Genomic DNA, 55758 nt, shown 5'->3' on the forward strand with positions numbered 1-55758 from the left:
ACGCCTGCGGATGCCCAAGGCGGACGGCGTGCCGTACCGCAAGGGCGAGGGCAAGTGACACCCCCGCCCGCCCCGGCCTTCGGCGAGGCCGACTGGGACGCCCTGCGGGAGGCCGCCCGGGACGCCATGTCCCGGGCGTACGCCCCCTACTCGGGCTTCCCGGTCGGTGTCGCCGCCCGGGTGGACGACGGCCGCACCATCACCGGCTGCAACGTCGAGAACGCCAGCTACGGCCTCTCGCTCTGCGCCGAGTGCGGTCTGGTCTCCACGCTCCAGGCCACCGGTGGCGGCCGGCTGACCCACTTCACCTGTGTGGACGGCGCCGGGGCGATCCTGGTGCCGTGCGGCCGGTGCCGACAGCTCCTGTACGAGTTCGGCGGCCCGGAGCTCCTCCTGGAGACCCCGGACGGCCTCCGTACGCTCGACGAGATGCTGCCGCAGTCGTTCGGCCCGCAGCACCTCGGCTGAACCCCGCAACTCCCGGCGGTGGCCCTTCCTTCCCGGAAGGGCCACCGCTCTTTCCCCTCTCTATGCGCGTAGAGTCAGTTGGGACTCTTGCGCACCCGGCCGGAAGGATTCCCATGGACGCCATCTCCGTCATCCGCACCAAGCGGGACCGAGGCGAGCTGACCCCCGAGCAGATCGACTGGGTCATCGACGCCTACACCCGCGGCGAGGTCGCCGACGAGCAGATGTCCGCCCTCGCCATGGCGATCCTGCTCAACGGCATGAACCGCACCGAGATCGCCCGCTGGACCGCCGCGATGATCGCGTCCGGCGAGCGGATGAGCTTCGACGCGCTCTCCCGCCCCACCACCGACAAGCACTCCACCGGCGGCGTCGGCGACAAGATCACCCTGCCGCTCGCCCCGCTGGTCGCCGCCTGCGGCGCGGCCGTTCCGCAGCTCAGCGGCCGGGGCCTCGGGCACACCGGCGGCACCCTGGACAAGCTGGAGTCCATCCCCGGCTGGCGGGCCCACCTCTCCAACGAGGAGATGCGACACGTCCTCGACACCACCGGCGCGGTCATCTGCGCCGCCGGTGACGGCCTCGCCCCCGCCGACAAGAAGCTGTACGCGCTGCGCGACGTCACCGGCACCGTCGAGGCGATCCCGCTGATCGCCAGCTCGATCATGTCGAAGAAGATCGCCGAGGGCACCGGCGCGCTCGTCCTGGACGTCAAGGCCGGCTCCGGCGCCTTCATGAAGACCATCGAGGACGCCCGCGAACTGGCCTCCACCATGGTCGCACTCGGCACCGACAGCGGGGTGCGCACGGTCGCCCTGCTCACCGACATGTCGACCCCGCTCGGCCTCACCGCGGGCAACGCCCTGGAGGTCCGCGAGTCCGTCGAGGTCCTCGCCGGCGGCGGCCCGCAGGACGTCGTCGACCTCACCCTCGCCCTCGCCCGCGAGATGCTGGACGCGGCGGGCCTCAAGGACGCCGACCCCGAGAAGGCCCTCGCCGACGGCTCCGCGATGGACGTCTGGCGCCGCATGATCTCCGCCCAGGGCGGCGACCCGGACGCCACCCTCCCGACCGCCCGCGAACAGCACGTGGTCACCGCCCCCGCCTCCGGCGTCCTCACCCGCCTGGACGCCTACGACGTCGGCGTCGCCGCCTGGCGCCTCGGCGCGGGCCGCGCCCGCAAGGAGGACCCGGTGCAGGCGGGCGCGGGCGTCGAACTCCACGCCAAGCCCGGCGACACGGTCACCGAGGGCCAGCCCCTGATGACGCTGCACACCGACACCCCGGAGAAGTTCGACTACGCGCTGAAGGCACTGCCTCAGTCGTACGACATCGCCCCGGCCGGCACGTCGTTCTCGCCGCTGCCGGTGGTGCGGGAACGTATCGCCTGACCTGCGGTTTCCGCCTAAGGGTGAACGGGACCGGCGGACTGCCGCCGGTCCCGTTCGGCATGCTGGACTCGCCACCGCCACCCCCGCCCCCACCGGGCCGGGCAACACCGTCCCCGCCGAAGAAGCCCGCCTCGTCGTCGAGATCACCTCGCGCGCCCACGGCCAACCACGACCGCCTGACACGCGGACGGCCCGCCGCACGGATCGGATCCGTGCGGCGGGCCGCCGTCGTGCGCGGGGTGAACTACCGGCGAGGGCCCGTTACTTGCCCAGGTACGCGCTGTAGATCTTCACCGACGAGGTGTTGCCCTTCTTGTCGACGACCTTGGCGGCGAAGGAGATCGCCTTGTTCTTGGCCGGGTTCTTGACGGTGATCTTCCCCTTCTTCACCGTGACCTTCTTCCAGGTCTTGCCGCCGTTGTAACTGACGTACGTCTTCAGCGACTTCAAGTTCTTGCCCGCGGCCGAACCGTGCACCTTCACCGGCACCGGGACGGTCTTGCCCGCCTCGGCCCGGCCGTCGGCGCCGATGGCCGGGATGAACCGGACCGTGGAGACCGGGACCATCGTGAACTCGGTCTTCTTCGAGCTGAACGTCCAGGACGCGTCCACCCGGGTGGAGAGCGGGCTGATCTTCGCGCTGTGCTTGACCGAGGTCGACAGCTTGTAGGCCGCGGAACCGGCCGGGACCTTGAAGGGCTCGCCGCCGCTCAGCGGGTCGTTGTTCTGGCCGACCTTCTTGCCGTTGCGGTACAGGACGGTCTTGGCCGAAGAGTGCTCGATGCCGCCCGCGTTGCCCGCGCCGTCCGCCAGCAGCGGGAGGATGCCGAAGATCTCGTTGCCCTCACGGGCCACGCCGAAGTCCTTGCTCACCAGCGGGCCGAACACCCCGGTGTTCACCGACCTGCCGTAGGACTTGCCCGCCTTGAACGTGGCTTCGTCGCTGATCTGGTATCCGGCCTCGTACGTCGGGAAGCCGTCCTCGTCGACGGGGCCCAGCTGGCTGAACTCCAGGCCCCAGCTCACCTTGTCGGAGGTGGAGAGGTACAGCGTTCGGGTGCCGGGCAGCTTCTGCTCGACCGACGTGGACCAGCCGCCGCCGGAGGTGGGCAGGAAGCCCACGGCGGAGACCGAACCCTTCTTCTTCGGTGCGGCCGCGCCCATGGCGATCTTCACCTTGGCCAGCTGGCCGGCGGTGAACTTCCGGTCGTAGCCGGTGGCCAGCTTCTTGACCGGGCCGCCGACCGCGATGTCGTACTCGGTCGACGCGCCCGCCGTCCAGGTGCCCGACCAGTGCTGGGAGAGCGACCCGTCGGTGATCTGCGGACCCACGTGCAGCGTGCGGAAGCCCGCCGTCGAGTCCATCACCCAGCCGAAGGTGACCATGTCGGCCTTCGTCCTCACCGTGTAGTCCGGCGAGAACAGCTCGGCGTTCGTCTTGGCGGCCGGAAGCGTGACCTTCCACGGCTTCGCCTTGCGGGCGTCGAACGTCAGCGAGGTGTTCTTGGTGATCGCGAGCTTCGGCTGGGAGATCCAGTCGACTCCCTTGGCGAAGTCCGTCGGGTGGCCGTACACCGACGAGCTGACCGAGTACGTACCCTTCGGCACCCGGACCTTCGCCGTGCCGTTCACGACCTGCGGGCTCAGGAACGAACCGCCGGTCTGGTCGCCGAAGCCGTAGAGCGTGTTCTCCGCGTAGGCCGCCGGCAGGCCCTTCCGGTCCAGGTGCTTGACCGTCAGGTCGTAGCTCTCGACCTCCCGCTCGACGGCGGCCGCCGTGCGCACGGTCTGCCCGCCGCCCGTCGCCTCCACATACGCGGAGTAGGCGCCGTCCGCCGTGCCGCCGATCCGGGTGTCGGCGGTCAGCGTCGCCTCCGCGGTGCCGCCCGCGGGGACGGTCACCTTGTCCGCGCCCAGGGTGAAGAAGCCCGCCGGGGCCGGCTTGCCCGTGGGGCCCGTGCCGGTCACCTTCAGATCGAGGGTGACATCGGTCGTACCGAGGTTGCGGTACGTCACCTTCTTGCCGACCGGGACGTCATCGGTGTGCGGCCACTGCTGCACGCCGAAGCTCACCGAGACCGGCTCCGCGACGACGCTCTGGCCGATCGCGCGGTCCACCTGGATCCGGCCGGAGCCCTGCTGGAACGGGTTGTACGCCCCGGGCTTCGTGGACGCGGTCAGCGCGCCCTTCAGCTCGGAGTACTTCCAGTCGGGGTGCTGCTGCTTGAGCAGCGCGGCCGCGCCCGCGACATGCGGGGTGGCCATCGACGTACCCGAGATGGTGGCGTAGCCGGCGGGCTTCTCGCCCACCTCCCGGGCGATCAGCGAACCGGGCGGGATCGCCGCCGTGGTGTCCACGCCGGGGGCCGTCACATCCGGTTTGATCGCACCGTCGCCGATTCGCGGACCGCGGCTGGAGAAGTCCGCCAGCAGGTCCTTGTCGTCGACCGCGCCCACGGTCAGCGCGGCGTCCGCGCTGCCCGGTGAGCCGACCGTGCCCGCGCCGTCGCCCTCGTTGCCCGCGGCGATGGCGAACAGGACGCCCTTCTCGGCCGACAGCTTGTCGACCGCCGCCTCCAGCGGGTCCACCTCGGGGCTGTCGGGCCCGCCGAGGCTCAGGTTGACGATGTCGGCGCCCTGGGCGACCGCCCACTCCATACCGGCCAGGATGCCGGAGTCCTCGCCGTAGCCCTCGTCGTCCAGCACCTTGCCCGAGAGCAGCTTGGCGTCCGGGGCCACGCCCTTGAGCGTGCCGCCCGACTTCGCACCGGTGCCCGCGGCGATCGAGGCGACATGCGTCCCGTGGCCGACCCGGTCCTTCGTGTCCTTCGCGGCGCTGAAGTTCTTCTCCGCGAGGATCTGGCCCTTGAGGTCCGGGTGGGTGGAGTCCGTCCCGGTGTCCAGGACCGCGATCGTGACGCCCTTGCCGGTGAACCCTGCCTTCCAGGCCGCAGGCACGCCGATCTGCGGGACGCTCTTGTCGAGGCTCGCCTTCCGCACGCCGTCCAGCCAGACCCGGTCGATGCCGGCGGCGGTGGTCACCCGGTCGCCCCCGGCGCGACGCTCGGTGAGCGCCTTCCAAATCTCCGGCGCGTCGGTCGTCGGCGTCGTCACCGACTCGGCGTTCAGCGACGTCAGGCTCCGGCCGACCTCGGTGGAGCCCGCGTCGCGGACCTGCGCCTTCGCGGCCGCGGCCTGCTTGCCCCGGTAGCCGACGATCAGCTTCAGACCGTCCCGCTGGGCCCGGAGGTTCTCCGGACGGCTCAGCTCGGTGACGTCGAACAGCCGCCGGTCGAGCTTGCCGGAGACGATCAGCCGGTGGGCGTCGGCCGGAAGGACGAGGGTGTGCCCCTTGTCGCTCATCCGCTGGACCGGGATGTGCTCCCGGCCCTTCGCGGGCCGGAAGGCGACCGGCTTGCCCTCGGCGTCCACGGTGACCCGGTCGCCGGTGACCAGGGTCAGCTGACGCGTCTCCCGGTCCTGGTCCTGCGCCCGGGTGCCGGCCGGCCCCTTCGGGGCCGGCTGGGCGACGGCGGGGCTGACCATTCCCGCCGCCAGCGCCACTGCGGCCGCCGTGGCGACCGCGGATATGCACGCGTTTCTCACGTGTCTGCGCAACTCTCCCCCTGGAGAACTCGATGGTTCCTCAACCCGTCGGCCCGCAGATACGCAGAAAGGACGGCTGCGGCCGTCGGTTCACCCAGCTAGAGGGGACACCGGGGAGACGGGTTCACAGGAGGGACACAAGAGGTCGTGAGTTGACGCGAAAAGGCTCCTCCGCGGCGCAAAGGCACTCCGGGGCCGATGATTTTCGCCCGCCGGTCCGGTCTGCCTGGTGTGGATGCCGAAAATCCGATCCCCCTGACCGTGACCGGCCGGGTCAGCCGTGCCGCCGTCCCCGACCTCTGCGCGGAGCTGGAGCGCGCCCTCGCCGGTCCCCGCGGCGCCGCCCTCACCCCGGGTGCGGCGGTGGACTGCGATGTGGGCGGGGTGATCCGGCCGGATCTGACCGCCGTCGAAGCGGTGGCCCGGCTGGGGCTGGTCGCCCGCCGGGCCGGGCACACCCTGCGGCTGCGCCGCGTGCCCCCCGAACTCCGGGCGCTGCTGGACCTGGTGGGGCTGGCCGATGTGGTGGCCCTGGAGGAGGGCCCGGAGGAACGCGTGCCGGGGCCGTCCTGAGGTGTGCGTACGCGGGCGGGTAGGTGCGAGCCGCACCTACCCGCCTACGAGAACGGCCTAGCTGTATTGACCCGCAGGGTTGTTGACACGGGTGATGGGTGGGTGGCCGCCGAGTGCGGTGTGGCTGCGGTGGTGGTTGTAGGTGTGGAGGAAGTCTGCCAGGGCATGGGTGCGTTCGGTGTTGGTGGTGTAGGGCCGTTGGTAGGCCCATTCGTCGGCGAGGGTGCGGTTGAAGCGTTCGACTTTGCCGTTGGTCTGGGGCCGGTAAGGGCGGGTGAGTTTGCCGGTCGCGCCGATGTCGGCCAGGGCTTGCTTCCAGACCAGGCCCTTGCGGTAGGCCCACGCGTTGTCCGTCAGAACGCGCTCGATCCGGGTGATGCCCAGGTCGGCGAAGAACGCGGCGGCCCGGGTCAGGAAGGCTGCGCAGGTCGCGACTTTCTCGTCGGGGTGGATCTCGCTGTAGGCGAGGCGGGAGTGGTCGTCGAGGGCGGAGTGGATGTAGTCGAAGCCGACGTTGCTGCGGGTGGCGCGGCCGGCCTGGCGGCCCAGGGTCCTGTGGCCGCCGCCGTCGGGGATCCGGCCGAGCTTCTTCACGTCGACGTGGATCAGCTCGCCGGGTCGCTCACGTTCGTAGCGGCGGATCACGATGCCGGTCGGGCGGTCGAGCCAGGCCAGCCGGTTGAGCCGGTGGCGGGTGAGGACACGGTGCACGGTCGAGGCGGGCAGTCCAAGGATCGGGCCGATCCGCGCAGGTCCGAGCTTTCGGGTTCGCCGCAGATCGCAGACGCGATCTTCCACGGCGGCCGGTGTCCGGTGCGGTGTCCTGCAGGGCCTGCTGGACCGGTCGACAAGACCCGCGTCGCCCTCGCTCTTCCAGCGGCGGACCCATTTGTGAGCCGTGGGCCTCGATATGCCCATCTCGGCAGCCACATGCGCGACCGGACGGCCCGCCAGGACACGTGCGACCAGGATCCGCCTGCCGTGAACGGTCAGGCGGGCATTACGGTGTGACACGAAGACCTCCGTGTGCGATGCGGCGTAGACACCCCCACCACACCGGAGGTCTTCATCATGATCAAGACCTGCCCAGCGTTAACAACGCTCGTGGTCAATACACCTAGCCCCTACGCGTCCGCCGGGAGCCGATCCGGCAGACCGAACAGCGGGAACCAGCGCGGGACGTCCAGGAAGCAGTGCATCCCGCTGATCGCCCCGTCCTGGACATCGATGACCTGGACCGCCCACGGCACGAACCCGGACCCGTCCTCGGCGGGCTTGTAATGCGCGAAGGCGGGGGACCCGTTGGCCGAGACGGGCACCAGCTTGGAGCCCGCGCAGGCCGCGCCGATGGAGGTCATGAAGCCCGTGATGTCCCCGGTGCCCTGGAGCCACAGGTCGAACGGCGGCATCGTCATCACGGCGTCCTCGTGGAGCAGCGCCGTCAGGGCGGCCACGTCATACCCCTCGAACGCCTTCACATAGCGCTCCAGGAGCTTCTGCTGCTCCTCGTCGAGCGGGTCCGCCGCATCGCCCGCCCGGCCCTCCGTCTCGGTCAGCGTGGCGCGGGCCCGCTGGAGGGCGCTGTTGACCGAGGCCACGGAGGTCTCCAGCAGCTCGGCGACCTCGGCCGCCTTCCAGGCGAGCACCTCGCGCAGGATCAGCACGGCCCGCTGCTTCGGCGGCAGGTGCTGGAGGGCGGCGACGAACGCCAGGCGCACCGACTCGCGCGCCACGGCCGCCTCCGCCGGATCCTGGACCGACGGCAGGATCCGGCCGTCGGGCATCGGCTCCAGCCAGACGTTCTCCGGTCGGGGGCTCAGCGTGGCCCGGGCGAGTGGGGTCGGGCCGGTCAGATCGACCGGGCGGGCCCGCTTGTTGCCCGCGTTCAGCATATTCAGGCAGACGTTGGTGGCGATCCGGTAGAGCCAGGAGCGCAGCGAGGAGCGGCCCTCGAACTTGTCGAAGTTGCGCCAGGCCCGGACCAGGGTGTCCTGCACCGCGTCCTCGGCCTCGAAGGCGGACCCGAGCATCCGGTAGCAGTACCCCGTCAGCTCGACCCGGTGCCCTTCCAGGCAGCTGTCGATCCCGGCCGCATCCGGCTTATCGGCCGCCGCTCCCATGGCCGTCGTCGTGGTCAGATCGCTCATCGCTCCACCCCTGTCGCGCGCCCTCGCGCTGTGGCACCCGTCACCCGGTACGTCGGAAGCTACCGCAGGCCACTGACAGCCGGGCGCAGGACGAACAAGGGGGGTACCGGAGGCCGTGGCTTTGGCCACGATCCGTCCGGCACCCCTCGGGACACGCCCAGCGCCTCGCTCAGGTCCCGGGCTTGCGCCCGTACACGTACACGTCGTCGCCGTTCTTCAGCAGTTTCCAGTATGCCTTCGCGTCGGCGGGCCGCATGTTGACGCACCCGCCGGAGCCCGGCGGGTTGTACATGGACTTGGTGACCGAGTGGAACGCCTGGCCGCCGTCGAAGAACTGGGAGTACGGCATCCAGACCTTGTAGATGGTCGACCAGTGCTTGATGTTGCGCCAGTAGATCTTCTTGGCCCCGGTCCGGGTCTCCGCGCCGTCCCGCCCGGTCCGCACCGGCACCGGACCGTACTTCAGCTTCTTGCCGTCCTGGATCCAGCTCAGCTGCCGGGTCAGGTCGACACAGGCGATGCGCCCCTTGTTGGTGGGGCACTTCCCCGCCTTGTTGGGGTTCTTCCCGGCCGCCTTCTGGGCGAGCATCGTGTTCATCGTGCGCCAGGTCAGCGGACCGGCGTAGCCGATGGTGGGGGTGATCCCGTGGGCCTTCTGGAACTTCTGGATCGCCTTGCAGTCGGCCGTCGACTGCTTGCCGTCCACGGGCCGCTTGAGGAACTTCTCGACCTGCTTCTGGTGGGGCCCCACCGATTTCGTGCAGGACGCCGCGTGGGCGGCGGTGCCGCTGCCCAGGACCAGGGCCGGAGCGGCCACCAGTCCGGCGACGGACAACGCCACCCCCCGTCGCAGCCGTCTGCCGGATGTCTTCGCCATGTCTCCCATGCGGCAACTCCCCTTCGCCCACAGTGGTTTTGTGGTTACGCCTGGTAGACGTACGAAGGGGAGCGGTGGTTGCGCGCCGACAGGTCTCGGTTGCGTCCCGAAAACCGGTGGAGCGGCCGACCGGAAGGCCGTAGGTTCGCCTGGTTCAAGATCCGCGCGTTCACGACGAGGTGTTTTCGATGACGGTCCGAGCAGTGGCGGGCGACTCCGCCCGGCAGCCCTCCGTAGAAGCCGTGACCTCATCGAACGCAAGGAACACCTCTCGTGGATCTGCCCCGCATCTTCACCCTGCGCGAAAGTAGCCACCGCATCCACAACCCCTTCACCCCGGGCAAGCTCGCCGCCCTGGGCCGCGCGCTGCGTCTGCCGCCCGGAACCCGTGCGCTCGACCTCGCGAGCGGGTCGGGCGAGATGCTGTGCACCTGGGCCCGGGACCACGGCGTCACCGGGACCGGGGTGGACATCAGCACCGTGTTCACCGGGAGGGCCCGCGCCCGCGCCGCCGAACTCGGCGTCGCGGACCGGGTCTCCTTCGTGCACGGCGACGCCTCCGGCTTCGTCGCGGACGAGCCGGTCGGACTCGCCGCGTGCGTCGGCGCCACCTGGATCGGAGGGGGCGTGGCCGGCACCGTCGAACTGCTGGGCAGGAGCCTTCGCCCGGGCGGTCTGATGCTGATCGGTGAGCCGTACTGGCTCCGCGAAGTACCGGACCAGGAGACCGCCGAAGGCTGCCACGCCCGCGGCAAGGACGACTTCCGGCTCCTGCCGGGGCTGATCGAGCGGTTCGGGGATCTCGGGTACGACGTCGTGGAGATGGTGCTGGCCGACCAGGACAGCTGGGACCGTTACCAGGCGGCGCAGTGGCTCAACCTCCGCCGCTGGCTCGACGCGCATCCCGGTGACGGGATGGCCGCCGAGGTGCGGGCCGAACTCACCACCGGTCCCGCCCGCTACGCGCGGTACCAGCGTGAGTACCTCGGCTGGGGAGTCTTCGCGCTGATGGCCCGCTGACGGCCGAAGCGGTACGGGCCCGGGCGGCGCCTGCCGCCCGGGCTCATGTGCTCAGCGGGTCGCCGGAACCAGCGCCCGCCGCTCCGCCCGCGCCACCCGGGTCCCGTACAGGGTGATCGAGACGACGCCGAGGACCGCCAGCACGCCCAGCGCCACCGTCGCCGTCCAGCCCCCGGCGTGGAAGGCGACCGCGCCCAGCGTGCCGCCCGCGCTGGAGCCCAGGTAGTACGCCGACTGGTAGAGCGCCGACGCCTGCGCCCGGCCCTCCGTCGCGGTCCGGCTCACCGAGGACGAGGCGACCGCGTGCCCGGCGAAGAAGCCGGCCGTGATCAGCACCAGGCCCAGCAGCACGGCGGCCAGCTGGTCCGCGAGCGACAGCAGCAGCCCGGCGGCGGTCGTGGAGACTGCCAGGTAGAGCGCGCCGCGGCGTCCGAGACGGGCCACCAGACGTCCGGCGGCGGCCGAGGAGACCGTACCGACCAGGTAGACGAGGAAGATCGAGCCGATGACGCCCTGCGGCAGGCTGAACGGCTCCTCGACCAGCCGGTAGCCGATCACCGTGTACACCGCGCCGAACACCGTCATGAACAGGGCGCCGATCGCGTACAGCCGGACCAGTAGCGGGTTGCCCAGGTGGGTGGCGACGGTCTTCGCCAGGGCCTTCGGGTTCAGCGAACCGGGGCGGAAGTTCTTCGCCTCGGGGATGAGGAAGTGGAAGGCGACGGCGCACACCAGCGCGAGCAGCCCGACCGCCGCGAGCGCGGCACGCCAGCCCCAGGCCTGGGTCACCCAGCCGGTGAGGATGCGGCCGCTCATCCCGCCGATGCTGTTGCCCGCCACGAACAGCCCGATCGCGGCGATCAGCGCCTTGGGCCGCACCTCCTCCGCGAGATACGCCATCGCGGAGGCCGGAAGCCCGGCCAGCGCCGCACCCTGGACGGCGCGCAGGGCGATCAGGGCGCCCATCGACGGGGCGAACGGCACCAGCAGCCCGACCAGCACCGCGATCGCCAGCGACGCGGTCATCATCTGCCGCCGCCCGAACCGCTCCGAGAGAGCGCTCAGCGGCAGCACGAACAGGGCCAGCGCCCCGGTCGCCGCCGAGACGGTCCAGCTCGCCTGTCCGGCGGTGGCGTCGAACGACGCGGAGACGGCGGGCAGCAGGGCCTGGGTGGAGTAGAGGAGGGCGAACGCCGCGACACCGGCGGCGAAGAGGGCGAAGCTCATCCGGCGGTAGCCGGGGCGGCCGGGCTCCAGGCGCTCACGGGTGGAGGCCGGCGCGGCGGTGGTGGTGACGGGGGACGACGGGGCAGAGGCACCCACCACGACGGTGGATGCCCCGGTATCGGCGGGAGGCATACGTCGAAAGTAGACCCGCAGGTTTCATGCGTCCAATGCACGAAACTGCCATAATCAATCCCATGGTGCATGAACGCAGCTCAGGGCCTCGGCTGTCACCAAGCAGTTACGAAGAAGACATCCGGGCCGTGCTCGCGCCCCGCCTGGCGTACTTCGAGGCGGTCGCCCGGCACGAGCATGTGACCCGCGCCGCACACGAGCTGGGCGTCCCGCAGTCCACGCTCTCGCGGGCCATGGTCCGGCTCGAAGCGGACCTGGGCGTCGCCCTGTTCGCCCGCAAGGGCCGCACCGTCTCCCTCACCCCGGCGGGCCGCACCTTCCTCGGCTCGGCCGAACGCGCGCTGGCCGAGGTGGAGAAGGCGGCCGACTCGGTCCGGGCGGACGCCGACCCGACAGCGGGCCGGGTCTCCTTCGGATTCCTGCACACGATGGGCTCCGAGACCGTGCCGGCCCTGATCCGCGCCTTCCGGGTCGACCACCCCAGGGTCCGCTTCCAACTCGTGCAGAACTACGGCGAGGCGATGATCGAACGACTCCGCGCGGGCGGCCTCGACCTCTGCCTGACCTCACCCGTGCCCGACGCCCCCGACCTCGTCACACGCCGCCTCGACGAACAGCGGCTGCGCCTGGTGGTCCCCGAAGACCACCGCCTCGCCTCCCGCCGCCGGATCCGCCTCGCGGAGGCCGCCGACGAGACGTTCGTGACGCTGGAGCCGGGTTACGGGCTGCGCCGGATCACCGACGACCTCTGCGCCCAGGCGGGCTTCACCCCGCGCGTCGCCTTCGAGGGCGAGGAGGCGGAGACCCTGCGCGGGCTGGTCGCCGCCGGGCTCGGGGTGGCGCTGCTGCCGCCGCCCGCCGTCGCCCGCCCCGGGGTCGTGGAGCTGACGGTGACGGCCCCCCGCGCGGCCCGCGAGATCGGCGTCGCGTGGCTGGACGGGCACCCCGACACCCCGCCGGTCGCCGCCTTCAAACGCTTCCTGCTCTCGCGGCGGGGCAACCTGCTGCCGGACTGAGGGGAACAGGCGAGCGAGAATGGCGCGGTGAACCGTCCCGCCTCTCCCCGGCCGCATCCGCAGCCGTCCGGGCTCCCGAGCCTGAAGGGCGTCATCTTCACGTCCGTCGTCGGCTCGGTGCTGGTGCTCGTCGCCGCCGTCCTGTTCGCGCTGCTGCCCGGGGCGCTCTCCGAAGCCCGCGACTTCCGGGCCGCGCGGCCGTGCTCCGAGGTCTCCGCGCCCGAGAACGGGGACTGCCTCTCCGAGTGGCCCGGCACCGTCGTCTCCAAGGAGACCGGCCGGAACAACAAGGCCGTCACCTACTGGGTCACGGTCGATCTCGGCCCCGAGGAACCGTCGTTCCGCATACGGATGCGGGGCGACGGTCCGGTGTGGAGGGAACTCGCGCCCGGCGACCGGGTCACCGCCTTCGCCTGGCGCGACCTGGTGTGGCAGCTGGGCAGCGGTGAACTGCGCCAGGACACCACCGGTGCGCCGGACCGCGAGCCGGCCGTCCGGCTCGCGGTGGGGCTCGCCCTGTTGATCGTCGGCAGCGTCTTCCTGCGGGGCGCGGGGTGGCTGCACCGCCGCCGCGCCGTCCGCGCCACGGACACCCCCACGGCGCAGGTCCTCGTGGTGACGGCGGCGACCCTGCTGGCATCCGGCATCGCCGTCACCGCCGCCACCGCCACGGACGCCCTCTGGCTCGTCCTCCTGGTCGCCGCCGCCGGATGCGCGGCCGTACGGACGGCCACGGCACTGCTGCTGCGGGGCCTCGCGCGGCGGCGGACGGCCTGACACCGGCCCAGGCGCGGCGCCCGCCTCAGTGCCGCAGCGACCGCCCGAACCCGGCGGCCAGCGGCATTCGCAGCCCCAGCGGCGGCGGTGCGGCGAGCGCGTCCGCGACCGGGCGGGCGTAGGACCGGGCGAAGAGCGAGCCGCGGACGAAGTCGACGGCCAGCGCCACCACTTCGGACCGGTGCTGGCGCAACGCGTGTCCGTCGGAGTGGACTTCGAAGCGGCAGGTGTCCCGGTTGGCCTTCTTCGCCCGCTCGGCCAGCCGGTAGGACAGCTCCGGGTCGGTGCGCTCGTCGTTGGTGCCGTGCACGATCAGCACCCGCCGCCCCATCAACTGCTTCACCGGCTCCGGTTCGGCCGCCGTCCGCTCCGGCAGCCACGGCGCCATCGCCAGGACGGAGGTGACCGCAGCGTGCCCGGCGGCCCGCAACGACGCCCGTCCGCCCATCCCGTGGCCGACCAGGCAGACCGGAACGTCGCCGTAGAGCCGCTGGACCTCGTCGGCCGCCCACGCGGCGTCCTCGGCGGGATGCGCGTCGTCCTCGTTCCAGCCCCGCCAGCGGTAGCGCAGCACGTGCACCGCGAGCCCGTCGCCCTCCCCGGCCCGGGCCAGGGCGCGGGCGAACGGCAGCTGTACCGCGTACGACAGGGGGGAGGGACGGCGGCGCGAGTCGGCCTCGCCGTCCGGGAGCAGCAGAACCACGCCGCTGACCTCGTCGGTTGCTCCGGCCGTCCGAACGGCCCGTCCCAGCCTGGCTGCGGGCAGGGGGAGTGCGCGCTGTCCCATGACAGAACAGTCTCAGAAGAGCAGGTGTACTCCACCCGACTTTCCGGTCACTGTTGCGCATCGACAACCGGCGCTCTACGCGCGTAGGCGCTAGAGTGCGAAGATGACGAGCCAGACCCCGAACGTCCCTGATTCCGACCAGATCCGGCGCGCCCCCAAGGTGCTGCTCCACGACCACCTCGACGGCGGCCTGCGGCCGGGCACCATCGTCGAGCTGGCCCGCGCGCAGGGTTACGACTCCCTCCCCGAGACCGAGCCCGACAAGCTCGGCATCTGGTTCCTCGAGGCCGCCGACTCCGGCTCGCTGCCGCGGTATCTGGAGACCTTCGCCCACACCTGCGCCGTCATGCAGACCCGTGACGCGCTGTTCCGGGTGGCCGCCGAGTGCGCCGAGGACCTCGCCGAGGACGGCGTCGTCTACGCCGAGATCCGCTACGCCCCCGAGCAGCACCTGGAGGGCGGCCTGACCCTCGAAGAGGTCGTCGAGGCCGTCAACGCGGGCTTCCGCGAGGGCGAGCGCATCGCCCGCGCCAACGGCCACCGCATCCGCGTCGGCGCCCTCCTCACCGCGATGCGGCACGCCGCCCGCGCCCTGGAGATCGCCGAACTGGCCAACAGCTACCGCGACCAGGGCGTCGTCGGCTTCGACATCGCGGGCGCCGAGGCCGGCTTCCCGCCCACCCGTCACCTCGACGCGTTCGAGTACCTCAAGCGCGAGAACAACCACTTCACGATCCACGCGGGCGAGGCCTTCGGCCTGCCGTCGATCTGGCAGGCCCTTCAGTGGTGCGGCGCCGACCGGCTCGGCCACGGGGTGCGGATCATCGACGACATCGAGGTCGCCGAGGACGGTTCGGTCTCCCTCGGCCGCCTCGCCTCCTACGTACGGGACAAGCGCATCCCGCTGGAGATGTGCCCGACCTCCAACCTCCAGACCGGTGCCGCCGACTCGTACGCCGAGCACCCGATCGGGCTGCTGCGCAAGCTGCACTTCCGCGTCACGGTGAACACGGACAACCGGTTGATGAGCGGGACCAGCATGAGCCAGGAATTCGAACAGCTGACCGAGACCTTCGGATACACGCTCGACGACATGCAGTGGTTCACCGTCAATGCGATGAAATCAGCTTTCATTCCTTTCGACGAACGTCTCGCGATGATCAGTGAGGTCATCAAGCCCGGATATGCCGAGCTGAAGTCGGAGTGGCTTTTCCGTCAGACCGCTGTGACCAGCAGTTCTGTAGTCTCCGGAACCTGAGGGCCGCATCGGGTGAAAGGGTCGGTAAGCAGTTCCCCGGCCCTTTTTCCGCGTGTCGGGATGTTTGCGGATCGGGCGACGGGCTGGCTAGTTTGCAGAGCCGCTCACATCCCCTTCCCCAAGGATGAATTCTCCATGAAGAAGTCTGCCAAGACTCTCGGTGTCGCCGCTCTCGGCGCCGCTTTCGCCGCTGCCGCCGCCGGCAGCGCCTCCGCCGCTCCCGCGCTTCCGCTGGACGCCGCGGCCGGGGCGCTCCCCGTCTCGACGATGGCGCTGGACACCGTCGCGCAGTCGGTCCAGAACGCGCCGGTCCAGGACACCGTCGACAAGGTCCTCGGCGGCCAGGCCACCGACGCGGCCGCCCCGGTCACCGGCCTGCTCGGCGGACTGCCCACCCAGGGCCTCACCGCCAACGGGATCCCGCTCGGCGGCTGATCCGCACCCGCGCGCCCGGAGATCCGGCGCGCACCCGCACATGCCGGTGGGGCGCACACCCAGGTCCAGGGTGTGCGCCCCACGGCGCGTTCTCGTCAATCTTCTCGGTCCCCGTGGTCCGGCGCGTCACCAGGCCGTCGCGGAGGAGGCGGACTTCTCCGAGGGCAGCAGCGCCCACAGCGCCAGGTAGAGCAGGAACTGCGGGCCGGGCAGCAGGCAGGACACGACGAAGATCACGCGCATCGTGCTCGCCGACGTACCGAAGCGCCGGGCGAGGCCCGCGCACACTCCGCCGATCATGCGGCCTTCGCGGGGGCGGACAAGTGCGGCCATGGTGGGCTCCTTCGCGAACCGTAGCGGGAGGAGCAGCTTTCTCTGCTCCCTGATGTATCCATGGTGCCGCCGCGAAGGGGGACAAAGCATCGCTCTACGGGGCGACGCCGACCCCGGTAATCGTCGGGGTCGATCCCTGAGGGGCCTCGTCCCTGAGTCGGGTCTCGTGGCGGTGGTGGGGCAGGTCCCGCACCCCCGGCAGGCCCCGGCGGCGCAGCCGCGCCCGGCAGCCCGGCACGACCAGCAGATGGGCCAGGGCCACCCCGGTGGTGTTCAGCAGCAGTGAGTCGATGTCGACGACCTGCCCCGGCACCCCGGTCTGCCCCAGCTCGATGGCCAGTGAGATCAGCGCCCCGGCGGCGACCGTACGCAGCAGCGAGACCCAGGGGGAGACGAAGATCCGGCCCCCGGCCATCGGCAGCAGCGCCCCGAGCGGGGCCAGGAGCAGCAGCGCCCCGCCGATCCGGCGGGCCGCCTCGGCCGGTCCCAGCGCGAGGTCCGCCCTGATCCCGGCGAGCGGCTCGAAATTCGCCGCCGTGATCCAGGGGACGTCCAGCGGGCGCAGCGTCAGCCACCCGACGAACAGGAGGTGTGCGATCAGGAGAGTGACGCCCGCCGCGCGGAAGTGGATGACGGTCTGGCCGTCCGAACTGTGACGCACGCCCACCAAGACGCCACGACCGGCAGGATCGGTTCCGTACGGTCGAGGCCGGCTGCGTACGGCCGGCCCGGCCCGGCCTCCCGCTCTTCCGGGGCCCGGCCTGCGGGCCCGGCGTGCGGGCCCGGCGTCAGTCCAGCCGGAGCGCGTCCGGCGTGGCCAGGTCACCCGGCCGGGACTTCGTCTGCGAGGTGCACAGATAGCCGCGCGGCGGGTAGTCCCCGGGCCCGCCCAGCACCACCGAACCGTCCCGGACCAGCGACTCGCTCTCCGCGTACGTGCACACCAGCTGCGCCAGCGCCTCCGCCGACAGGTCCTCCGGCTGGCTGCTCAGCCGCAGGGTGCCCGCCGGATCGCCGCTCCGGGGCGGATCCACCCGCAGCCCCGCCGGAACCGCGGTGGTGAACCCGGCTCGCCGCTCGCCCGCCGACGGCGCCTGCTGGACCTCCTTCAGCAGCGCGCGGGCCGCCTCCACCGGCTCGGCGCCGATTGCGGCCGCCGGCATCGGACGGTCCACGGTGACCAGCTGCGAGGCGCACACCAGATACACCTCGGCGCTCACACTGTCCGGCGACCGGGTGGCGACGTCCGACGCGGAGAGCCGGCACGGTACCCGGGAGGGCGCGGCCCCCGCGTCCACCGGGACCGAGGTCGTCCGGATCCCGCATCCGGAGACCAGCGCCGCGACCGCCAGCAGGCCTGCCAGGAAGCCGGCCGACCGGCCGCGCGGCCGCATCGGGTTCCGCCTCCGGTACGTGACATCGCCGCGCTTCACGTCGCCCCGTCCTCGCCCGGGGCGCCCGCGCCCGGTTCGTCGCTCCGTACGATCTTGTCGGCGTCGCGCGGCAGCCGCAGCGTGAACACGGCACCGCCGTCGGGGGAGTTCGCCGCCGTGATGTCACCGCCGTGGATGTGCGCGTTCTCCATGGCGATGGAGAGGCCGAGCCCGCTGCCCTCCGACCTCGGGCGGGAGGCGCTCGCCTTGTAGAACCGGTCGAAGACGTGCGGCAGCACGTCCTCGGGGATGCCCGGGCCGTGGTCCCGTACCTCGATGACCAGCTCCTCGCCCTCGGTCCGCACCCGTACGCCCACCGGCGAACCGCCGTGCTTGAGGGCGTTGCCGATCAGATTGGCCAGGATCACGTCCAGCCGGCGCGGATCGAGCCGGGCCATCATGCCGCGCTCCGCGTCCAGGTGCACCGCGTCCAGCCAGGCCCGCGCGTCGATGCACGCGGTCACCTGGTCGGCCACGTCGACGTCGTCCAGGACGAGCCGGGCCGTGCCCGCGTCGAAGCGGGTCACCTCCATCAGGTTCTCCACCAGGTCGTTCAGCCGCCGGGTCTCGCTGACCACCAGATGCACGGCGGGCGCGATCATCGGGTCGAGGGTGTCCGCCTCGTCCTCCAGGACCTCGGCCACCGCGGTGATCGCGGTCAGCGGCGTGCGCAGCTCGTGCGACATGTCGGCGACGAACCGGCGGCTCGCCTCCTCCCGCGCGCTCATGTCCGCGACCTTCTTCTCCAGCGAGCTCGCCGTCCTGTTGAACGTGCGGGAGAGATCGGCCAGTTCGTCCGTGCCGGAGACCACGAGCCGGGTGTCGAGCTTGCCCTCGCCCAGCTTGCGGGCCGCGTCGCCGAGCCGCTGCACCGGGCGCAGCACGGTCGTCGCGGCGGCCTGTGCGAGCAGCGCCGAGCCGACCAGCGCGAGGGCGGTGGCGATCCCCAGCGACCAGGCCAGCGAGTTGAGGTCCTGCCGCTCCTGGTCGAGGGACTTGAGCATGTAGCCGGTCGGGCCGCCGCCGATGATCCGCGTACCGGCCACGAGATACGGCGTGCCCGCGATGCTCGTACGCTGCCAGAACAGGTGGTACTCGTGGTCGTTGCTCGACGTCAGCGGCTGCTTGCGGGCCACCTGCTCCTGCAACGACTCCGGTACGTGGGCGCGGGTGAAGGTGTCCAGGTCGGAGTAGCCCACGATCGGCTTGCCGCGCTCCCGCTCGGCCTCCAGCAGCACGCTGTAGCCCGGGCTGCTGGACGCCATCTCCCCGGCCGCCCGCTGGAGATCGTCCTTGGTGGGCCGCGCCGGCAGCGCCGCCGCCGTCTCCTGCATCTGCCGCCGGAAGTCGCCGAGCGCGGTGTCCTGCGTACGGGTCAGCACGGCCTCGCGGTTGAGCCAGTACGCGATCCCCGAGGCGGACACCGCTGCCACCAGCGCCACCAGCGCGAACACCACGACGAGCCGCATGCGCAGACTGGTCCAGCGCAGCCCCGCACGCAGGGACCGCTTGGCGGTCTCGGTCACTGAGGCGAGTCCAGCCGGTAACCCACGCCCCGCACCGTACGGATCAGGGTCGGCGAGGACGGCACGTCCTCCACCTTCGCGCGCAGCCGCTGCACACAGGCGTCCACCAGACGGGAGTCGCCCAGGTAGTCGTGCTCCCACACCAGCCGCAGCAACTGCTGCCGGGACAGGGCCTGTCCGGGCCGGCGGCTCAGCTCCAGCAGGAGCCGCAGCTCGGTCGGCGTGAGCTGCAGATCCTCCCCGTCCTTGGTGACGGTCATGGCGGAGCGGTCGATCACCACGTTGCCGAAGGTCGCCGAGTCGGTCGACTCGCGCTCCCCGCGGCGCAGCACCGCCCGGATCCGGGCGTCCAGCACCCGGCCCTGGACGGGTTTCACCACATAGTCGTCCGCGCCGGACTCCAGTCCCACGACGACGTCGATGTCGTCGCTGCGCGCGGTCAGCAGAATGATCGGCAGCTGGTCGGTGCGGCGGATCCGCCGGCACACCTCGAAACCGTCGATCCCGGGCAGCATCACATCCAGCACGACCAGGTCCGGCCGCTGCTCGCGCAGCAGCTCCAGGCCGTCCTCTCCCGTCGCCGCGGTGGCCACACGGTGGCCCTGGCGTGACAGCGAGAGTTCGAGGGCCGTGCGGATGGCGTCGTCGTCCTCGATCAGCAACAGGAAAGGCACGAGCGTCATTCTGGCCCATGGTGGCGCTTCAGTTCGACCTGCGGTCCCCTCCGATTGTCCGGGCACGGCCCCAACCGCCCCTGTGACAGGCCTGTGACAGTCGGGGGACAGCGCCATGAAACTGCCCCGGCAAGCTCTTGGTCAGCAAGGAACGAACGGACTCCACCGATAGGGGGCGCGAGATGAACGCACTGCACAGCACCAGCTCAAGCGCAGTTGTCACGCGCCTCCACGACATCGGCCGGAGCAGCGAGAAGTCCGGTGCGACCGGGGGTACCTCCCTACTCGACCGAAGCCGAGAGCTTGGGGGCGTACGGGGGTGTGTTCGGAGCACCGGGCGTCAGCACCTGCCGTCGCAGCCGACCGCGGAGCAGCCGCGTTCGACGTACATGACGGTGGTGGACGCACCCACGGGGGATGTGGGGGGCAACGGGGGAAGCGCGTACGGGAAGGCCACGGGGGATCGCACCACGCGGACGCAGGACGCGGACGCCGAAGCGGCGTTCACGGCCTACGTCCAGGAGCGACGGGCCTCCCTGTACGCGACCGCCTACCACCTGACCGGCGACCGGTTCGAGGCCGAGGACCTGCTGCAGAGCGCCCTCTTCTCGACGTACCGGGCCTGGGACCGGATCAGCGACAAGGCGGCCGTCGGCGGCTATCTGCGCCGCACCATGACCAACCTGCACATCAGCGCCTGGCGCAGGCGCAAGCTCAACGAATACCCGACCGAGGAGCTGCCGGAGACGGTGGGCGACACGGACGCGATGCGCGGCACGGAGCTGCGGGCGGTGCTGTGGCAGGCGCTCGCGCGGCTGCCCGAACTCCAGCGCACGATGCTGGTCCTGCGGTACTACGAGGGCCGCACCGACCCGGAGATCGCGTCCATCCTCGACATCAGTGTCGGCACGGTGAAGTCGAGCATCTGGCGCTCCCTGCGCCGGCTGCGCGAGGACGAGGTCCTCAGCTTCGGACGTGACGAGCAGGAGTCCTTCGGCGAGCTGGTGGCCTGAGGCAGGGCCCTCCGCTTCGGGGGAGGCGGGGGGCACGGGGGAAGTACGGGGGAGCACGGGGGAGCAGTAAAACGGGGACCGAGGGGACCCGGGGGAAAACGGGGGGAACACAGTGGGGTCGTACGGGCCGGGGGGTCCCGTACGGCCCCACTGGCATGCCCCGGAAGCCGAAGACCGCCCTTGTTAGGGTGAGCGGGCCACGTCAGGCGTGGGTGGTACGAAGGATCCCAGGGGGACGGATGAGCAGTCAGGCAGGCGACCCGACAGCGACGGCCGCAACCGGTACCCCACCGGTATCGATGCGGCTCAACGAGGGCCCGGCCGATCCTTCCCCGCCCCCCGTCTACGGACCGTTCGCCCCCGGGCAGGCCCCTGGGCTGGTCTCCAGTCCGGCGCAGAAGCGCGCGGCGGCCAACGCCATAGAGCAGCATCTCGAACCGGACACCAAGAAGTCGGGCGACTGGGCGAGTGAGGAGAACGCGGCCGCGGTGACGGCGCTCGGAGCGCAGGACGGCGAGGGCTGGGTCACCTCGCGTGCGCTGAAGGACGCGCACACGGCGTGGGCCAAGCAGGTCCGGAACCTGATGAACCGACTCGGCAGGGAGAAGAGTTCCCTGCGCGATGCCAACACGATCTTCCGTGGTACCGAGCTCCAGACCCAGCAGCTGTTGGGGCCCTCACTCCCGCCCTCGCCCTTCAACGGCTACTGACCGCTGCGGGCGGGGCAAGCCGGATCGACGCGCTCACAGGCACAGCTGACAACGGGGGTAAGAGCATGCCCAGCTATCACGAGATCATGACCACGGATCTGTCCTGCCTGACCAAGGCCGCGGACAAGTGGACGGAGATGGCGGGAGAGTTCAACAAGCGCGAGAAGCAGTACGAGAAGGGCGTCCACGGCATCACCCTGGGGCAGACCTGGGTCGGGCTGAGCGCGAGTGCCGCCAACGCGTCGTTCGGCATCACCCTCAACGAGTACAAGGCGGCCCAGGCCGAAGCGAAGGCGGTCGCCTCGCTGCTCCGCGACGCGCACACGCAGTTCACCGAGTTCAAGGGCAAGCTGCAGACGGCGAGGAGCGGCGCCGTGAAAGCCGGCATGAAGGTCTCGGAGGCCGGCCGGGTCACCTTTGACACGGAGGCCCTGAGCGAGGGCGCCCGGTCCGCCTATCACCACGACCCGGACTACCAGAAGTCGGTGCGCGAAGCGGTGACCTCCTGGCAGCAGGAGATCGACCGGCTGGTCGCGGCGACATCGGACGCGGACACCGGTGTGGAGATCGCCCTGAAGGCGGTCGTGCAGGACTCGGACGTCACCGACGGCACGACGAACGGCTTCAACGGGAAGCCCGTCGGCGACATCGAGGAGTACGAGGCGCGGAACACCGAGGAGATCGCCGAGCGCCTGATCGATGGCAAGAAGGTCTCTGCCGCGGACCTCGCCGAGTTCGAGCGCTCGATGCGGGACAACGCCGGTGACAAGGCGTTCAGTCAGTCCCTGCTGACGAAGCTGGGCCCCGAGGACACCATCAGGTTGAGCGATGTCCTGTCGGATCGGCAGCAGGAGGGCGGAGCCTCCGGGGCCCAGTCCACGAGGCTTATGGGCGGCCTGGCCAACACGGTGGCGACGGCCACTCAGGTGCCGGGTCCGATGGCGGACGCCGGGCCCGGTTCGGCGAAGTACCAGGCCTGGATCAACAGCGGCGACGGCGCGTTCTACAAGAAGTTCACGGACGGTCTTACGGAGTCCGGGGCCAAGAACCTCGACTCGAAGACCAACCCGCTCTACGGCTACCGCCCGTTCGTCGAGATGATGACGCATGCCGACGTGCCGTTCGACGACCAGTTCCTCAACCGGCTCGGCGACGACATGATCGCCGCGGAGCAGAAGAACTCCGCGATCTTCCAGCAGTGGGGCGGCAACCACCGCGAGGGCCGGGCCGACGCCCTCGACAGCCTGCTCGGTGTGATGAGCAGAAACCCCGACGCGTCGACCGCCTTCTTCAACCCTGACGTGGGCAGGGGACAGGCGCACCTCGACTACCTGATAGGCAACGGGGACAGGGCGCGAGAGTGGCCCCAGGAGCACGTCGTGGCCGGACCGAGGGTGATCACCACCGACGACCCGCTCAGCCGCCATGGCCTGGGGCTCGCTCTGGAGGCCGGGACGACGGGGCAGGAGCCCGGCACGCCTCTGGGCAAGCCCGGCCCGCACAGTGAGAGCCAGGCGCGGGTCATGCAGGCCGTCATTGCGACGCTGGACAACGGGGCCCAGGGCGACACTGTTCCCGAGAACCTCAAGGTCCCTCTCGGCCGTGCGCTGAACGACTACACGGCGGACACCCACGCCATCCTGGGCGGTTATGCGCCGGACAGTCCGGTGGGTCAGGACCGCCCCACCGGATCGGGCGACAGCGCCTCCATCACGAACAGCAAGGAGAGCCTGCTGCGGGTGATGCGCGGGGTGTCCGACGGGGTGATCGGAGAGAACGCCGACGGCGAGCCCGTACGTGTCTACGACGCTCTGTACGAGGGCCAGCGCCGCTACTCCGCGGAGTACCTGGAGACAGGTCGGCAGGTGCCCCAGAGCAGCCTGTCGGAGAACGTGACCAACTGGGATGTCAAGGCACGGCACGTGGGTGAGGCCTTCGGCGGCATGAACGCCATCGGCACGGACATGGTGCTCGATGTCAGGGATGCCGAGGTCGGGAAGATCAACGACCAGGCCCGTTACGCGTACCACGGATTCGGGGCCGCGGCCAACATGATTCCCCAGGTCGGCGACATCGCCCAACGTGCCGTGGACGCCGCCACGTATGAGTGGTCCAAGGACGTCATCACCGAACAGGAGAACATCGCGCGCGAGGGCGTCAGCAAGGAGACGGCGGGAGGCATAGCCGGGACGAACAACCTCATCGACTCCTGGGCCGACACCCGCGAGGCCAAGGGTACCGACGCCGCTGAGAACGCCAAGGGCGAGGCGAAGCAGAGTTACATCACCGGCCGTGAAGAAGCGTATTCGGCCCTGCGAACCAGGAAGTGAGCACGTGAGTACAGCAGAGAGCCGTACGAGGCCGTCGTGGAGGGTCTGGGGGGCCGTCGCCGTGCTGGTCGTGGCGTTCGCGGGGCTGCTGCACGCCTGGCGCAACACCAACGTGCTGACGGAGGACCAGCTCTGCGGGGGGCTGGTTTCGACGGAGAAGGCGGACGCGGTTCTGCCGGGGTCCGGGCGTCTGGACGCCGAAGGGGACGGTCTGGACGACGGCGACCTGACGGATACGAGGTGCAGGGTCGAGAAGTCCTCCGTCGTCCTCGGTTCCGGCGGGAGCGGGCTGACCGTTCGGCTCTGGGGGGTACGGGGCTACGATCCCCTGACGTTCGAGGGGGAGCCCTATCCGACGGGCGCCTCGTTCTTCACGGGCAAGGTCACCGGCGGGGTCGACGCGTACAAGGCGTGGGCCATGCTTCCCGAGAAGTGCTGGACCGACCGGCCGGTGGTCGCCGAGTTCAGCCTCACCGAACCGGCTGCCGACCGTACCGCCTTCGCCGCCCTCGCCACCGACACCGTACGGACCGTCGCGGCCAGGACCGGGTGCGGTGACCTTCCCGAGCAGCCCGGAACGCTCGTGTCTCCTCGCTCCGATGCCGCCCGCCCGGTCACCGAAGGACAGGTGTGCGGCCTGGACGGCCTGACCGTGCGAGGCCAGGTGCCGACAGGCGCGAAGGTCCTCGACGAGGGGCAGAAGGCCCCCGCCGGCCTGTGGACCTGCAAGCTGACCCTGGACGACGAGACGCGCGGCCCCGTCCGTGCGGACGGCTTCATGAAGTACACGGCCTCCCGGGACCCGCTGCTCATCGCCGCCATGCGGAAGTTCCCGGGCACGGCCAAGGGCACGGCGCCGGACGGCCGGGAAGCGGAGAACGTCGACAGGGGCGCTGGAATCATCCTGCCCTGCGCGGAGGGCGGCCCCCTCTACCTGGCGGTGGCTTCGGGGCAGCAGTACCTGGAGGCGGGCAAGCGTCACCCGGACCTGCCGTCCAGGGACGCCTACGTCGAGCCCTTCATGGAGGCTGCCGCCAAGACCTTCGGCTGCGCGGCCCCCACCGGCTGAGCGCGAGCGGGGCGCCCGTCCCTACTCCGGGACCGGCGCCCCCACGCTCGCCCGTCGGCACCGCCCCGCCGCCGCCGCGGCGAACCGCCCCAGCGCCTCCTCCTTGCCGCACGGATACGCCCCCAGCGCCGTCTGCCGGGCCACGATGCGCCGCTCGGCCCGCATCAGCCGCCAGCCGCGCCGCAGCAGGAACGGCACCGACTTGCGGCCCTCGCGCAGGTCCCGTACCAGCCGGCGGCGGAACGTCGTGGACGGGCGGCCGCGCAGGCAGAGCGCGTCCGCGAGCAGGCCCAGCTCCTGGCACCGCTCCACGATGTCCGCCGCGAAGATGCCCTCCGCCACGAACAGCGGTGACCGCTCGATGTGGAAGGTCTCGTGGCCCGTACGCGAGCTGGTGGCGATGTCGTACACAGGAACGTCCGTACGACCGGTCCGGCACAGCCCGGCGATGGCGGCCACCGCCGCGTCCGCGTCCCAGGACCCGGCGGAGTCCCAGTCGATGTCCGTGGAGCCGGGGACCCGGGGCAGCGTCGGGTCGTCGTACTCCTTGTAGAAGTCGTCGAGGCGCAGCACCGGAAGGCCGGTGCGGGCGGCGAGGACGGACTTGCCGGAGCCGGAGGGGCCCGCGAGCAGCACGACGCGGGTCGGGATCGGTTGGGAACTCACAGAACAGAAGTGTGCGGCATTGGCCCGCGCAGGGGACCCCTCGGGCCTCCTGTTGGTATCCAGCATCACACCTCAACTACTCTGCGCGTACGGACGATTACCCAACCAGGCTCGATCAGGTGGAAAACATGGCACTTCATGCACGTAAGCCCGAACGTCGCGTCCTGCTGCGCGCCGGTCTGACCTTCACCGCGCTGGGGGCGGCGCTGGGGGCCGGTGCGGGCTCCGCACAGGCCGTCTCGCTGCCACCGGCGGCCGAGGTGCCCGAGCAGGGGGTCTCCGCCCTCCAGGCGGTCGGCGAGACAGCCGGGCCCGCCGTGACGAGCGCGCTCGGGACCTCGCTGGCCAGCAGCGTCGCCCCGATCACCGACCTCCAGCTGGACCCGCTGGCGGGCACCGGGGTGGACCCGCTGGACAACGCCGTGGGCACCCAGATCGCCGACTTCAAGCCGGTGACGACCGCGATCGTCACCGACCCGATCACCAGTGGCGGCGCGCTGAGCGACCTGCCCGTGGTGGGTTCGCTGACCGGGCTCGTCACCGGCTGACACACGCGGACACGGCGAACGGGGCCGCCCCGGGGTGGGAGGGCGGCCCCGTTCGGGTACCTGCCGGGCGGTCCGTGCTCAGTACGAGGAGCCCGCGGCTCCCAGCGCACCCGTCGGATGCCAGACCGTCTTGGTCTCCAGGAACGCCGTCAGGCGGTGCGTGCCGGGGGACGCCGACCAGTCCGTGGAGTCGGACGCGCCGTCGGCGTCCACGGGCTGTGGGCGAAGGACGCGCTTCAGGTTGTCCGCCGCCGCGATCTCCAGCTCCTTGGCCAGGGCGGTGTCCGCGCCGGTCAGGTCGATCGCGTTGACGTCCTGGTGGGCGGCGAGCGGGGCCGCGATCTCCGCCGTGACGCCCGAAAGGATGTTGACCACACCGCCGGGCACGTCCGAGGTGGCCAGCACCTCGCCCAGCGACAGCGCGGGCAGCGGGGCGTCGGCGGAGGCGATGACGACCGCCGTGTTGCCGGTCGCGATCACCGGGGCGATCACCGAGACCAGGCCGAGGAACGACGACTCCTGCGGCGCGAGGACCGCGACGACGCCCGTCGGCTCGGGGGTGGAGAGGTTGAAGAACGGGCCCGCGACCGGGTTGGCCCCACCCGCGATCTGGCCGATCTTGTCGGTCCAGCCCGCGTACCAGACCCAGCGGTCGATCGCCGCGTCCACCGAGGCCGCCGCCTTGGACTTCGACAGCCCCTCGGAGGCGGCCACCTCCCGGACGAACTGCTCCTTGCGGCCCTCCAGCATCTCCGCGACGCGGTAGAGGACCTGGCCCCGGTTGTACGCGGTCGCGCCCGACCAGCCGCCGAACGCCTTGCGCGCGGCCACGACCGCATCGCGAGCGTCCTTGCGGGAGGACTTCGGCGCGTTGGCGAGCCACTGGCCCTTGGAGTCCGTCACCTCGTACACCCGGCCGCTCTCGGAGCGGGGGAACTTGCCCCCGACGTACAGCTTGTAGGTCTTGAAGACGCCAAGACGGTTCTGATCAGACATCGAGGTACGCCTCCAGGCCGTGGCGGCCGCCCTCGCGGCCGAAGCCCGACTCCTTGTAGCCGCCGAACGGCGACGTCGGGTCGAACTTGTTGAACGTGTTGGCCCAGACGACGCCCGCGCGGAGCTTGTTGGCGACCGCGAGGATGCGGGAGCCCTTCTCCGTCCAGATGCCGGCCGAGAGGCCGTACTGACTGTTGTTGGCCTTGGCGACCGCCTCGTCCGGGGTGCGGAACGAGAGCACGGAGAGCACCGGGCCGAAGATCTCGTCCCGGGCGACCGTGTGCGCCTGGGTGACGTTCGTGAAGAGCGTCGGGGCGAACCAGTAACCGGAGGAGGGCAGTTCGCAGGGGGCGCTCCAGCGCTCCGCGCCCTCCGCCTCGCCGGTCTCGACCAGGGCGGTGATCCGGGCGAGCTGCTCGGCGGAGTTGATCGCGCCGATGTCGGTGTTCTTGTCCAGCGGGTCGCCCAGGCGCAGCGTGGAGAGCCGGCGCTTCAGGGCGTCCAGCACCTCGTCCTGGACCGACTCCTGGACCAGCAGCCGGGAGCCCGCGCAGCAGACCTGCCCCTGGTTGAAGAAGATCCCGGTGACGATGCCCTCGACGGCCTGGTCGATCGGGGCGTCGTCGAACACGATGTTCGCGCCCTTGCCGCCCAGCTCCAGGGTGACCTTCTTGTCCGTGCCCGCGACGGAGCGCGCGATGGCCTTGCCGACGGCGGTCGAACCGGTGAAGGCGACCTTGTCGACGTCCGGATGCGTGACGAGCGCCTCGCCCGCGTCCCCGTAGCCGGTGAGGATGTTGACGACGCCCTTGGGCAGCCCCGCCTGGCGGCAGATGTCCGCGAAGAACAGCGCGCTCAGCGGGGTCGTCTCGGCGGGCTTCAGCACCACCGTGTTGCCCGTGGCGAGCGCCGGGGCGATCTTCCACGCGAGCATCAGCAGCGGGAAGTTCCACGGGATGACCTGGCCGGCCACGCCCAGCGGTCGGGGGTCGGCCCCGTAGCCCGCGTGGTCCAGCTTGTCCGCCCAGCCCGCGTAGTAGAAGAAGTGCGCGGCGACCAGCGGGAGGTCCGCGTCGCGGGTCTCCTTGATCGGCTTGCCGTTGTCGAGGGTTTCGAGGACGGCCAGCTCGCGGCTGCGCTCCTGGATGATCCGGGCGATCCGGAACAGGTACTTGGCGCGTTCGGAGCCGGGCAGCGCCGACCACTTCTCGAACGCCTTGCGTGCCGCCTTCACGGCCCGGTCCACGTCCGCCGTGCCCGCCTGCGCGATCTCGGAGAGGACCTCCTCGCTGCTCGGCGAGACGGTCTTGAAGACCTTGCCGTCGGCGGCCTCGGTGAACTCGCCGTCGATGAACAGCCCGTACGACGGGGCGATGTCGACGACGGAACGGGACTCCGGCGCCGGTGCGTACTCGAATGCGGATGCCATGGCTATCAGTCCACCGTCACGTAATCGGGGCCGGAGTAACGGCCGGTGCTGAGCTTCTGGCGCTGCATCAGCAGGTCGTTGAGCAGGCTGGACGCGCCGAACCGGAACCAGTGCGGGTCCAGCCAGTCCTCGCCAGCGGTCTCGTTCACCAGGACCAGGAACTTCACCGCGTCCTTGGTGGTGCGGATACCGCCGGCCGGCTTCACACCGATCTGCACGCCGGTGGCCGCCCGGAAGTCCCGGACCGCCTCCAGCATGAGGAGGGTGTTGGCGGGGGTGGCGTTGGTGGCCACCTTGCCGGTCGAGGTCTTGATGAAGTCCGCGCCCGCGAGCATCCCGATCCAGGAGGCCCGGCGGATGTTGTCGTACGTGGACAGCTCGCCGGTCTCGAAGATCACCTTGAGGCGGGCGGGGCCGCACTCCGCCTTCACGGCGAGGATCTCCTCGTACACCTTCAGGAACCGGCCGGAGAGGAACGCCCCCCGGTCGATCACCATGTCGATCTCGTCGGCCCCGGCCGCCACGGCGTCGCGGACGTCCGCGAGCTTGACGTCCAGCGCGGCACGGCCCGCCGGGAAGGCGGTCGCAACGGAGGCCACCTTCACACCGGAACCTGCCAGCGCGGCGGCGGCGGTGGCCGCCATGTCGGGGTAGACGCAGACGGCCGCGGTGCGCGGGGTCGTGCGGTCGGTCGGATCGGGGTTGACGGCCTTGGCGGCGAGAGCCCGGACCTTGCCCGGGGTGTCCGCGCCTTCCAGCGTCGTCAGGTCGATCATCGAGATGGCGAGATCGATGGCGTACGCCTTGGCCGTCGTCTTGATCGAACGGGTTCCGAGGGAGGCGGCGCGCGCTTCGAGGCCGACGGCGTCGACGCCGGGCAGCCCGAACAGGAAGCGGCGCAGCGCACTGTCGGACGCCGTCGCGTCGGAGAATGCGGGAGCAGTGGTGGGCATGGTCACCAGAGGAGCATATCTACGCGCGTAGCGACCTGTACAGGGGGCCGGGCGATCCGTGCGTTCCCCTCCGGGGGCGCGAGCGCGGGCGGGCGCTCCGCCGGGCCGGACGCCCATCGGGCAGAATCGGCCCCATGACGAGCCCCACACCTCCCGCAGAGCCGCCCCACGCCGACCGGGCCTACCGTTCCGTGGCCGCGCTGGTCTGCGGGTCGCTGCTGCTCCTGCTGATCGCCTGGATGGGCGGGGACGCCATGGTCCGGGGCGAGGGGCGGACGCCGTGGCTCGCGGCGGCCGCGCTGCTCCTCGTGGTGCCGCTGGTCGTGGCGTTCACCCTGCGGCCCGCCGTCTTCGCGAACGACGAGCGCATCCGGGTCCGCAACCCGTTCCGGACGATCCAGCTCCCCTGGACCGAGGTCGCCGACGTACGGGCCTCGTACTCCTCCGAGCTGCTCGCCCAGGACGGCACGAAGTACCAGCTGTGGGCGATCCCCGTCTCCCTGCGCGCCCGCAAGCGCGCGGCGCGCAGTGCGGCCCGTGCGGCGCACGACGACCCCTACGGCCGTACGTCGGTCAGCGCCGACGTCCGCGACGCCGCCGGGCGTACGGCCTCGGCCGACCAGACCGTCCGCGATCTGCGGGACATCGCCGAGCGGGCCGGTGACACGCCCCGCGAGGGTGCGGACCGGGGCTCGGTGCGCTGGGCGTACGAGGTGATCGCCCCGGCCGTCGCGGGGGCCGTCCTGCTGGTGGTGCTGGGGGCCGTGGGCTGAGGCGGGGTTGCGGCGGCGGCCCGCCGACGCAGGAGGGCCGGTACCCCACCCGGGGTACCGGCCCTCCTGCGTCGCGGTGCGCTCAGCCCGCCGGCCCGTCAGATACCCGCGGCCGTCGCCAGGTCCCGCTTGATCCCGGCGAGCAGTTCGGTTCCCCGGGCCCGCGCGGCGGGCAGCCCGGCCGCGTCCGCCACCGGGACGACGACCTCCAGGTAGCACTTCAGCTTCGGCTCGGTGCCGCTCGGGCGGACGATCACCCGGGCCCCCTCCAGCCGGTAGCGCAGCCCGTCGGTGGGCGGCAGCCTGTCCGTGCCCCGCGACAGGTCCTCGGCCGAGGTGACCGCGAGACCGGCCAGGGCGGTCGGGGGCTGCTCGCGAAGCCGGGCCATGGCGTCCGCGATGACCGACAGGTCCTCCACCCGCACCGAGAGCTGGTCCGTGGCGTGCAGGCCGTGGGCGAGCGCCAGATCGTCCAGCAGGTCCAGCAGCGTCCGGCCCTGCTCCTTGAGTACGGAGGCCAGCTCGGTGACGAGAAGGGCGGCGGTGATGCCGTCCTTGTCGCGGACGCCCTCGGGGTCGACGCAGTAGCCGAGCGCCTCCTCGTAGCCGTACCGCAGGCCGTCCACCCGGGCGATCCACTTGAAGCCCGTCAGCGTCTCCTCGTAACCGAGGCCCGCCTTCCCGGCGATCCGGCCGAGCAGCGAGGACGACACGATCGACTCCGCGAACACACCGCTCGCGCCCCGCTCCACCAGGTGCGCGGCGAGCAGCGCGCCCACCTCGTCACCGCGCAGCATCCGCCAGCCGCCCTCGACGGAGGTGTCGGGCACGGCGACGGCGCAGCGGTCCGCGTCCGGGTCGTTGGCGATGATCAGGTCCGGGGCCGCCCGGCGCGCGGTGGCGAACGCGAGATCCATCGCGCCGGGCTCTTCCGGGTTGGGGAAGGCCACGGTGGGGAACGCCGGGTCGGGGTCCGCCTGTTCGGCCACCAGCACCGGGGCCGGGAAACCGGCCCGCTCGAACGCGGCGGTCAGCACGGAGGTGCCGACGCCGTGCATCGCGGTGTAGACCGTGCGCGCGGTGCGGGGGCTGCCGGCGGCCAGGACCGCGTCCGTACGGGCGAGGTACGCGCCCAGGACCTCCTCGCCGAGCGTCTCCCAGCCGTCCTCGGGGCGTACGACGCCCGCCAGCGGGCCGACCGCGGCGATGGCGGCGGCGATCTCGCCGTCGGCGGGGGGCACGATCTGCGAGCCGTCGCCGAGGTAGACCTTGTAGCCGTTGTCGCGCGGCGGGTTGTGGCTGGCGGTGACCTCGACGCCCGCGACGGCGCCCAGATGCCTTATGGCGTACGCCAGGACGGGGGTGGGGAGCGGGCGGGGCAGCACGGCGGCGCGGAGTCCGGCGCCGGTCATCACGGCGGCGGTGTCGCGCGCGAAGTCCGCCGACTTGTAGCGGGCGTCGTAGCCGATGACGACGAGCCCGCCCTCCTGCCCCCGGGCCTTCAGGTAGGCGGCGAGGCCCGCCGCCGCCCGGATCACCACGGACCGGTTCATCCGCATGGGGCCGGCCCCGAGTTCGCCGCGCAGTCCGGCGGTGCCGAACTGGAGCGTGCCCGCGAAGCGGGCGGCGAGCTCCTGGGCGTCGCCGGCCTCGATCAGCGCGGCCAGCTCGCCGCGCGTCTCGGGGTCGGGGTCCTCGGCCAGCCAGGTTCTGGCCTGCGCGATGAGGTCGTGCTGCACGGGGGCCGCCTTTCGGGGGTGTGCGGGTGGTGGGGCGGTGCGGGTGGGTGGGATGCCGGGGCTCCGCCCCGGACCCCGCTCCTCAAACGCCGGAGGGGCTGAAACGGCCCGGTCCTCAGGCGCGGGAGGGGGTGGAGAACCAGGTTTCCTAGATGCGCTCCAGCACCCTCGCCAGCAGCGCGCCCATCCGGGTCGCCGAGTCGCGGCCCGCCTGGAGGACCTCCTCGTGGTTGAGGGGTTCTCCGGACAGGCCCGCCGCCAGGTTGGTGACCAGGGAGAGGCCGAGCACCTCGGCGCCCGCCTCGCGGGCCGCGATGGCCTCCAGGACCGTGGACATGCCCACCAGGTCGCCGCCCATGACCCGGACCATGTTGATCTCGGCCGGGGTCTCGTAGTGCGGGCCGGGGAACTGGACGTACACGCCCTCTTCGAGGGTGTCGTCGATCTCCTTGCACAGGGCGCGCAGCCGCGGGGAGTACAGGTCGGTCAGGTCGACGAAGTTGGCGCCGATGATCGGGGAGGCGGCCGTCAGGTTGATGTGGTCGCTGATCAGGACCGGCTGACCCGGGCGCATGCCCTCGCGCAGACCGCCGCAGCCGTTCGTCAGGACGACCGTCTCGCAGCCCGCGGCCACCGCCGTACGGACCCCGTGGGCGACGGCGGCGACGCCCCGGCCCTCGTAGAAGTGCGTGCGGCCGAGGAAGACCAGGGCGCGCTTCTCGCCGATCTTGTACGAGCGGACCGTGCCGCCGTGGCCCTCGACGGCGGGAGCCGGGAAGCCGGGCAGCTCGGTCACGGGGAACTCGGCCTCCGGGACGCCGAGTGCCTCGCCCGCGGGCGCCCAGCCGGAGCCCATGACCAGGGCGACGTCATGGGTCTCGGCGCCGGTCAGCTCGCGCAGGCGGGCGGCGGCCCTGGCGGCGGCCGCCTGCGGGTCGCCCTGGATGTTGTCCGGAATAACAGATGCGTTCACGCCGATGAGCGTAACCGCTGAATCCCTACGCGCGTAGATGCACTGACGCAAAGACGCGCACGAGGCGTTTGTGCTTTTGCACGAAGAGGGGTGGGCCGGGTCGGTGTCCGCCCTGGTCAGCAGGGGCGCTTGCGCAGTTCCATGACGTAGTCGTGCGGGGCGCCCGCGGACTCGGCCGCGTCGGCGATCTCGCCCAGATAGCGCGCCGAGGGCAGCCCGCCCTCGTACCCGTTGAGCACATAGATCCAGGCCGGCTCCTCGCCGTCCAGGGTGTGCACCCGGATGCGCATACGGCGGTAGATGTCGAGGCCGACGCCCTCCCAGCGGTCCATGGAGTCCTCGTCCATCGGCGCCAGGTCGTACAGCGCGACGAAGACCTGGGAGCGCGGCGCCTCCACCACGGTGGCCAGCGCCCCCTCCCAGCCCATCTGCTCCCCGCCGAAGGTCAGCCGCCAGCCGTTGAGCCAGCCGGTGCTGCGCATCGGGGAATGCGGGGCGCGGCGGGTCATCAGCCGCGCGTCGAGGTTGCCGGCGTACGCGGCGTAGAGCGACATGGGTCCGAGGGTACGGGAGGTGGGGGCGGGAGCGGCGGTTCCTGTGATGAAGGCCCCGGCCGGGGGAGCGGGGGCGGAGGGGTGAGGGGCGGGCGCGGCGCCCGTTCCGGGGGCACGTTCCCGTATGGAGGGCCCCGGGGCGAAGCACCTTGGCGCGTGCGGGACAATGGAGTACGTACTGCATTCCCCCGGGGCGATCCCCCGGACCCCCGGCCGGGGCGGCAGGCGGCCGCGGGTTACACAACGCGAGGCGGACTTTTCGTGACCCGGATCGTGATCATCGGCGGCGGCCCCGGCGGCTACGAGGCGGCCCTGGTGGGCGCCCAGCTCGGCGCGGAGGTGACCGTCGTCGACTGCGACGGCCTCGGCGGAGCCTCGGTCCTCACCGACTGCGTGCCCTCGAAGACCCTGATCGCGACGGCCGAGGTGATGACCACCTTCGACTCCTCGTACGAGGAGCTGGGCATCATCGTCGCCGACGACACCCCGCACCGCGAGCAGGCCGCCCGGGTCGTCGGCGTGGACCTCGGCAAGGTCAACCGCCGGGTCAAGCGCCTCGCGCTCGCCCAGTCCCACGACATCACCGCCTCCGTCACCCGGGCCGGCGCCCGCGTGATGCGCGGCCGGGGCCGGCTCGACGGGCTCCAGGCCGCCGACGGCTCCCGCCAGGTCGTCGTCACTGCCGCCGACGGCACCGAGGAGCGGCTGACCGCCGACGCGGTGCTGATCGCGACCGGCGGTCACCCCCGGGAGATCCCGGACGCGCAGCCCGACGGCGAGCGCATCCTGAACTGGACCCAGGTCTACGACCTCGACGAGCTGCCCGAGGAGCTCATCGTCGTCGGATCCGGTGTCACCGGCGCCGAGTTCGCCGGTGCGTACCAGGCGCTCGGCTCGCGGGTCACCCTCGTCTCCTCCCGTGACCGGGTGCTGCCGGGTGAGGACCCGGACGCCGCCGCCGTCCTGGAGGACGTCTTCCGCCGCCGCGGGATGAACGTCATGGCCCGCTCCCGCGCCCAGTCCGCCAAGCGGGTCGGCGACCGGGTCGAGGTGACGCTCGCCGACGGCCGGGTCATCACCGGTTCGCACTGCCTGATGGCGGTCGGCGCGATCCCGAACACCGCGGGCATGGGCCTGGAGGAGGCCGGCGTACGGCTCAAGGAGTCCGGGCACGTCCTCACCGACCGGGTCTCGCGCACCAGCGCCCCCGGCGTCTACGCGGCCGGTGACGTCACCGGGATCTTCGCGCTGGCCTCGGTCGCCGCCATGCAGGGCCGCATCGCGATGTACCACTTCCTCGGCGACGCGGTCGCCCCGCTGAACCTCAAGGCCGTCTCCGCCAACGTCTTCACCGACCCGGAGATCGCCACCGTCGGCTACAGCCAGGCCGACGTCGACGCGGGCAAGATCGAGGCCCGGGCCGTCAAGCTGCCGCTGCTGCGCAACCCGCGCGCGAAGATGCAGGGCATCCGCGACGGCTTCGTCAAGATCTTCTGCCGTCCCGGTACGGGGATCGTGGTCGGCGGCTGTGTGGTCGCGCCGCGCGCCAGCGAGCTGATCCACCCGATCTCGATCGCGGTCGACAACAACCTGACGGTGGAACAGATCGCAAACGCCTTCACCGTGTACCCGTCCCTGTCCGGATCGATCGCCGAAGTGGCCCGGCAGTTGCACACCCGCAAGCTCACGGACGAGGGCTGAGCGTCCGGGAAGCCGGGCAACTCACGTCAAAACCCGGCGGATCGGGCGGTGCTGCGACCGCCTCGTGATCACCCCCGAACAACGAAGGGGCCTCCTATACCACTTGGGGGCCCCTTTGAAGTACAACTTCTGTTATTCGGCGCAAACTGCTGAAAACTCACCGGCGGCCAGGTTACTGTCAGTTTCGTGTTCGCTGCAGAACGTCGTCAATTGATCCTCGAAATGGTGCGCGCCAACGGGGCGGTATCGCTCCGTGAGCTCGCCCGCGTCGTCCAGACCTCCGAAGTGACCGTACGGCGGGACGTGCGGGCACTGGAGGCAGAAGGACTCCTCGACCGCCGGCACGGCGGTGCGGTCTTGCCGGGCGGTCTTACGCGGGAGTCCGGCTTTCCGCAGAAATCCCATCTCTCCACCGCGGAGAAGACCGCGATCGCCGACCTGGCCGCAGGCCTCGTCGGCGAGGGCGAGGCCATCGTGGTCGGCGCCGGTACGACCACGCAGGAGCTGGCCCGCCGGCTCGCGCGGGTCCCCGGTCTGACCGTCGTCACCAACTCCCTGCTGGTGGCACAGGCGTTGGCCCATGCCAACCGGGTCGAAGTCGTCATGACCGGCGGCACCCTGCGCGGGAGCAACTACGCGCTGGTGGGCAGCGGGGCCGAGCAGTCCCTCCAGGGGCTGCGGGTCTCCCGGGCCTTCCTCTCCGGGAGCGGCCTCACGGCGGAGCGTGGCCTGTCCACCTCCAACATGCTCTCGGCCAGTGTCGACCGCGCTCTCGTGCACGCCGCCGCGGAGGTGGTCGTCCTGGCGGACCACACCAAGCTCGGCTCGGACACCATGTTCCAGACGGTGCCCACCGAACTGATCACCCGCCTGGTGACCGACGAGCCCCCGCTCCACGACGAGCGGGCCGCCGCCGAGCTGCAGTCCCTGGCCGACCAGGGTGTGGAGGTCACGGTGGCGGGGCCGGACACGGACGCGCCGGGCGGGGACGGCCCCCCTCCGGGGCGCCAGCCCCGGCGGGACATGCCCCTGCCCGGCCAGCGGCGCACGCAGAACGGCGGCCTCGGCCCGCAGCTCCGCAGCGCTTCCGCCTTGGCGGACGTGCCGGGCGAGCGGGGAGCACGGGTGGCGGATCTGCGGCGGCGGTAGGCCGTGCGTCGGGGGCGATGTCCCGGACCCCGCTCCTCGAACGCCGGAGGGGCTGGTCCGGCTACTTCAGCCCCCGCAGCGTCAGCCGCAGCAGCCGGTCCGCCAACTCCGGGTCGTCCGGAGACTGTTCGGCCGCCAGGGCGATCGCGTTCGTCAGCTGGAGCAGGTCGTCGATGGAGACGTCGCCCCGTACGGACCCGCTCTCCTGAGCCCGCCGCAGCAGCCCCGCGCCCGCTTCCCGGAGCGGCAGATGGCACTGCACCAGGGCCGAGGTCTCGTCGCGCGAGGCGGACATCAGGGAGTGGGCCAGGCCGCGGTACTCACCCGCATGAGTGACGATCGCACCCAGCCAGTCCACCAGCGCCCGGCACGGGGCCTCCGCCGCCGCCAGTTCCCGGGAGCGGTCCAGGAGTGAGCACAGGGCGTCCTGGAAGACCGCGTTCATCAGGGCGTCCCGGTTCGGGAAGTGCCGGTAGAGGGTGCCGATGCCCACGCCCGCCCGGCGGGCGATGTCCTCCAGCGAAGCGTCCGTACCGTGCTCGGCGAAGGACCTGCGCGCCTCGCCCACCAGCCGGTCGTGGTTCCGGCGCGCGTCCGCGCGCATCGGCCGGGCCGGCGGCTGTGCCGTGCTCGCGTCCATCGGGATCGCCCCTGCCATGGCTTTCGCCCCTCCCTCGGTCCTCGGGCCCCTTTGACCTCACGGCCCCCTCGGACCCTGCGTCGGTTCCAGGATGCCACTGCCGCGAAGGGGCCCGGCCCACGTCGTGAGGACGTGGGCCGGGCCCCTTCGGAGCGTGCCGGGCGGTCAGTCCTTGATCTCGCAGATCAGCGCGCCGGAGGAGACGGATGCACCGACCTCGGCGGTGAGGCCCTTGATGGTGCCGGAGCGGTGCGCGTTGAGCGGCTGCTCCATCTTCATGGCCTCCAGGACGACGACGAGGTCGCCCTCCTTGACCTCCTGGCCCTCCTCCACCGCGATCTTGACGATGGTGCCCTGCATGGGCGAGGCGAGGGAGTCGCCGGAGGCGGCGGAACCGGCCTTCTTGGCCGCGCGGCGCTTCGGCCTGGCACCGGCCGCGAGGCCCGTACGCGCCAGGCTCATGCCCAGCGAGGACGGCAGCGAGACCTCCAGGCGCTTGCCGCCGACCTCGACGACGACGGTCTCACGACCGGTTTCGTCCTCCGCGTCCGCCTCGGCGGGCGCGGCGAAGGGCTTGATGTCGTTGACGAACTCGGTCTCGATCCACCGGGTGTGCACGGTGAACGGGTCCGCGGTGAAGGCGGGGTCGGCGACGACGGCCCGGTGGAACGGGATCGCGGTGGCCATGCCCTCGACCTGGAACTCCGCCAGCGCGCGGGCGGCCCGCTGGAGCGCCTGCTCGCGGGTGGCGCCGGTGATGACCAACTTCGCCAGGAGGGAGTCCCACGCCGGGCCGATGACCGAGCCGGACTCGACGCCCGCGTCCAGGCGGACGCCCGGGCCGGTCGGCGGGGCGAAGGTGGTGACGGTGCCGGGGGCGGGCAGGAAGCCGCGGCCCGGGTCCTCGCCGTTGATCCGGAACTCGAAGGAGTGGCCGCGCACCGCCGGGTCGCCGTAGCCGAGCTCCTCGCCGTCGGCGATGCGGAACATCTCGCGTACGAGGTCGATGCCGGTGACCTCTTCGGTGACCGGGTGCTCGACCTGGAGGCGGGTGTTGACCTCCAGGAAGGAGATCGTGCCGTCGAGGCCGACGAGGAACTCGACCGTGCCCGCGCCGACGTAGCCGGCTTCCTTGAGGATCGCCTTGGACGCCGCGTACAGCTCGTCGTTCTGCGCCTGGGTCAGGAAGGGGGCCGGGGCCTCCTCCACCAGCTTCTGGTGGCGGCGCTGGAGCGAGCAGTCACGGGTGGAGACGACGACCACGTTGCCGTGCTGGTCGGCCAGGCACTGGGTCTCCACGTGGCGCGGCTTGTCGAGGTAGCGCTCGACGAAGCACTCGCCCCGACCGAACGCCGCGACCGCCTCGCGGACCGCGGAGTCGTACAGCTCCGGGATCTCCTCCAGCGTGCGGGCCACCTTCAGGCCGCGCCCGCCACCGCCGAAGGCGGCCTTGATCGCGATCGGGAGGCCGTTCTGCTCGGCGAACGCGACGACCTCGTCGGAGCCGGAGACCGGGTCCGGGGTGCCCGCCACGAGCGGGGCGCCCGCGCGCTGCGCGATGTGCCGGGCGGCGACCTTGTCGCCGAGGTCGCGGATGGCGGCCGGCGGCGGGCCGATCCAGGTCAGCCCGGCGTCCAGGACGGCCTGGGCGAACTCCGCGTTCTCCGACAGGAATCCGTACCCCGGGTGGATCGCGTCCGCCCCGGAGTCCGCGGCGGCCTGCAGCACCTTGGCCATGTCCAGGTAGCTGGCGGCCGGGGTGTCACCGCCCAGGGCGAACGCCTCGTCAGCGGCCCGGACATGCAACGCGTCCCGGTCCGGCTCGGCGTAGACCGCGACACTCGCGATCCCCGCGTCCCGGCACGCCCGAGCAACGCGGACAGCGATTTCGCCACGGTTGGCGATGAGCACCTTGCGCACGATGACTCCCTCCTCGAAACAAGCTGAGTTTAGGGACTACCGACACGGCCGTACGACCTGTCCCCAATGGTGAGCTTGCCCACACGGAGTGTGATCCGAGGCTTGCCCCAGTAGTGAAATCCCTTGTGGCACCACGGTACGCCGGGATCCTCAACCGCACAGTAACCAGCCGGTGTGGTCCAGGTCTCTGTCATGGCAGTCAATGCCGCACGGCGTTTCTTTGTGGACTCCCTACGAACGGTCGGTGGATTCTTTGCCCGGCGCCCGGGCCCGTCCAACCCCTTGTCCGGAGGAATACCCGCGAGTAGCGTCCGCGCTACGCACGTACCAGAGGTAACAGGGGTGGGACGCAGATGCGCAGACCGGTGGCGATCGTGACGGCGCTCGTGCTGTTCGGGGAGGCGGTGGGCATCGTGATCGTCAACGCCGTCCTGGCCACGGTCGCCGAGAACCAGAACATGTCGCTCGCCGGCATGGACCCGCGCGCCATGTCCGCCGGCACCTGGGTGATGGGCGGTGTCTCCGGGCTGCTGCTGGTCCTGTGCGGGCTGACAGCCCTGATCGCCGGGGTACGCGACCGCGCACCGGGACGCGTCGGACGGATCGTCCTGATCGGCTGCGCGGTCGTGCACGGAGTCCTCGGCGCGGTCACCGTCGGCCTGGTCGGCTGGGCCGCCTTCGCGTTCATGATGGTGGTGCTGGCCCTGCTGGTCCTCACCCTGCTGTCGTACGGGCCCGGGGCCCGGGCCGAGGAAGCGGTGGGCGGCGACAGGGGCGACAAGGCGGCCCCGGCGGCCGTCTGAGCCGCCGGAAGGAGCGGCCCGAGCCGTCGGGGGAGGCCGGCTCGGACTCAGAGACCCGGGCCCATGGCCGAAAGTCCTGCCTCAGACCCACAGCTCCGTGACCGACACGTCCAGCTCGCCCAGCAGTCGGCGCAGCAGGGGCAGCGAGAGGCCGATGACATTGCCGTGGTCGCCCTCGATCGAGTCGACGAACGGGGCCGACCTGCCGTCCAGCGTGAACGCCCCCGCGACGTGGAGCGGTTCACCCGATGCCACGTAGGCGGCGACCTCGGCGTCGCTCGGCTCGCCGAACCGTACGACCGTGGAGGCCGTCGCCGACGCCGTACGGCCGGAGGCGGTGTCGATCACGCTGTGCCCGGTCTGCAGCACCCCCGCCCGGCCGCGCATCGACTTCCAGCGGGCGGTGGCCTCCTCGGCGTCGGCGGGTTTGCCGAGCGCCTCGCCGTCCAGTTCCAGCACCGAGTCGCAGCCGAGGACCAGGGCGCCCGCCGCCTCGGGGCGCTCCGCGACCGCCGCCGCCTTGGCCCGGGCCAGAACGAGCGCGAGCTCGGCGGGGGTCGGGGCGCTCAGCGCGTCCTCGTCCACCCCGCTGACGATCACCTCGGGGGCGAAACCGGCCTGGCGCAGCAGACCGAGACGGGCGGGGGAGGCGGAGGCGAGCACAAGACGGCGCTGATCAGTCATGCACGCCATCGTAGAAGGGCCACCGGGCCCCACGGCAGCGGATGCCGGGACCGCGGACGCCGAGTACGCCACGGATGCCGAGCACGCCGCGGATGCCGGGTCAGCGGATGCCGAGCACGAACATCGCCAGCAGCATCGCCAGCGCCAGCAGCACGCCCGCTCTGCGCATCATCGCCTGGGCGTCGCGCAGTTCCTTCGGCGGCTTGTTCTCGGGGTCGGACCAGAGCATGGTTCCGATCCTGCTGCGCCGGGCGCCGCCGCGCCTGAGTACGGGTACTCAAGAGCGGCGGCGCCCGGTTCCGGCTCAGGCGGGCCAGTACGTCCGGGCCCAGGCCCGGGGGCCCGGCCACGGGCGGCCGGTACGGGCGATACGGCCCGGGTCGGACCACTGCTCGGGCGGCAGCGGGGCCCCGGACGTCACGGCGGACGCGGCGGCGGCACGCGCCTGGACCACCGCCACGGCGGCGGCCAGCTCCTCCGGGGTGGGGTTGCCCCGTACGACCTTGATCATGGGCAGACCTCTCTGTGCGACAGGGCGGGCAGGCGGGCCGACGGCTACAGCGGGATGTTGCCGTGCTTCTTCGGGGGAAGGGATTCCCGCTTCGTACGGAGTTGACGCAGGCCCTTGACGATGTGGGCCCGGGTGTCGGACGGCATGATCACCCCGTCGACGTAACCGCGCTCGGCCGCCACGTACGGGTTGAGCAGCGTGTCCTCGTAGTCCGCCATCAGCTCGGCGCGGGTCGCCTCCGGGTCCTCGGCGGCGGCGATGGTGCGGCGGTGCAGGATGTTCACCGCGCCCTGCGCGCCCATGACGGCGACCTGCGCGGTCGGCCAGGCGAGGTTGAGGTCGGCCCCCAGGTGCTTGGAGCCCATCACGTCGTACGCGCCGCCGAAGGCCTTGCGGGTGATGACGGTGATCAGCGGGACCGTGGCCTCCGCGTAGGCGTAGATCAGCTTCGCGCCGCGCCGGATGATGCCGCCGTACTCCTGGTCCACGCCCGGCAGGAAGCCCGGCACGTCCACGAAGGTGATGACGGGGACGTTGAACGCGTCGCAGGTGCGGACGAAGCGGGCCGCCTTCTCGCTCGCGTTGATGTCCAGGCAACCGGCGAACTGCATCGGCTGGTTGGCGACGATCCCGACCGGGTGGCCCTCGACCCTGCCGAAGCCGGTGATGATGTTCGGCGCGAACAGGGCCTGGGTCTCCAGGAATTCGGCGTCGTCCAGGACGTGCTCGATCGCGGTGTGCATGTCGTACGGCTGGTTCGCCGAGTCCGGGATCAGCGTGTCCAGCTCGCGGTCCTCGTCCGTGATCGTGAGGTCCGCCTCCTCCGGGAAGGCCGGGGCCTCGGAGAGGTTGTTCGAAGGCAGGTACGAGAGCAGGGACTTGACGTACTCGATGGCGTCCTTCTCGTCGCCCGCCATGTGGTGCGCCACCCCGGAGGTGGTGTTGTGCGTACGGGCGCCGCCCAGCTCCTCGAAGCCGACGTCCTCACCGGTGACCGTCTTGATGACGTCGGGTCCGGTGATGAACATGTGCGAGGTCTGGTCGACCATGACCGTGAAGTCGGTGATCGCGGGGGAGTAGACCGCACCGCCCGCGCACGGGCCGACGATCAGCGAGATCTGCGGGATCACGCCGGAGGCGTGCACGTTGCGGCGGAAGATCTCGGCGAAGAGGCCGAGTGCCACCACGCCCTCCTGGATGCGCGCGCCGCCGCCGTCGTTGATGCCGATGACCGGGCAGCCGGTCTTCAGCGCGAAGTCCATGACCTTGACGATCTTCTCGCCGTAGACCTCGCCGAGCGAGCCGCCGAAGATCGTGAAGTCCTGCGAGTACACGCAGACCGGGCGGCCGTCGACCGTGCCGTAACCGGTGACGACCCCGTCCCCGTACGGGCGGTTCTTCTCGATGCCGAAGTTGGTGGAGCGGTGCCGGGCGAACTCGTCGAGCTCCACGAAGGAGCCCTCGTCCAGGAGCAGCTCGACCCGCTCACGGGCGGTCAGCTTGCCCTTGGCGTGCTGCTTCTCGACCGCGCGGGCCGAACCGGCGTGCGTCGCTTCGTCGATGCGGCGCGTCAGGTCCGCGAGCTTGCCGGCGGTGGTGTGGATGTCGCTTTGCGGCTCGGACATCGGGGGAGGCTCCCTGCCTGGTCACGGGGACGACGACCGGATGGTGGTCACGGGGGGACGGGCGGTCGTCCGTCCGGCTGTGCGGCTACTGACTCGTAACGCGGATGGTGGTTTCTGCTCTGGCGCTGTGTTCGTAACTCTGCGGTTACTGCCTCGTAGGGTATCGGCGCGCCTCCGGAAAGGCAGTGCGTCCTTTGCCACACCTAGGCTGGGTTGCATGACACCACCGGATGCGTCACACAGCCGCTGGTCGGACCTCGACCGGCCCCCTCTCAACGTGACCGCGCTGCGCCGCGGCCTGCTGCGGCCCGACGCGCTGTGGGCGTCGCTGGAGGTCGTGGAGTCCACCGGGTCCACCAACACCGACCTCGCCGAGCGGGCCCGTGCCGGGGCGGTGGCCGAGGGCACGGTGCTGGTCGCCGAGGAGCAGACCGCGGGGCGCGGACGGCTGGAGCGGAGCTGGACCGCGCCGCCCCGCTCGGGGCTGTTCTTCTCGGTCTACCTGGAGCCGGGCGGCATCCCGGTGGAGCGGTGGGGGTGGGTGCCGCTGCTGGCCGGGGTCGCCGCGGCGACCGGGCTCGCCAAGTCGGCCGGTGTCGACATGTCGCTCAAGTGGCCCAACGACCTGCTGGTCACGGTGGAGGGGAAGGAGCGCAAGACCGGCGGCATCCTCGGCGAGTTCGCCGGGGACGGCATCGTCGTGGGCCTCGGCGTCAACGTCTCCCTGCGCGCCGGTGAACTGCCCGCCCCCACCGCGGGCTCCCTCGCCCTCGCCGGGGCGGTCTCCACCGACCGGGAGACCCTGCTGCGGGCCGTCCTGCGCTCGGTGGAGCACTGGTACGGGGTGTGGAAGGCGGCCGACGGCGACGCGGCCGCGAGCGGGCTCCAGGCCGCCTACGCGGCGGGCTGCGCGACGCTCGACCGGACGGTGCGGGCCGAGCTGCCGGGGGGTGCTTCCCTGGTCGGCGAGGCGGTCGCGATCGACGGGGACGGCCGGCTGATCCTCTCCGCCGAGGACGGGCTCCAGCAGCCGGTGTCGGCCGGGGACATCGTCCACCTGCGCGGCGCGGCGGGCGGCCTGACCTGAGGGGCCCCGCCCCCCGATGGCGTACGGAGGTGAGAGCGCCTACGCCCGGGATGTCACGCGCGACGCACCCGCAACGGGCAACCAAGGACGTGAGCCAGAGCACACCTGCCGTATTGTTGAGGCGATCCAGCGACAGATCACTGTTGGGGCGATCAGCGACAGATCGGCAGGCAGTGCGCAGGGAACGGGCAGGAGGCGGCTGGTGACCGTCGGCGACACGTCGTCCGGCGCGGGTGAGGAGCCCGGGGCGGACTCCTCGGTCCACGCCACACCCCACCACGAGGTCGACCACACGGTGGAGCCGACCGACGACCCCCTCGCCATCCGCCTCGAAGCGCTGATCCTGGGGGCCGACCGGCGCTACACGCCCTTCCAGGCGGCCCGCACCGCCGGGGTCTCGATGGATCTGGCCTCCCGGTTCTGGCGGGCCATGGGCTTCGCCGACATCGGCCAGGCCAAGGCGCTCACCGAGGCCGACGTCCTCGCCCTGCGGCGGCTCGCGGGTCTCGTCGAGGCGGGGCTGCTCAGCGAGCCGATGGCGATCCAGGTCGCCCGCTCCACCGGGCAGACCACCGCCCGGCTGGCCGAATGGCAGATCGACTCCTTCCTGGAGGGGCTGACCGAGCCGCCCGAGCCCGGCATGACCCGCACCGAGGTCACGTATCCGCTGGTCGAGCTGTTGCTCCCGGAGCTCCAGGAGTTCCTCGTCTACGTGTGGCGGCGCCAGCTGGCCGCCGCCACCGGGCGGGTCGTGCAGGCGGCGGACGACGAGGAGATGGTCGACCGGCGGCTCGCGGTCGGCTTCGCGGACCTGGTCGGCTTCACCCGGCTGACCCGGCGCCTGGAGGAGGAGGAGCTCGGCGAGCTGGTCGAGTCCTTCGAGACGACCGCCGCCGACCTGGTCGCCGCGCACGGCGGCCGGCTCATCAAGACCCTCGGTGACGAGGTCCTCTTCGCCGCCGACGACGCGGGCACGGCCGCGGAGATAGCGCTCCGGCTGATCGAGGCGATGTCCCAGGACGAGACGATGCCCGCCCTGCGCGTCGGCATCGCCTTCGGCACGGTCACCACCCGGATGGGCGATGTGTTCGGCACCACGGTGAACCTCGCCAGCCGGCTCACCTCGATAGCTCCGAAGGACGCCGTCCTGGTCGACGGGGCGTTCGCCAAGGAGCTGGTCCGTCACGGCGACGCCCCCGAGTCCGAGGCGCAGGCCGCAGAGGCCGTCGCCGAACGGGCCCGGCTCGCCGAGAAGGAGGGCCGCGAGCCCGAGGACCAGCCGCCGCTGCCGACCTACCGCTTCGGGCTCCAGCCGATGTGGCAGCGCCCGGTGCGCGGGCTCGGTGTGGTGGAGCCGTGGCTGCTGGCCCGCCGGGGCAAGACGGGCTCCTGACCTCTCCCGCCCGTCACGCCCGCGCTTTCGGGCTCGCCCTGTCGGTACGGCGGTCCCCCTGTCTAGGATTCCTGCCGGATAACGCTCGTTAACGGCTAGGGGCGTCGTCCCACGGCTGTCGTCAACCGACAGCGCCGTCAACCGACAGGGGTGCAGCCATGACCGTCACGTCCGAGCAGCGGTTCGGGGAGTTCGTCGTCGTACGGCGGCACGAGGGGCAGGACCACGTCGCCGAGCTGGTCCTCGACCGCCCCAAGGCCATGAACGCCGTCTCCACCGACATGGCCCGCTCGATCGCCGCCGCCTGCGACGCGCTCGGCGCCGACCGGGACGTCCGGGTGACCGTCCTGACCTCCAGCCATGAGCGGGCCTTCTGTGTGGGTGCGGACCTCAAGGAGCGCAACTCCTTCTCCGACGCCGACCTCGTCCGCCAGCGGCCCACCGCCCGCGCCGCCTACACCGGGGTCCTGGAGCTGCCGATGCCGGTGATCGCCGCCGTGCACGGCTTCGCCCTCGGCGGCGGCTTCGAACTCGCCCTCGCCTGCGATGTGATCGTCGCCGACGCCACCGCCGTGGTCGGGCTGCCCGAGGTGTCCGTGGGCGTCATCCCGGGCGGCGGCGGTACGCAGTTGCTGCCGCGCCGGGTGGGCGCGGCCCGCGCCGCCGAGCTGGTGTTCAGCGCCCGGCGCGTCGAGGCCGCCGAGGCGCGCGAACTGGGGCTGGTGGACGAGCTGGTCGCGGCGGGCCGGGACCGCGAGGAGGCCCTCGCGCTGGGCGCCCGGATCGCCGCCAACTCGCCGGTCGGGCTGCGTGCGGCCAAGAAGGCGCTCCGGCTGGGGCAGGGGCTCGATCTGCGGGCGGGCCTGGAGGTCGAGGACGCGGCCTGGCGGTCGGTGGCCTTCTCCGGCGACCGGGCGGAGGGCGTGGCCGCGTTCAACGAGAAGCGGCGCCCGAACTGGCCCGGCGAGTGACGCCCCGCGTGCGTGACGCAGGGTGATCTTCCCGCGCGAAATAGTGGAGATCAGTGACGCACCAAACTGATCAAAAGGGGGTAAATCTACATAGGCTGTAGAAATGGGTGGTGACGACGAACGGCTGCGGGCCGTGGTTTCGCTGGCGCAGACCATGGCCGCGGCCCATACGCCGCGCGAATCGTGGCGGGCGGCGGCGCTGGGCGCCTGCGATGCGCTGAACGGCAGCTTCGCCGCGCTCTCCGTGTGGGAGCGGGACCGGGGCAGGCTGCGGGTGCTGGTGAACGCGGGGCAACGGGCCGAGGGGGAGGAGGAGTTCCCCGAGGAGGAGGCCTACCCGGTCCACGAGTTCCCGGAGATCACCGAGTTCCTGCACGAGCGCTGGGCCGGCGGCGGCGAGCCCGACGCCTGGGTGGAGACCGCCGACGGGCCGGCCGGAGCGGGCGGCCCGGCGCGCGGTGCCCGCCGGTACTGCCACCAGCGGGTCGCCGCGCTGCGGCGGCGTGGCCGGGGCTGCTGCGTGGTCGCGCCGATCGTGCTGCACGGCCGGGCGTGGGGCGAGCTGTATGTGGCGCGACCGGCCGGGCAGCCCGTCTTCGACCGGGCCGACGCCGACTTCGCGACCGTGCTCGCCGCCGTCGTGGCCTCCGGGATCGCCCAGACCGAACGCCTGGAGGAGGTCCGCAAGCTGGCCTTCACCGATCCGCTGACCGGCCTCGCCAACCGCCGCGCGGTCGACATCCAGCTCGACGAGGCCGTCGAGCGGCACCGGGTCGACGCCACGGTCGTCAGCCTCGTCGTCTGCGACCTGAACGGCCTCAAGGCGGTGAACGACACCCACGGCCACGCGGTCGGCGACCGCCTGCTGGAACGTTTCGGCTCGGTGCTGTCCCTGTGCGGGGCGATGCTGCCGGAGGCGCTCGCGGCGCGGCTCGGCGGCGATGAGTTCTGCCTGCTCGCGGCGGGCCCCCCGGCCGACGCGGTGGTCGGGGTCGCCACCGAGCTCTGCGACCGGGCGGCGGTGATCGAGCTGGGCGACGGCGTCGCCTGCGGGGTGGCGTCGACCGGCGACCCGATCGGGCCGGTGCGCTCGGCCCGGCGGCTGTTCCGGCTCGCGGACGCCGCCCAGTACCGGGCCAAGGCCGCCGGCTCCCGGGGTCCGGTGGTGGCCGGGCGGGACGGCGAGGTCATCCGGCTCGCGGACTCCCCGCCGAAGTCCGCTCACGACCGGCGCAGACTGCGCGGCAACCGGCCGTGAGCCCGGCGGGTGCCGTAAGGGGCCCTGTGCGGCAGCAGTAGTGACATGGAGGGTTTCAGTCCGTACGCTGCTGAATATGGATATGCACACTGTCGTGGTGGGGACGTCCGGAACCGCCGCCGAGGACGTCGTCGCCGTGGCCCGCCACGGTGCCCGGGTCGAGCTCTCCGCCGCCGCCGTGGACGCGCTCGCCGCCGCCCGTCTCATCGTGGACGCGCTCGCCGCCAAGCCCGAGCCGGTCTACGGCGTCTCCACCGGCTTCGGCGCCCTCGCCAGCCGCCACATCGGCCACGAGCTGCGGGCCCAGCTCCAGCGCAACATCGTCCGCTCGCACGCCGCCGGCATGGGCCCGCGCGTCGAGCGCGAGGTCGTCCGCGCGCTGATGTTCCTCCGGCTGAAGACGGTCGCCTCCGGCCACACCGGCGTGCGCCCCGAGGTCGCGCAGACCATGGCGGACCTGCTGAACGCGGGCATCACGCCCGTCGTCCACGAATACGGCTCGCTCGGCTGCTCCGGCGACCTCGCGCCCCTCTCGCACTGCGCGCTCACCCTGATGGGCGAGGGCGAGGCGGAGGGCCCCGACGGCACGGTCCGCCCGGCCGGTGAACTGCTCGCCGCCCACGGCATCGCCCCGGTGGAGCTGGCCGAGAAGGAGGGCCTGGCCCTCCTCAACGGCACCGACGGCATGCTCGGCATGCTGGTCATGGCCCTCGCCGACCTGAAGAACCTCTACACGTCCGCCGACATCACCGCCGCCCTCTCCCTGGAGGCGCTGCTCGGCACGGACAAGGTGCTCGCCCCCGAACTGCACGCCATCCGCCCGCACCCCGGTCAGGGCGCCAGCGCGGACAACATGCTGCGGGTGCTGGCCGGTTCAGGGCTGACGGGCCATCACCAGGACGACGCGCCCCGGGTCCAGGACGCCTACTCGGTGCGCTGCGCCCCCCAGGTCAACGGTGCGGGGCGCGACACCCTCGACTACGCGGCCGTCGTCGCGGGCCGCGAACTGGCCTCGGCGGTGGACAACCCGGTGGTCCTGCCCGATGGCCGGGTCGAGTCCAACGGCAACTTCCACGGCGCGCCCGTCGCGTACGTGCTGGACTTCCTCGCGATCGTCGCCGCCGATCTCGGCTCCATCTGCGAACGCCGCACCGACCGGCTGCTCGACAAGAACCGCTCGCACGGGCTGCCGCCGTTCCTCGCGGACGACGCGGGGGTCGACTCCGGGCTGATGATCGCCCAGTACACACAGGCCGCCCTGGTCAGCGAGATGAAGCGGCTCGCCGTCCCCGCGTCCGCAGACTCCATCCCCTCCTCCGCGATGCAGGAGGACCACGTCTCCATGGGCTGGTCCGCCGCGCGCAAACTCCGTACCGCCGTGGACAACCTGGCCCGGATCGTCGCCGTCGAGCTGTACGCCGCGACCCGCGCGGTGGAGCTGCGCGCCGCCGAGGGTCTCGTCCCCGCCCCCGCCTCGCAGGCCGCCGTGGCCGCGCTGCGGGCAGCCGGCGCCGAGGGCCCGGGCCCGGACCGCTTCCTCGCGCCGGACCTGGCCGCCGCCGACACGTTCGTACGGGAAGGGCGCCTGGTCGCGGCCGTGGAGCCGGTCACCGGGCCGCTGGCCTGATCCGGTCCCGTGCGCGTACGGAGGAGGATCCCCGCGCCGGGGGGCGGGGACCTCTTCGTATGCGCACCCGTGCCGGGTCAGTAGGCCGAGCGCGTCCCGGAGTGGCGTACCGAGTAGGTGACGAAGCCCGCGCCGATGCCCAACAGGGCGGTGCCGCCGATGAGGTACGGGGTGGTGTCCAGACCGGGACCGGTGTCGGCGAGGCGCACCTCGGAGGCGTCGTCGGCCTTGCCGGCGGTCCGGCCGGACGTGGCGGCGGGGCCGCCCTGCCGCTCGGCGTTCTCACCGGTCGCGTTGGCCGACGGGACGAACCAGAGAGCGGCCAGCAGCGTGCCTGCGGCGGTGGCGGTCAGGAGTGTGCGACGAGCGACGGACACAGATTCGATCCCCTTGCGACAACCATGAGTTAGCCCCGTGGGCCGATGCTAAGCAAAGCAGCGGGTCGGTGGAAAGTCGTGCCCCCGCAGGGCCGTACGCTCCGGCCATGAGCACAGATGAGACATCCAGGTTTGTTCGACTTCGCGTCGAGATGGTGCTGGAGGTCACCGACCTCGACGCCCTGACCGGCACCGCCCTCGAATCGATCGCCGCCGAGTACGGGGAGCCCGTCGCCGGCGTCGGAGGGAGCGGGTCCGCCGAGGAGCGGATGCATGCCGAGGCCACGGTCCGGGCAGACGGTGCAGAGGCCCTCGCCTCCCTGGTCGACCCCTTCGACCTGGTCAGCGAGGTGCCCGGGGTCGAGCTCGCGCAGGCCTCCTGGAGCAGCGAATCCATCGAGTACGACCCCGACGCGGAGGGCTGGGACGACGCGGACGACGGCGAGGAGGGGCTCTTCCTGCCGGAGGACGGGGACGACGAGGAGGGGTACGGCGACACGGTCGCGCACAATGGGAAGAACGACGGCTAGGACGGTGACCCCGCGCAGCGGGTGTGACGTGTGAGGACACCGGCCCCGGCCCCGCTCGGCTGCGGACCGGGGCCGCGCCGTGCGGCGAAGGAAACCGGGGCCCGACCGCGGGAACCACGGCTGCCGGGGCGGCGTCGATGAGTGGTGTTCCCCACATCTGTCGTGGATGCGGAACGGAGCGCCCTTTCCGGGTGTTCTTGGAACATTGACGGGGAGTGCCGCCTGTGCGGTCCCGTCCGGGGATTTTGGGGAATTCGGCAACGATGGAGAAGCGTGTGATGACGGACAGCAAGCGGCGCAAGGGCCTCATGGCCGTGTCCGCACTGCTCGGCGGCGTGCTGGTGCTTTCGGCCTGTACCGACGACGGCGACAAGGGCGGCAAAACGAGCGCCGGGAGTTCGGAGTCGTCGCAGCAGGAGGTGGACAAGGCGGCAGCCGCGGACGCCTCCGAGGCGCAGATAGCGATCAAGCCGAAGAACGGCGCGACCAACGCCAGCATCAACAACGCGGCCCAGGTCACCGTCGCCAAGGGCAAGCTGACCAAGGTCGTCATGACGACGGCGGACGGCACCCCGGTCGAGGGCACGCTGGCGGCCGACGGCTCCAGCTGGAAGCCCACGAACCAGCTGGAACGCTCCACCACGTACAAGATCGACGCCACGGCGGCCGACTCGAAGGGCCGCGAGGCCCACGAGAACAGCTCCTTCACCACCGTCTCGCCCGACAACAGCTTCATCGGGAACTTCACCCCCGAGGACGGCTCCACGGTCGGCGTCGGGATGCCCGTCTCGATCAACTTCAACAAGGAGATCACGGACAAGAAGGCCGTCCAGGACGGCATCACCGTGACCTCCAGCAGCGGCCAGGAGGTCGTGGGCCACTGGTTCAACGGCCAGCGCCTGGACTTCCGCCCGAAGGACTACTGGCAGGGCGGCTCCAGCGTCACCCTGAAGCTGGCGCTCGACGGCGTCGAGGGGGCGGACGGCGTCTTCGGCGTCCAGCAGAAGACCGTCACCTTCAAGATCGGCCGCAACCAGGTCTCCACCGTCGACGCGAAGACCAAGCAGATGACGGTCACCCGCGACGGCAAGATCATCAAGACGATCCCGATCTCCGCCGGCTCCCCCGACAACCCCACGTACAACGGTCAGATGGTGATCTCCGAGAAGCACAAGGAGACCCGGATGAACGGCGCCACCGTCGGCTTCACCGATGACGACGGCAAGGGCGAGTACGACATCAAGGACGTGCCGCACGCCATGCGCCTGTCCACGTCGGGCACCTTCATCCACGGCAACTACTGGGGCAAGGGCATCTTCGGCAACGCCAACACCAGCCACGGCTGTGTGGGCCTCGCCGACGTGAAGGGCGCGAACGACCCCAGCGCCCCCGGTGCCTGGTTCTACGACAACTCGCTCATCGGCGACGTGGTCATCGTCAAGAACTCCCCGGACAAGACGATCACCCCGGACAACGGCCTCAACGGCTGGAACATGAGCTGGGCGGAGTGGACGGCCGGCTCCCAGGCCTGACCCACCCACCGGCTCCCCTTCCCGGTCCGCCGGCCCCCTCCTCCGCACCACCCCCGTCCCCGCCCGAAGGCGGCGGCCCGGAAGCCCCGGGACCGCCGCCTTCGGCGTGTCCGGGGCACGGCAGGCCCCGTCCCGCACGGCCTCCGCATGACCTTTGAGGTAATCGACGTTCTCCGCCCCGCCCGGCAGCATCGGGGGTGTCACGAAGAGCACCCCGACCCGATCGCACGGAGGACCGGACCATGACCGCGTACGCCATCGCCCACCTGCGCCCCGCCGACGGCCCCGTCCAGGACGAGGTGCTGAGCTACATCGAGCGGATCCAGGCCACCATGGAGCCCTACGGAGGCCGCTTCCTCGTGCACGGCGCCGAGGTGGAGGTGGTGGAGGGGTCCTGGCCGGGCGCGCTGGTCATGGTCGGCTTTCCCGGCGTGGCGGAGGCCCACGCCTGGTACGCGTCCCCGGCCTACCAGGAGATCCTGCCGCTGCGCACCCGGCACCTGGACGGTGACGTGGTGATCGTTCCCGGCGTCGGCCCGGAGTACGACGCGTCGGCCACGGCGGCGGCGATGCGGGCGGCGCGGGAGCGGGTGGCGGGGCAGGGCTCCGACCGCTGAGCCGCCGCGAGGGATCACCCGCCGCGAGGGATCACCCGCCGCGAGGGATCAGCCACCGAGCGGGGATCAGCAGCCGCGAGGAATCAGTCCGTACGCCCCTGGACCGCCGCCCGGTAGGACCGCAGATCGCTGCGCCGCACCTGGCGTACCCCCGCGAGGTCCTCGTACGGCTCGGCAGGGCGTCCCGCGGGGCGCTCGGGGCCGCCGGCCGCCGCCGGGCCGCGGAGCCGGGCCGCCCGGTAGGACCGCAGATCGCTGCGCCGCACCTGGCGTACCCCCGCGAGGTCCTCGTACGGCTCGGCAGGGCGTCCCGCGGGGCGCTCGGGGCCGCCGGCCGCCGCCGGGCCGCGGAGCCGGCGCCAGGGCTGGAGCGGTAGCCAGAGGAGCCCGTACAGCCAGCGCAGCACCAGCCTGCGGAAGCCCGGCCGGCCCGCGTCGGGCAGCCGGATCACCCGGACGCCCATGATCAGCTTTCCGGCGCTCGCCCGGACGGCCATGGTCAGCAGCACCTGGTTGGCGAAGGAGAGCACGATCAGCTGGACGACCAGCAGGGCGACCGCGCGTCCCGTCCCGCCGGAGTCCAGGCAGGACCGCACCAGCAGCCCGACGGCCAGCAGGCACAGGTAGGCGTCGAGCCCGACCGCCAGATACCGCCGCATGTCCCCCGTGCCCCTGGGCAGGCGCGGCTGCCTGCGGGGCCCCGGGGCGGGATAGGCGGAGGGGCGGGCGTACGCCGGATACGCCGCTCGCGCGGGCGGCTGCACGGAGGGCGGCGGGGGCGGGGCCGGGCGGGGCACCGGCGGGCCGTCCCCGGCCCGGTGCGCCCCCCGCGACGCACGTAGCTCGTCAGGAGGCTGCCCTCTCCGACGCCCCCGTGGCTTCGTCATGGGGGCATCATGACTGATCGTCAGGCAGGGTGTCCCCGTTCCTGACGGGTAACAACCGCGCCGGTGGTTGTTTCCCCTCACCCGCACGGTCGAGCCGCCACGCATCGGTGCGCGGCCGGGGCGGGGAAGCGCCTGACCAGGAGCCCGGGTGCTGATCAAAACGCCTGATCATGGCCAATATGTGGATGGTCCTCGAAGATCATCGGGCCGCGTTGGACAATCGGACCGGTGGCGCTCTCCGGGACGGAGGCGCCGACGCGCACGAGCCGACCACGGAAGGTCTTGATCAGATGCCGGTCATCCCCGACTCGCCCGACTCCGCCCGCACGCAGGACGCCGCAGCCCGTGTCATCGAGCCGCTCTACGCCGAGATCCTGCGCCGCAACCAGGGTGAGCAGGAGTTCCACCAGGCGGTGCGTGAGGTCCTGGAGACGCTCGGGCCGGTGCTGACACAGCGCCCCGAGTTCGTCGACGCCCGCATCATCGAGCGCATATGCGAGCCGGAGCGCCAGCTGATCTTCCGGGTGCCGTGGTCGGACGACTCCGGCGACATCCACGTCAACCGCGGCTTCCGGGTGGAGTTCTCCAGCTCGCTGGGTCCGTACAAGGGCGGGCTGCGCTTCCACCCCTCGGTCAACCTCGGCATCGTGAAGTTCCTCGGCTTCGAGCAGATCTTCAAGAACGCCCTCACCGGCATGCCCATCGGGGGTGGCAAGGGCGGCGCCGACTTCGACCCCAAGGGCCGGTCAGACGCCGAGATCATGCGGTTCTGCCAGTCGTTCATGACCGAACTCCACCGCCACCTGGGCGAGTACACCGACGTGCCCGCCGGTGACATCGGCGTCGGCGGCCGGGAGATCGGCTACCTCTTCGGCCAGTACAAGCGGATCACCAACCGTTACGAGTCCGGCGTCCTCACCGGCAAGGGCCTCGGCTGGGGCGGCGCGCAGGCCCGTACGGAGGCCACCGGCTACGGCACGGTCCTGTTCACCGCCGAGATGCTGCGCAGCCGCGGCGAGTCGCTGGAGGGCCAGACCGTCGCGGTCTCCGGCTCGGGCAACGTGGCCATCTACGCCATCGAGAAGGCCCAGCAACTCGGTGCGACCGTCATCACCTGCTCGGACTCCGGCGGTTACGTCGTCGACGAGAAGGGCATCGACCTCGCCCTCCTCAAGGAGATCAAGGAGGCCGGCCGCGGCCGGGTCGCGGAGTACGCCGAACGGCGCGGCTCCCACGCCCGGTTCGTGCCCGGTACGGGCGTGTGGTCGGTCCCCGCGGATGTGGCCCTGCCCTGCGCCACGCAGAACGAACTCCACGAGGCCGACGCGCTGAACCTCGTACGCAACGGGGTCAAGGCGGTCGCGGAGGGCGCCAACATGCCCACCACGCCGGAGGCGGTCCGGGTCCTCCAGGAGGCGGGCGTCGCCTTCGCGCCGGGCAAGGCGGCCAACGCGGGCGGGGTCGCGACGAGCGCGCTGGAGATGCAGCAGAACGCGTCGAGGGACTCGTGGACCTTCGCCCACACCGAGGAGCGCCTCGCCGAGATCATGCGGCACATCCACGACTCCTGCCACACGACAGCGGAGCGCTACGGCAGCCCCGGCAACTACGTGGTGGGCGCGAACATCGCGGGCTTCGAGCTGGTCGCGGACGCGATGCTGGCGCAGGGGCTGATCTGACGGACGCTGATCCGACAGACCCCGGGTGCGGTGGTGCGGGCCCCCACCGCACCCGGCCGCACGGGTGAGCGGCGTCCGGACCTCAGGGTGATGCGCCGTCGTATGCGCTCCATGAGAGCGGAGCCATGACGGCGAAGATCTTTCACGCAACTTCGCCGACAGCAGATCCGCCCGGAGCGCAACGCCCACCCCGTGCCGAGGGGGCGCCGGGCTTCTAGGCTGGGACGGTGACCATCCGAGCGACGAACCAGGCCGACGTGATCCCCCTGCGCCCGCTCCCCACGGCGGCGGACCCGGCACCCCCGGCGCTGCCCCGGGAGCCGCTCTGGCGTGACCTCGTCGGGGAGGTGCTGCGCCGTGAACGCCGGGCGCAGGGCCGGACGTTGAAGGACGTGTCCGACGCGTCCCGGATCTCCATGGCGTACCTCTCCGAGGTGGAGCGCGGCCGCAAGGAAGCCTCCTCGGAGGTGCTGGCCGCCGCCGCCCAGGCGCTCGGCCTGACCCTCGCCGACCTCCTGGCCCTGGCCGGCGAGCGGCTGGTGAGCCTCACAGCGGCCCGGACCCGGTCCCGGTCGCTGGGGGCGGCGGGCGGGCACCGGCCCGTTGGGCCTGCGGCCCCGGCGGGTCCGATGGGCGGCGTCCTGCTGGCGGCCTGAGTGACCGGGGGCGGGCGTCACGCCCGCTCGTCGACCCGGGTGGAGCTGTCCGCGAGCGTCCGCACGGCGGCCGCGACCGCTGTGTACCGCTCGCGCGGGATGTCGTGCCCGACGCCCGGCTGGAGGACGAGCCGGGCGTCGCGGATCGCAGCGGCGGTGGCGCGCCCCGCGGAGGGCTTGAGCAGTGGGTCGTCCGTCCCGTGCAGCACCAGCGCGGGGACGCGCAGTTCGGACAGGGACGGGCCGTGCCAGGCCGCGCCGATCTGGCGGGACTGGGCGTCCGGGTCCGCGATGCCGGAGTCCGCGTCGGCGGTGATCCGGTCCAGGGTCCCCGCCTCGTCGAAGGGGTAGCCGGGCGAGGCGCAGAGCCGCGCCACCGCGAGCCCTGCCGCGATCCGCTCCTCCCGGTCCCGGGCGGGCTTGATGCGGGCGAACTTCGCGAGCGTGCCGAGCCGCAGATGGCGGAAGGCCCGCAGCCCGGTCGCATCGCTGGGCAGCGACGCGGACGAGCTGAGCGTGCGCACCCGGTCCGGGTGGCGCAGGGCGACGCGCTGGGCGACCACCCCGCCCAGCGAGTGCCCGAAGAGATGCGCCGACTCCCAGCCGAGCGCGTCCATGACGGCGACGGCGTCGTCGGCCATGTCCTCGGCGGTGTAGGCGCCTCCGCGACCTGCGGCC

Annotated in this window: 54 protein-coding genes and 1 pseudogene (2 of these 55 cut by a window edge); 28 read left to right on the top strand and 27 right to left on the bottom strand. The window is 71.8% G+C overall.

What is annotated here, in order from left to right:
• The 3 genes from RNL97_RS20885 to RNL97_RS20895 all read left to right on the top strand — a co-directional run.
• Positions 1–58 carry the final stretch of an ABC transporter permease gene (locus RNL97_RS20885; RefSeq protein ID WP_313751047.1) on the top strand. 1208 nt of this gene lie to the left of the window's left edge, so 58 of the gene's 1266 nt are visible here — the last part of the coding sequence; its start codon lies beyond the left edge, outside the window; it ends in the stop codon at positions 56–58.
• Positions 55–468, top strand: coding sequence for a cytidine deaminase (locus RNL97_RS20890; RefSeq protein WP_030576035.1), 414 nt, complete (start codon positions 55–57; stop codon positions 466–468). Before RNL97_RS20885 ends, RNL97_RS20890 begins: the two co-directional genes overlap by 4 nt.
• 113 nt (positions 469–581) lie before the next feature.
• Positions 582–1859 (top strand): thymidine phosphorylase, encoded by a 1278-nt coding sequence (locus RNL97_RS20895; RefSeq protein WP_243314908.1) that lies wholly within the window; start codon positions 582–584, stop codon positions 1857–1859.
• 261 nt (positions 1860–2120) lie between these two features.
• Here RNL97_RS20895 and RNL97_RS20900 read toward each other — a convergent pair whose 3' ends face one another.
• Complete coding sequence (locus RNL97_RS20900; RefSeq protein ID WP_243316387.1) at positions 2121–5405, bottom strand: S8 family peptidase; 3285 nt, start codon at positions 5403–5405, stop codon at positions 2121–2123.
• A gap of 258 nt (positions 5406–5663) precedes the next feature.
• Between RNL97_RS20900 and RNL97_RS20905 the strand changes: the two genes are divergently transcribed.
• Positions 5664–6038 carry an STAS domain-containing protein gene (locus RNL97_RS20905; RefSeq protein WP_030576043.1) on the top strand — a complete coding sequence of 125 codons (375 nt, stop codon included), beginning with the start codon at positions 5664–5666 and terminating at the stop codon, positions 6036–6038.
• Positions 6039–6095: 57 nt separating this feature from the next.
• Here the strand turns inward: RNL97_RS20905 and RNL97_RS20910 are convergent, their stop codons facing one another.
• From RNL97_RS20910 to RNL97_RS20920, 3 genes are all read right to left on the bottom strand, one after another.
• On the bottom strand, positions 6096–7052 hold the full coding sequence (locus RNL97_RS20910) for an IS481 family transposase (RefSeq protein WP_313751049.1): 957 nt from the start codon (positions 7050–7052) through the stop codon (positions 6096–6098).
• A 110-nt stretch (positions 7053–7162) separates the two neighbouring features.
• Entirely contained in the window at positions 7163–8185 is a 1023-nt protein-coding gene (locus tag RNL97_RS20915) for a sigma-70 family RNA polymerase sigma factor (protein WP_313751050.1), read from the bottom strand.
• Positions 8186–8354: 169 nt separating this feature from the next.
• Positions 8355–9071, bottom strand: a complete 717-nt coding sequence (locus tag RNL97_RS20920; protein ID WP_030576047.1) for a L,D-transpeptidase family protein — start codon at positions 9069–9071, stop codon at positions 8355–8357.
• Positions 9072–9335: 264 nt separating this feature from the next.
• On the opposite strand from RNL97_RS20920, the gene RNL97_RS20925 reads away from it, so the two are divergent.
• Positions 9336–10082: an SAM-dependent methyltransferase gene (locus tag RNL97_RS20925; RefSeq protein ID WP_313751051.1), complete on the top strand. Its 747-nt coding sequence runs from the start codon at positions 9336–9338 to the stop codon at positions 10080–10082.
• Between the two features lie 51 nt (positions 10083–10133).
• On the opposite strand, the gene RNL97_RS20930 is transcribed toward RNL97_RS20925, so the two are convergent.
• Positions 10134–11441 carry an MFS transporter gene (locus tag RNL97_RS20930; protein WP_030576054.1) on the bottom strand — a complete coding sequence of 436 codons (1308 nt, stop codon included), beginning with the start codon at positions 11439–11441 and terminating at the stop codon, positions 10134–10136.
• 62 nt (positions 11442–11503) lie between these two features.
• Between RNL97_RS20930 and RNL97_RS20935 the strand changes: the two genes are divergently transcribed.
• Positions 11504–12457, top strand: a complete 954-nt coding sequence (locus RNL97_RS20935; RefSeq protein WP_030576057.1) for a LysR family transcriptional regulator — start codon at positions 11504–11506, stop codon at positions 12455–12457.
• 27 nt (positions 12458–12484) lie between these two features.
• A complete protein-coding gene (locus tag RNL97_RS20940; protein ID WP_030576065.1) occupies positions 12485–13234 on the top strand; it encodes a hypothetical protein in 750 nt (249 codons plus the stop codon).
• Positions 13235–13259: 25 nt separating this feature from the next.
• On the opposite strand, the gene RNL97_RS20945 is transcribed toward RNL97_RS20940, so the two are convergent.
• Entirely contained in the window at positions 13260–14021 is a 762-nt protein-coding gene (locus RNL97_RS20945) for an alpha/beta hydrolase family protein (RefSeq protein ID WP_078651925.1), read from the bottom strand.
• Positions 14022–14124: 103 nt separating this feature from the next.
• Between RNL97_RS20945 and RNL97_RS20950 the strand changes: the two genes are divergently transcribed.
• Positions 14125–15279, top strand: coding sequence for an adenosine deaminase (locus tag RNL97_RS20950; RefSeq protein ID WP_030576074.1), 1155 nt, complete (start codon positions 14125–14127; stop codon positions 15277–15279).
• Positions 15280–15414: 135 nt separating this feature from the next.
• Positions 15415–15714 (top strand): hypothetical protein, encoded by a 300-nt coding sequence (locus tag RNL97_RS20955; RefSeq protein ID WP_030576077.1) that lies wholly within the window; start codon positions 15415–15417, stop codon positions 15712–15714.
• A gap of 126 nt (positions 15715–15840) precedes the next feature.
• Here RNL97_RS20955 and RNL97_RS20960 read toward each other — a convergent pair whose 3' ends face one another.
• The 5 genes from RNL97_RS20960 to afsQ1 form a co-directional block, all read right to left on the bottom strand.
• Entirely contained in the window at positions 15841–16047 is a 207-nt protein-coding gene (locus RNL97_RS20960) for a PspC domain-containing protein (RefSeq protein ID WP_030576079.1), read from the bottom strand.
• A 94-nt stretch (positions 16048–16141) separates the two neighbouring features.
• Positions 16142–16714 carry a VanZ family protein gene (locus RNL97_RS20965; protein WP_030576082.1) on the bottom strand — a complete coding sequence of 191 codons (573 nt, stop codon included), beginning with the start codon at positions 16712–16714 and terminating at the stop codon, positions 16142–16144.
• 121 nt (positions 16715–16835) lie between these two features.
• Entirely contained in the window at positions 16836–17480 is a 645-nt protein-coding gene (locus RNL97_RS20970) for a lipoprotein (protein WP_032764718.1), read from the bottom strand.
• Positions 17477–19006 (bottom strand): HAMP domain-containing sensor histidine kinase, encoded by a 1530-nt coding sequence (locus tag RNL97_RS20975; protein ID WP_313751054.1) that lies wholly within the window; start codon positions 19004–19006, stop codon positions 17477–17479. The genes RNL97_RS20970 and RNL97_RS20975 overlap by 4 nt, the downstream gene beginning before the upstream one ends.
• Complete coding sequence (gene afsQ1 / locus RNL97_RS20980) at positions 19003–19680, bottom strand: two-component system response regulator AfsQ1 (protein WP_006127084.1); 678 nt, start codon at positions 19678–19680, stop codon at positions 19003–19005. Before afsQ1 ends, RNL97_RS20975 begins: the two co-directional genes overlap by 4 nt.
• A 182-nt stretch (positions 19681–19862) precedes the next feature.
• On the opposite strand from afsQ1, the gene RNL97_RS20985 reads away from it, so the two are divergent.
• From RNL97_RS20985 to RNL97_RS21000, 4 genes are all read left to right on the top strand, one after another.
• Positions 19863–20693: a SigE family RNA polymerase sigma factor gene (locus RNL97_RS20985; RefSeq protein WP_078651926.1), complete on the top strand. Its 831-nt coding sequence runs from the start codon at positions 19863–19865 to the stop codon at positions 20691–20693.
• A 239-nt stretch (positions 20694–20932) separates the two neighbouring features.
• On the top strand, positions 20933–21403 hold the full coding sequence (locus RNL97_RS20990; protein ID WP_398867003.1) for a hypothetical protein: 471 nt from the start codon (positions 20933–20935) through the stop codon (positions 21401–21403).
• A gap of 65 nt (positions 21404–21468) precedes the next feature.
• Positions 21469–23733: a hypothetical protein gene (locus RNL97_RS20995; protein WP_313751055.1), complete on the top strand. Its 2265-nt coding sequence runs from the start codon at positions 21469–21471 to the stop codon at positions 23731–23733.
• 4 nt (positions 23734–23737) lie between these two features.
• Positions 23738–24802: a hypothetical protein gene (locus RNL97_RS21000; RefSeq protein ID WP_313751056.1), complete on the top strand. Its 1065-nt coding sequence runs from the start codon at positions 23738–23740 to the stop codon at positions 24800–24802.
• 21 nt (positions 24803–24823) lie between these two features.
• Here RNL97_RS21000 and RNL97_RS21005 read toward each other — a convergent pair whose 3' ends face one another.
• Positions 24824–25534 (bottom strand): uridine kinase family protein, encoded by a 711-nt coding sequence (locus RNL97_RS21005; RefSeq protein ID WP_030576106.1) that lies wholly within the window; start codon positions 25532–25534, stop codon positions 24824–24826.
• 62 nt (positions 25535–25596) lie between these two features.
• On the opposite strand from RNL97_RS21005, the gene RNL97_RS21010 reads away from it, so the two are divergent.
• Positions 25597–26016, top strand: a complete 420-nt coding sequence (locus RNL97_RS21010; RefSeq protein ID WP_030576109.1) for a hypothetical protein — start codon at positions 25597–25599, stop codon at positions 26014–26016.
• A gap of 78 nt (positions 26017–26094) precedes the next feature.
• Here RNL97_RS21010 and RNL97_RS21015 read toward each other — a convergent pair whose 3' ends face one another.
• The 3 genes from RNL97_RS21015 to deoC are packed head-to-tail and all read right to left on the bottom strand — an operon-like array spanning position 26095 to position 29394.
• Positions 26095–27012 carry an aldehyde dehydrogenase family protein gene (locus RNL97_RS21015; protein WP_030576111.1) on the bottom strand — a complete coding sequence of 306 codons (918 nt, stop codon included), beginning with the start codon at positions 27010–27012 and terminating at the stop codon, positions 26095–26097.
• Positions 27005–28441 (bottom strand): aldehyde dehydrogenase family protein, encoded by a 1437-nt coding sequence (locus RNL97_RS21020; protein ID WP_030576112.1) that lies wholly within the window; start codon positions 28439–28441, stop codon positions 27005–27007. Before RNL97_RS21020 ends, RNL97_RS21015 begins: the two co-directional genes overlap by 8 nt.
• Positions 28442–28446: 5 nt before the next feature.
• On the bottom strand, positions 28447–29394 hold the full coding sequence (deoC, locus tag RNL97_RS21025; protein WP_030576113.1) for a deoxyribose-phosphate aldolase: 948 nt from the start codon (positions 29392–29394) through the stop codon (positions 28447–28449).
• A 134-nt stretch (positions 29395–29528) separates the two neighbouring features.
• On the opposite strand from deoC, the gene RNL97_RS21030 reads away from it, so the two are divergent.
• Positions 29529–30167: a PH domain-containing protein gene (locus RNL97_RS21030; RefSeq protein ID WP_030576114.1), complete on the top strand. Its 639-nt coding sequence runs from the start codon at positions 29529–29531 to the stop codon at positions 30165–30167.
• Positions 30168–30265: 98 nt separating this feature from the next.
• On the opposite strand, the gene RNL97_RS21035 is transcribed toward RNL97_RS21030, so the two are convergent.
• The 3 genes from RNL97_RS21035 to RNL97_RS21045 all read right to left on the bottom strand — a co-directional run bounded on the left by RNL97_RS21035 (position 30266) and on the right by RNL97_RS21045 (position 33433).
• Positions 30266–31906 (bottom strand): phospho-sugar mutase, encoded by a 1641-nt coding sequence (locus tag RNL97_RS21035; RefSeq protein WP_030576116.1) that lies wholly within the window; start codon positions 31904–31906, stop codon positions 30266–30268.
• A gap of 148 nt (positions 31907–32054) precedes the next feature.
• The gene (locus RNL97_RS21040; RefSeq protein WP_243314917.1) at positions 32055–32879 is read right to left on the bottom strand and encodes a purine-nucleoside phosphorylase; all 825 of its coding nucleotides are present in this window, start codon (positions 32877–32879) and stop codon (positions 32055–32057) included.
• A 116-nt stretch (positions 32880–32995) separates the two neighbouring features.
• Positions 32996–33433 (bottom strand): gamma-glutamylcyclotransferase, encoded by a 438-nt coding sequence (locus tag RNL97_RS21045; protein ID WP_006127099.1) that lies wholly within the window; start codon positions 33431–33433, stop codon positions 32996–32998.
• 261 nt (positions 33434–33694) lie between these two features.
• Between RNL97_RS21045 and RNL97_RS21050 the strand changes: the two genes are divergently transcribed.
• Both RNL97_RS21050 and RNL97_RS21055 read left to right on the top strand, forming a co-directional pair.
• Positions 33695–35134 carry an NAD(P)H-quinone dehydrogenase gene (locus RNL97_RS21050; RefSeq protein WP_030576122.1) on the top strand — a complete coding sequence of 480 codons (1440 nt, stop codon included), beginning with the start codon at positions 33695–33697 and terminating at the stop codon, positions 35132–35134.
• Positions 35135–35320: 186 nt separating this feature from the next.
• The gene (locus RNL97_RS21055; protein WP_078651927.1) at positions 35321–36283 is read left to right on the top strand and encodes a DeoR/GlpR family DNA-binding transcription regulator; all 963 of its coding nucleotides are present in this window, start codon (positions 35321–35323) and stop codon (positions 36281–36283) included.
• Between the two features lie 61 nt (positions 36284–36344).
• Here the strand turns inward: RNL97_RS21055 and RNL97_RS21060 are convergent, their stop codons facing one another.
• Complete coding sequence (locus RNL97_RS21060) at positions 36345–36887, bottom strand: TetR/AcrR family transcriptional regulator (protein WP_441350725.1); 543 nt, start codon at positions 36885–36887, stop codon at positions 36345–36347.
• 201 nt (positions 36888–37088) lie between these two features.
• Positions 37089–38843, bottom strand: a complete 1755-nt coding sequence (locus tag RNL97_RS21065; RefSeq protein WP_030576128.1) for an acetyl/propionyl/methylcrotonyl-CoA carboxylase subunit alpha — start codon at positions 38841–38843, stop codon at positions 37089–37091.
• A gap of 353 nt (positions 38844–39196) precedes the next feature.
• Between RNL97_RS21065 and RNL97_RS21070 the strand changes: the two genes are divergently transcribed.
• Positions 39197–39646: a hypothetical protein gene (locus RNL97_RS21070; RefSeq protein WP_030576130.1), complete on the top strand. Its 450-nt coding sequence runs from the start codon at positions 39197–39199 to the stop codon at positions 39644–39646.
• Positions 39647–39727: 81 nt separating this feature from the next.
• On the opposite strand, the gene RNL97_RS21075 is transcribed toward RNL97_RS21070, so the two are convergent.
• The 4 genes from RNL97_RS21075 to RNL97_RS21090 form a co-directional block, all read right to left on the bottom strand.
• Positions 39728–40339, bottom strand: a complete 612-nt coding sequence (locus RNL97_RS21075) for a nucleoside triphosphate pyrophosphatase (protein WP_030576131.1) — start codon at positions 40337–40339, stop codon at positions 39728–39730.
• 91 nt (positions 40340–40430) lie between these two features.
• Positions 40431–40559, bottom strand: a complete 129-nt coding sequence (gene mmpB / locus RNL97_RS21080) for a morphogenic membrane protein MmpB (RefSeq protein WP_006127106.1) — start codon at positions 40557–40559, stop codon at positions 40431–40433.
• Positions 40560–40634: 75 nt separating this feature from the next.
• A complete protein-coding gene (locus tag RNL97_RS21085; protein ID WP_030576134.1) occupies positions 40635–40841 on the bottom strand; it encodes an acyl-CoA carboxylase epsilon subunit in 207 nt (68 codons plus the stop codon).
• A gap of 44 nt (positions 40842–40885) precedes the next feature.
• Positions 40886–42466: an acyl-CoA carboxylase subunit beta gene (locus RNL97_RS21090; RefSeq protein WP_030576138.1), complete on the bottom strand. Its 1581-nt coding sequence runs from the start codon at positions 42464–42466 to the stop codon at positions 40886–40888.
• A 217-nt stretch (positions 42467–42683) separates the two neighbouring features.
• Between RNL97_RS21090 and RNL97_RS21095 the strand changes: the two genes are divergently transcribed.
• The 5 genes from RNL97_RS21095 (at position 42684) to hutH (ending at position 48802) form a co-directional block, all read left to right on the top strand.
• Positions 42684–43553: a biotin--[acetyl-CoA-carboxylase] ligase gene (locus RNL97_RS21095; protein WP_030576147.1), complete on the top strand. Its 870-nt coding sequence runs from the start codon at positions 42684–42686 to the stop codon at positions 43551–43553.
• Between the two features lie 202 nt (positions 43554–43755).
• Positions 43756–44946, top strand: a complete 1191-nt coding sequence (locus RNL97_RS21100; protein WP_030576150.1) for an adenylate/guanylate cyclase domain-containing protein — start codon at positions 43756–43758, stop codon at positions 44944–44946.
• A 158-nt stretch (positions 44947–45104) separates the two neighbouring features.
• Positions 45105–45917, top strand: coding sequence for an enoyl-CoA hydratase/isomerase family protein (locus RNL97_RS21105; protein ID WP_030576153.1), 813 nt, complete (start codon positions 45105–45107; stop codon positions 45915–45917).
• A 103-nt stretch (positions 45918–46020) separates the two neighbouring features.
• On the top strand, positions 46021–47175 hold the full coding sequence (locus RNL97_RS21110; RefSeq protein WP_243314922.1) for a GGDEF domain-containing protein: 1155 nt from the start codon (positions 46021–46023) through the stop codon (positions 47173–47175).
• Between the two features lie 76 nt (positions 47176–47251).
• Positions 47252–48802 (top strand): histidine ammonia-lyase, encoded by a 1551-nt coding sequence (gene hutH, locus RNL97_RS21115; RefSeq protein ID WP_243314924.1) that lies wholly within the window; start codon positions 47252–47254, stop codon positions 48800–48802.
• 77 nt (positions 48803–48879) lie between these two features.
• On the opposite strand, the gene RNL97_RS21120 is transcribed toward hutH, so the two are convergent.
• Positions 48880–49179: a hypothetical protein gene (locus tag RNL97_RS21120; protein WP_030576162.1), complete on the bottom strand. Its 300-nt coding sequence runs from the start codon at positions 49177–49179 to the stop codon at positions 48880–48882.
• Between the two features lie 107 nt (positions 49180–49286).
• Between RNL97_RS21120 and RNL97_RS21125 the strand changes: the two genes are divergently transcribed.
• The 3 genes from RNL97_RS21125 (at position 49287) to RNL97_RS21135 (ending at position 51858) form a co-directional block, all read left to right on the top strand.
• Positions 49287–49709, top strand: a complete 423-nt coding sequence (locus RNL97_RS21125; RefSeq protein ID WP_234313320.1) for a hypothetical protein — start codon at positions 49287–49289, stop codon at positions 49707–49709.
• Positions 49710–49972: 263 nt separating this feature from the next.
• Positions 49973–51241, top strand: coding sequence for a L,D-transpeptidase (locus tag RNL97_RS21130; RefSeq protein WP_030576167.1), 1269 nt, complete (start codon positions 49973–49975; stop codon positions 51239–51241).
• A 242-nt stretch (positions 51242–51483) separates the two neighbouring features.
• A complete protein-coding gene (locus RNL97_RS21135; RefSeq protein ID WP_030576169.1) occupies positions 51484–51858 on the top strand; it encodes a DUF1330 domain-containing protein in 375 nt (124 codons plus the stop codon).
• Positions 51859–52088: 230 nt separating this feature from the next.
• Here the strand turns inward: RNL97_RS21135 and RNL97_RS21140 are convergent.
• Positions 52089–52517, bottom strand: a pseudogene (locus RNL97_RS21140) (RDD family protein); the annotation flags it as partial.
• 518 nt (positions 52518–53035) lie between these two features.
• Between RNL97_RS21140 and gdhA the strand changes: the two are divergent.
• Together gdhA and RNL97_RS21150 are read left to right on the top strand one after the other, a co-directional pair.
• Complete coding sequence (gene gdhA, locus RNL97_RS21145) at positions 53036–54424, top strand: NADP-specific glutamate dehydrogenase (RefSeq protein WP_030576175.1); 1389 nt, start codon at positions 53036–53038, stop codon at positions 54422–54424.
• A gap of 227 nt (positions 54425–54651) precedes the next feature.
• Entirely contained in the window at positions 54652–55080 is a 429-nt protein-coding gene (locus RNL97_RS21150) for a helix-turn-helix domain-containing protein (protein WP_030576178.1), read from the top strand.
• 17 nt (positions 55081–55097) lie between these two features.
• Here the strand turns inward: RNL97_RS21150 and RNL97_RS21155 are convergent, their stop codons facing one another.
• Positions 55098–55758, bottom strand: partial view of an alpha/beta fold hydrolase gene (locus RNL97_RS21155; RefSeq protein WP_243314931.1) — the 3' portion only. Its footprint extends 254 nt past the window's final position; the window shows 661 of its 915 coding nt (coding positions 255–915); its start codon lies off the right edge, out of view — the gene reads right to left on this strand; it ends in the stop codon at positions 55098–55100.

This window comes from Streptomyces parvus, from assembly GCF_032121415.1.
GTDB classification, from domain to species: Bacteria; Actinomycetota; Actinomycetes; order Streptomycetales; family Streptomycetaceae; genus Streptomyces; species Streptomyces globisporus_A.

Bases quoted from the DNA above. Each gene is read 5' to 3' on its own strand.
- RNL97_RS21030 (WP_030576114.1), top strand. From the start codon at position 29,529: ATGACGAGCCCCACACCTCCCGCAGAGCCGCCCCACGCCGACCGGGCC.
- RNL97_RS20960 (WP_030576079.1), bottom strand. From the start codon at position 16,047: ATGGCCGCACTTGTCCGCCCCCGCGAAGGCCGCATGATCGGCGGAGTG.
- RNL97_RS21005 (WP_030576106.1), bottom strand. From the start codon at position 25,534: ATGCTGGATACCAACAGGAGGCCCGAGGGGTCCCCTGCGCGGGCCAAT.
- RNL97_RS21085 (WP_030576134.1), bottom strand. From the start codon at position 40,841: ATGATCAAGGTCGTACGGGGCAACCCCACCCCGGAGGAGCTGGCCGCC.
- RNL97_RS20950 (WP_030576074.1), top strand. From the start codon at position 14,125: ATGACGAGCCAGACCCCGAACGTCCCTGATTCCGACCAGATCCGGCGC.
- RNL97_RS21090 (WP_030576138.1), bottom strand. From the start codon at position 42,466: ATGTCCGAGCCGCAAAGCGACATCCACACCACCGCCGGCAAGCTCGCG.
- RNL97_RS21060 (WP_441350725.1), bottom strand. From the start codon at position 36,887: ATGCGCGCGGACGCGCGCCGGAACCACGACCGGCTGGTGGGCGAGGCG.
- hutH (WP_243314924.1), top strand. From the start codon at position 47,252: ATGGATATGCACACTGTCGTGGTGGGGACGTCCGGAACCGCCGCCGAG.
- RNL97_RS20955 (WP_030576077.1), top strand. From the start codon at position 15,415: ATGAAGAAGTCTGCCAAGACTCTCGGTGTCGCCGCTCTCGGCGCCGCT.
- RNL97_RS21070 (WP_030576130.1), top strand. From the start codon at position 39,197: ATGCGCAGACCGGTGGCGATCGTGACGGCGCTCGTGCTGTTCGGGGAG.
- RNL97_RS20895 (WP_243314908.1), top strand. From the start codon at position 582: ATGGACGCCATCTCCGTCATCCGCACCAAGCGGGACCGAGGCGAGCTG.
- RNL97_RS20995 (WP_313751055.1), top strand. From the start codon at position 21,469: ATGCCCAGCTATCACGAGATCATGACCACGGATCTGTCCTGCCTGACC.
- RNL97_RS21020 (WP_030576112.1), bottom strand. From the start codon at position 28,441: ATGGCATCCGCATTCGAGTACGCACCGGCGCCGGAGTCCCGTTCCGTC.
- deoC (WP_030576113.1), bottom strand. From the start codon at position 29,394: ATGCCCACCACTGCTCCCGCATTCTCCGACGCGACGGCGTCCGACAGT.
- RNL97_RS21015 (WP_030576111.1), bottom strand. From the start codon at position 27,012: ATGTCTGATCAGAACCGTCTTGGCGTCTTCAAGACCTACAAGCTGTAC.
- RNL97_RS21135 (WP_030576169.1), top strand. From the start codon at position 51,484: ATGACCGCGTACGCCATCGCCCACCTGCGCCCCGCCGACGGCCCCGTC.
- RNL97_RS21125 (WP_234313320.1), top strand. From the start codon at position 49,287: ATGAGCACAGATGAGACATCCAGGTTTGTTCGACTTCGCGTCGAGATG.
- RNL97_RS21105 (WP_030576153.1), top strand. From the start codon at position 45,105: ATGACCGTCACGTCCGAGCAGCGGTTCGGGGAGTTCGTCGTCGTACGG.
- RNL97_RS20915 (WP_313751050.1), bottom strand. From the start codon at position 8,185: ATGAGCGATCTGACCACGACGACGGCCATGGGAGCGGCGGCCGATAAG.
- RNL97_RS21010 (WP_030576109.1), top strand. From the start codon at position 25,597: ATGGCACTTCATGCACGTAAGCCCGAACGTCGCGTCCTGCTGCGCGCC.
- mmpB (WP_006127106.1), bottom strand. From the start codon at position 40,559: ATGCTCTGGTCCGACCCCGAGAACAAGCCGCCGAAGGAACTGCGCGAC.
- RNL97_RS20945 (WP_078651925.1), bottom strand. From the start codon at position 14,021: ATGGGACAGCGCGCACTCCCCCTGCCCGCAGCCAGGCTGGGACGGGCC.
- RNL97_RS20930 (WP_030576054.1), bottom strand. From the start codon at position 11,441: ATGCCTCCCGCCGATACCGGGGCATCCACCGTCGTGGTGGGTGCCTCT.
- RNL97_RS21095 (WP_030576147.1), top strand. From the start codon at position 42,684: ATGACACCACCGGATGCGTCACACAGCCGCTGGTCGGACCTCGACCGG.
- RNL97_RS20985 (WP_078651926.1), top strand. From the start codon at position 19,863: ATGAACGCACTGCACAGCACCAGCTCAAGCGCAGTTGTCACGCGCCTC.
- RNL97_RS20990 (WP_398867003.1), top strand. From the start codon at position 20,933: ATGAGCAGTCAGGCAGGCGACCCGACAGCGACGGCCGCAACCGGTACC.
- gdhA (WP_030576175.1), top strand. From the start codon at position 53,036: ATGCCGGTCATCCCCGACTCGCCCGACTCCGCCCGCACGCAGGACGCC.
- RNL97_RS20935 (WP_030576057.1), top strand. From the start codon at position 11,504: ATGGTGCATGAACGCAGCTCAGGGCCTCGGCTGTCACCAAGCAGTTAC.
- RNL97_RS20900 (WP_243316387.1), bottom strand. From the start codon at position 5,405: ATGGTCAGCCCCGCCGTCGCCCAGCCGGCCCCGAAGGGGCCGGCCGGC.
- RNL97_RS20920 (WP_030576047.1), bottom strand. From the start codon at position 9,071: ATGGGAGACATGGCGAAGACATCCGGCAGACGGCTGCGACGGGGGGTG.
- RNL97_RS21075 (WP_030576131.1), bottom strand. From the start codon at position 40,339: ATGGCGTGCATGACTGATCAGCGCCGTCTTGTGCTCGCCTCCGCCTCC.
- RNL97_RS21130 (WP_030576167.1), top strand. From the start codon at position 49,973: ATGGAGAAGCGTGTGATGACGGACAGCAAGCGGCGCAAGGGCCTCATG.
- RNL97_RS21045 (WP_006127099.1), bottom strand. From the start codon at position 33,433: ATGTCGCTCTACGCCGCGTACGCCGGCAACCTCGACGCGCGGCTGATG.
- RNL97_RS20905 (WP_030576043.1), top strand. From the start codon at position 5,664: ATGATTTTCGCCCGCCGGTCCGGTCTGCCTGGTGTGGATGCCGAAAAT.
- RNL97_RS21110 (WP_243314922.1), top strand. From the start codon at position 46,021: ATGGGTGGTGACGACGAACGGCTGCGGGCCGTGGTTTCGCTGGCGCAG.